41 protein-coding genes (1 of these 41 running past the window's edge) are annotated in these 57,671 nt (G+C 69.2%); 26 read left to right on the top strand and 15 right to left on the bottom strand.

Going from position 1 to position 57,671, the window contains the following annotated elements:
* Positions 1–680: the 5' end (the start) of a phosphoenolpyruvate carboxykinase (GTP) gene (locus ML01_RS18265; RefSeq protein ID WP_058556827.1), read on the bottom strand. It extends 1,180 nt beyond the left edge of the window; 680 of the gene's 1,860 nt are visible here — the first part of the coding sequence; its start codon is at positions 678–680; its stop codon lies off the left edge, out of view.
* A gap of 616 nt (positions 681–1,296) precedes the next feature.
* Between ML01_RS18265 and ML01_RS18260 the strand changes: the two genes are divergently transcribed.
* Positions 1,297–2,970, top strand: a complete 1,674-nt coding sequence (locus ML01_RS18260) for a hypothetical protein (RefSeq protein ID WP_058556826.1) — start codon at positions 1,297–1,299, stop codon at positions 2,968–2,970.
* Positions 2,971–2,988: 18 nt separating this feature from the next.
* On the opposite strand, the gene rfbD is transcribed toward ML01_RS18260, so the two are convergent.
* The 5 genes from rfbD to ML01_RS18235 all read right to left on the bottom strand — a co-directional run bounded on the left by rfbD (position 2,989) and on the right by ML01_RS18235 (position 7,298).
* Positions 2,989–3,891 (bottom strand): dTDP-4-dehydrorhamnose reductase, encoded by a 903-nt coding sequence (rfbD, locus tag ML01_RS18255; protein WP_058556825.1) that lies wholly within the window; start codon positions 3,889–3,891, stop codon positions 2,989–2,991.
* Positions 3,892–3,956: 65 nt separating this feature from the next.
* Positions 3,957–4,463 (bottom strand): single-stranded DNA-binding protein, encoded by a 507-nt coding sequence (gene ssb / locus ML01_RS18250; RefSeq protein WP_058556824.1) that lies wholly within the window; start codon positions 4,461–4,463, stop codon positions 3,957–3,959.
* A 76-nt stretch (positions 4,464–4,539) separates the two neighbouring features.
* The gene (locus ML01_RS18245; protein ID WP_082674420.1) at positions 4,540–5,835 is read right to left on the bottom strand and encodes an MFS transporter; all 1,296 of its coding nucleotides are present in this window, start codon (positions 5,833–5,835) and stop codon (positions 4,540–4,542) included.
* A 223-nt stretch (positions 5,836–6,058) separates the two neighbouring features.
* Positions 6,059–6,529: a ribonuclease HI gene (gene rnhA / locus ML01_RS18240; RefSeq protein WP_058556822.1), complete on the bottom strand. Its 471-nt coding sequence runs from the start codon at positions 6,527–6,529 to the stop codon at positions 6,059–6,061.
* Positions 6,519–7,298: a class I SAM-dependent methyltransferase gene (locus ML01_RS18235; RefSeq protein WP_058556821.1), complete on the bottom strand. Its 780-nt coding sequence runs from the start codon at positions 7,296–7,298 to the stop codon at positions 6,519–6,521. The genes rnhA and ML01_RS18235 overlap by 11 nt, the downstream gene beginning before the upstream one ends.
* 182 nt (positions 7,299–7,480) lie before the next feature.
* On the opposite strand from ML01_RS18235, the gene ML01_RS18230 reads away from it, so the two are divergent.
* Together ML01_RS18230 and hrpB are read left to right on the top strand one after the other, a co-directional pair.
* On the top strand, positions 7,481–8,590 hold the full coding sequence (locus tag ML01_RS18230; RefSeq protein WP_082674416.1) for a transglycosylase SLT domain-containing protein: 1,110 nt from the start codon (positions 7,481–7,483) through the stop codon (positions 8,588–8,590).
* A gap of 374 nt (positions 8,591–8,964) precedes the next feature.
* A complete protein-coding gene (gene hrpB / locus ML01_RS18225) occupies positions 8,965–11,565 on the top strand; it encodes an ATP-dependent helicase HrpB (RefSeq protein WP_082674415.1) in 2,601 nt (866 codons plus the stop codon).
* A gap of 45 nt (positions 11,566–11,610) precedes the next feature.
* On the opposite strand, the gene ML01_RS18220 is transcribed toward hrpB, so the two are convergent.
* The 3 genes from ML01_RS18220 to ML01_RS18210 all read right to left on the bottom strand — a co-directional run bounded on the left by ML01_RS18220 (position 11,611) and on the right by ML01_RS18210 (position 15,625).
* Complete coding sequence (locus tag ML01_RS18220) at positions 11,611–13,200, bottom strand: sensor domain-containing diguanylate cyclase (protein WP_058556819.1); 1,590 nt, start codon at positions 13,198–13,200, stop codon at positions 11,611–11,613.
* 691 nt (positions 13,201–13,891) lie between these two features.
* Positions 13,892–14,866 (bottom strand): ADP-ribosylglycohydrolase family protein, encoded by a 975-nt coding sequence (locus tag ML01_RS18215; protein WP_254045306.1) that lies wholly within the window; start codon positions 14,864–14,866, stop codon positions 13,892–13,894.
* Between the two features lie 117 nt (positions 14,867–14,983).
* Positions 14,984–15,625 (bottom strand): HAD hydrolase-like protein, encoded by a 642-nt coding sequence (locus ML01_RS18210; RefSeq protein ID WP_058556818.1) that lies wholly within the window; start codon positions 15,623–15,625, stop codon positions 14,984–14,986.
* A gap of 27 nt (positions 15,626–15,652) precedes the next feature.
* Between ML01_RS18210 and ML01_RS18205 the strand changes: the two genes are divergently transcribed.
* The 6 genes from ML01_RS18205 to ML01_RS18180 all read left to right on the top strand — a co-directional run bounded on the left by ML01_RS18205 (position 15,653) and on the right by ML01_RS18180 (position 22,572).
* Positions 15,653–16,459 (top strand): TSUP family transporter, encoded by an 807-nt coding sequence (locus tag ML01_RS18205; protein WP_058556817.1) that lies wholly within the window; start codon positions 15,653–15,655, stop codon positions 16,457–16,459.
* A gap of 203 nt (positions 16,460–16,662) precedes the next feature.
* Positions 16,663–17,034, top strand: coding sequence for a hypothetical protein (locus tag ML01_RS18200; RefSeq protein ID WP_058556816.1), 372 nt, complete (start codon positions 16,663–16,665; stop codon positions 17,032–17,034).
* A 101-nt stretch (positions 17,035–17,135) separates the two neighbouring features.
* On the top strand, positions 17,136–18,407 hold the full coding sequence (locus ML01_RS18195; RefSeq protein WP_058556849.1) for an efflux RND transporter periplasmic adaptor subunit: 1,272 nt from the start codon (positions 17,136–17,138) through the stop codon (positions 18,405–18,407).
* Positions 18,408–18,475: 68 nt separating this feature from the next.
* Complete coding sequence (locus tag ML01_RS18190) at positions 18,476–18,754, top strand: type II toxin-antitoxin system prevent-host-death family antitoxin (protein ID WP_058556815.1); 279 nt, start codon at positions 18,476–18,478, stop codon at positions 18,752–18,754.
* Positions 18,741–19,157 carry a putative toxin-antitoxin system toxin component, PIN family gene (locus ML01_RS18185; RefSeq protein WP_058556814.1) on the top strand — a complete coding sequence of 139 codons (417 nt, stop codon included), beginning with the start codon at positions 18,741–18,743 and terminating at the stop codon, positions 19,155–19,157. Before ML01_RS18190 ends, ML01_RS18185 begins: the two co-directional genes overlap by 14 nt.
* A 19-nt stretch (positions 19,158–19,176) precedes the next feature.
* Entirely contained in the window at positions 19,177–22,572 is a 3,396-nt protein-coding gene (locus ML01_RS18180) for an efflux RND transporter permease subunit (protein WP_058556813.1), read from the top strand.
* A 170-nt stretch (positions 22,573–22,742) separates the two neighbouring features.
* Here the strand turns inward: ML01_RS18180 and ML01_RS18175 are convergent, their stop codons facing one another.
* The 3 genes from ML01_RS18175 to ML01_RS18165 form a co-directional block, all read right to left on the bottom strand.
* Positions 22,743–23,528 carry a hypothetical protein gene (locus ML01_RS18175; RefSeq protein ID WP_216819222.1) on the bottom strand — a complete coding sequence of 262 codons (786 nt, stop codon included), beginning with the start codon at positions 23,526–23,528 and terminating at the stop codon, positions 22,743–22,745.
* Between the two features lie 63 nt (positions 23,529–23,591).
* Positions 23,592–27,506 carry an efflux RND transporter permease subunit gene (locus ML01_RS18170; protein ID WP_058556811.1) on the bottom strand — a complete coding sequence of 1,305 codons (3,915 nt, stop codon included), beginning with the start codon at positions 27,504–27,506 and terminating at the stop codon, positions 23,592–23,594.
* Between the two features lie 158 nt (positions 27,507–27,664).
* Positions 27,665–28,840, bottom strand: a complete 1,176-nt coding sequence (locus tag ML01_RS18165; protein ID WP_254045305.1) for an efflux RND transporter periplasmic adaptor subunit — start codon at positions 28,838–28,840, stop codon at positions 27,665–27,667.
* Between the two features lie 647 nt (positions 28,841–29,487).
* Here ML01_RS18165 and ML01_RS18160 point away from each other — a divergent pair.
* The gene (locus ML01_RS18160; RefSeq protein ID WP_058556810.1) at positions 29,488–30,942 is read left to right on the top strand and encodes a dynamin family protein; all 1,455 of its coding nucleotides are present in this window, start codon (positions 29,488–29,490) and stop codon (positions 30,940–30,942) included.
* A gap of 26 nt (positions 30,943–30,968) precedes the next feature.
* Positions 30,969–31,895, top strand: a complete 927-nt coding sequence (locus ML01_RS18155) for an ROK family protein (protein ID WP_058556809.1) — start codon at positions 30,969–30,971, stop codon at positions 31,893–31,895.
* A 199-nt stretch (positions 31,896–32,094) separates the two neighbouring features.
* Here ML01_RS18155 and ML01_RS18150 read toward each other — a convergent pair whose 3' ends face one another.
* The 3 genes from ML01_RS18150 to nagZ all read right to left on the bottom strand — a co-directional run bounded on the left by ML01_RS18150 (position 32,095) and on the right by nagZ (position 37,700).
* Complete coding sequence (locus tag ML01_RS18150) at positions 32,095–35,376, bottom strand: hybrid sensor histidine kinase/response regulator (protein ID WP_162268048.1); 3,282 nt, start codon at positions 35,374–35,376, stop codon at positions 32,095–32,097.
* Between the two features lie 36 nt (positions 35,377–35,412).
* Positions 35,413–36,390, bottom strand: a complete 978-nt coding sequence (locus ML01_RS18145) for a diguanylate cyclase domain-containing protein (protein ID WP_058556807.1) — start codon at positions 36,388–36,390, stop codon at positions 35,413–35,415.
* A 179-nt stretch (positions 36,391–36,569) separates the two neighbouring features.
* Complete coding sequence (nagZ, locus tag ML01_RS18140; RefSeq protein ID WP_082674414.1) at positions 36,570–37,700, bottom strand: beta-N-acetylhexosaminidase; 1,131 nt, start codon at positions 37,698–37,700, stop codon at positions 36,570–36,572.
* Positions 37,701–37,872: 172 nt separating this feature from the next.
* Between nagZ and ML01_RS18135 the strand changes: the two genes are divergently transcribed.
* The 15 genes from ML01_RS18135 to ML01_RS18070 all read left to right on the top strand — a co-directional run.
* Positions 37,873–38,553: an NUDIX domain-containing protein gene (locus ML01_RS18135; protein ID WP_058556805.1), complete on the top strand. Its 681-nt coding sequence runs from the start codon at positions 37,873–37,875 to the stop codon at positions 38,551–38,553.
* Positions 38,554–38,646: 93 nt separating this feature from the next.
* Entirely contained in the window at positions 38,647–39,690 is a 1,044-nt protein-coding gene (gene nadA / locus ML01_RS18130) for a quinolinate synthase NadA (RefSeq protein ID WP_058556847.1), read from the top strand.
* 12 nt (positions 39,691–39,702) lie between these two features.
* Positions 39,703–40,275: an AAA family ATPase gene (locus ML01_RS18125; RefSeq protein WP_058556804.1), complete on the top strand. Its 573-nt coding sequence runs from the start codon at positions 39,703–39,705 to the stop codon at positions 40,273–40,275.
* 338 nt (positions 40,276–40,613) lie between these two features.
* On the top strand, positions 40,614–41,999 hold the full coding sequence (locus ML01_RS18120) for an AAA family ATPase (protein WP_058556803.1): 1,386 nt from the start codon (positions 40,614–40,616) through the stop codon (positions 41,997–41,999).
* A 142-nt stretch (positions 42,000–42,141) separates the two neighbouring features.
* Complete coding sequence (locus ML01_RS28965) at positions 42,142–42,444, top strand: hypothetical protein (RefSeq protein ID WP_156427819.1); 303 nt, start codon at positions 42,142–42,144, stop codon at positions 42,442–42,444.
* A gap of 950 nt (positions 42,445–43,394) precedes the next feature.
* The gene (locus tag ML01_RS18115) at positions 43,395–44,033 is read left to right on the top strand and encodes a biliverdin-producing heme oxygenase (protein WP_058556802.1); all 639 of its coding nucleotides are present in this window, start codon (positions 43,395–43,397) and stop codon (positions 44,031–44,033) included.
* Positions 44,034–44,109: 76 nt separating this feature from the next.
* Entirely contained in the window at positions 44,110–45,741 is a 1,632-nt protein-coding gene (locus tag ML01_RS18110) for a GAF domain-containing protein (protein ID WP_156427818.1), read from the top strand.
* A gap of 55 nt (positions 45,742–45,796) precedes the next feature.
* Positions 45,797–46,519 (top strand): monofunctional biosynthetic peptidoglycan transglycosylase, encoded by a 723-nt coding sequence (gene mtgA / locus ML01_RS18105; RefSeq protein ID WP_058556801.1) that lies wholly within the window; start codon positions 45,797–45,799, stop codon positions 46,517–46,519.
* A gap of 188 nt (positions 46,520–46,707) precedes the next feature.
* Complete coding sequence (locus tag ML01_RS18100) at positions 46,708–50,034, top strand: efflux RND transporter permease subunit (protein ID WP_082674410.1); 3,327 nt, start codon at positions 46,708–46,710, stop codon at positions 50,032–50,034.
* Between the two features lie 193 nt (positions 50,035–50,227).
* Positions 50,228–51,085 carry a Uma2 family endonuclease gene (locus tag ML01_RS18095; RefSeq protein ID WP_058556800.1) on the top strand — a complete coding sequence of 286 codons (858 nt, stop codon included), beginning with the start codon at positions 50,228–50,230 and terminating at the stop codon, positions 51,083–51,085.
* Positions 51,086–51,224: 139 nt separating this feature from the next.
* The gene (locus ML01_RS18090) at positions 51,225–53,090 is read left to right on the top strand and encodes an alpha-amylase family glycosyl hydrolase (protein WP_058556799.1); all 1,866 of its coding nucleotides are present in this window, start codon (positions 51,225–51,227) and stop codon (positions 53,088–53,090) included.
* A 132-nt stretch (positions 53,091–53,222) separates the two neighbouring features.
* The gene (locus ML01_RS18085; RefSeq protein ID WP_058556844.1) at positions 53,223–54,773 is read left to right on the top strand and encodes an ATP-binding protein; all 1,551 of its coding nucleotides are present in this window, start codon (positions 53,223–53,225) and stop codon (positions 54,771–54,773) included.
* Positions 54,774–55,082: 309 nt separating this feature from the next.
* The gene (locus ML01_RS18080; protein ID WP_156427817.1) at positions 55,083–56,876 is read left to right on the top strand and encodes an HAD family hydrolase; all 1,794 of its coding nucleotides are present in this window, start codon (positions 55,083–55,085) and stop codon (positions 56,874–56,876) included.
* Between the two features lie 81 nt (positions 56,877–56,957).
* A complete protein-coding gene (locus ML01_RS18075; RefSeq protein ID WP_058556797.1) occupies positions 56,958–57,194 on the top strand; it encodes an acyl carrier protein in 237 nt (78 codons plus the stop codon).
* A 16-nt stretch (positions 57,195–57,210) separates the two neighbouring features.
* A partial coding sequence (locus ML01_RS18070; protein ID WP_162268047.1) for an AAC(3) family N-acetyltransferase occupies positions 57,211–57,671 on the top strand: 461 nt, incomplete at its 3' end.

Genomic DNA, 57,671 nt, shown 5'->3' with positions numbered 1-57,671 from the left:
CCGAGCAGCGCGTTGCCGCCGTAGCCGCTGCCGAAGGACCAGATCTCGCGCGTCTCCGGGAAGTGCGTGATGTATTTGTCCTCGACGTTGCCGGCACAGGGCCAGGGCACGTCCTGCTCGCCGGGCGCCAGCGGTGCACCAACGCTGTGCATGCAGGGCACGAAGTCACCGTCCGCGCCCAGCACGTCCAGCGCCGGCTGGCCCATGCGGGTCATGATGCGCTGGTTGACGACGACGTAGGGCGAGTCGGTGATCTCCACGCCGATGTGCGCGATGGGCGAGCCGAGCGGCCCCATGCTGAACGGAATCACATACATGGTGCGCCCGCGCATGCAGCCCTCGAAGCGCTCGTTCAGCTTTGCGCGCATCTTGGCCGGCGCCATCCAGTTGTTGGTCGGCCCCGCGTCCTCCTCGCGCTCGGAGCAGATGAAGGTCCGGTTCTCGACCCGCGCGACGTCGCTCGGGTGGGAGCGCGCGAGATAGCTGTTCGGGCGCTTGTCCGGGTTCAACCGGACGAAGGCGCCGGCCTGCACCATGTCCTCGCACAGGCGGTCGTACTCGGCTTGGGTGCCGTCGCACCAGTAGATGCGCTCCGGCTTGCACAGCCGGGCCATCGCGTCGACCCAGTCGAGCAGCTTAGGGTTCTGGCTACGGCTCGCGCCGTCGTGGGTGGTGGTCATGGTCGTGATCTCTCCCTTTGCGGGGCTTGAGGCCGGGGCGAACCCCTTTGGCGCATGTGCTCAGGTTACCGGGATGAGAGCGGCCTGCGCGACACAAGCCGCCCCTTCGCTGATCCGGGACAAGTTGTCTCCATGCGGCGAACAGCCCCCGGCGGGGCCCTGCCGCAACGCTGAACGACCTTGCGGAGAATGCTTACAGTCTTTAAGCAAATAGCGAGCCATCAGCGCCAGGGCACCCATGAAGCCATCGCCGAGGCATGGGATAATGCGTCGGCGAGGCACGGCCTCAGACCAACCCAGGTACGGAGCGTCTTGAACCAAGGGCCGAGGGCCGAGGGCCGAGGAGGGCTCCCTTGGCCCTCGGCCCTCGGCCCTTTTCCCTTAAAGCCCCTTGTCGCAGTAAAACTCGCCTCATCTGCAAGCATTTGGTGCCGCTAAGCAATCTAGCGAGTCAGAACCTTAGATCAACCAGGGTACGGAGCGTCGTCATGCGCTGCCCGCTCGTTAGCGCATTGAACCAAGGGCCGAGGGCCAAGGGCTGAGGAGGCCTTCCTTGGCCCTTGGCCCTCGGCCATTTTGCCTTCTAGCGCCTTTTCGCAATCTAGTCACGCCTGCCATGTCCATTGCCGCCCGGGTCGCCGCCGCTCTGTTCATCTGCGCACTGCTGCCGAGCGCGAGCGTGTTTGCGGCCCCGATCCTGCCAACCCGCGCCGTCAATGCGGCGCTGGTGCAGGAGGCCGCCGTCGCGCGTTTCCAGCAGCACGCGGATGCGCGCGCCCGCGACTACGAGCGCACGCAGGACATCTCGCCGCGGCAGCTCCTCGTGCTGCTTGAGGTCGCCGAGCGCACCGACTACAGCCTGGGCCAGTTGCTCGCCACCGGCGAGCACGAGAGCGCACACACATGGAACGACTTCGTACGCCCGCCCTTGCGCGGCGGGCGGGTCGGCGTCGCCGCCGGCGTCTGGCAGTTCCAGCCCAAGACCTTCGAGCGGGTGCTGCACCTATACGGCGAGGAGCTGCTCGCGCTCACCGCGCCAGACCCAGAGGCCGGCCGTCGGCGCCTGAGCTTGAGCTTCGGCCCCTTCTGCGACAGCCACGTCCGCCTGATTATCCAGGACACGATGGACGGGCTGCGCGACGCGGACGACCAGGAGCTCAAGCTCCTGCGCCACAACTTCACCGTGCTGGCGATCGCCAAGTACTTGTTAAGCAAGGACTCGGGCGCACGGGACCCGGTGGAAGACTATCTGTTCCACTTCCTCGGGCCCAGCCAGGGCCGGCGCATCCTGACCCTTGCACGCGGCGCCGACCGCAACACCCGTACCGTCAAGCCACCGCCGCCACCACCAGCGCCACCGGCACCCGCCCTGGCCGCCCCGCGACCCGCAGACGCCCTGCCCGGCCGCCCGGAGCTGCTGCTGGAGCTGGCGCCGCGGGGCTACGTGGAGCTCAGACCCGGCGCCGGCCCGCCGCCGGGCGCCCGCATCGCCGACCCGCTGCTGCAACGCCCGGGCGCGCCGCCGCCGCAGCCGGTGCGCGCCGCACCGCCGCCGCCCGCGTGGCCCGCACCCCATGGCTTTGCGCACGACTCGCCCGTGGTCACCAGCAATCTCGGGATGTTCTACCGCGACGGTCGGGGTCGGAGCGACCCCTACACCTGGGCCGAGTTCCTGGACCACCTGTCCCGCCGCGTCAAGGCGGACCAGCAGCCAAAGCTAGTGCGCGCCAAGTACGGCGTCGGCTTCTACCTGGAGGGCGGCGACCTGCCGGATTGGGACTTCGACCCCAAACGCCCCGGCGCAACGCTGGACCTACTGCTGGAAGACGGCACCCGGCTGCCGATGCCGAAGGCGCAGTTGACCGCACCGCTGACGGTAACGGAGATGCGTGACTACCAGCGCCGGCTCTTCACGCTTGTCGGGCTGGGGCAGGACCACCCGACTCCGCTGCTGAGCGACGCGGCGGCGCGGACGCTTGAGCGCCTGGGCCTGCTCAAGCCGCCGGCAGGTGCCCCCACGCGGGGCGGCAACGCACCGGTCGCGCTGCTCGCGGTGGACATGGGGCCCGGTTTCGGCCACATGCTGCGCACCGACACGCCGGAGGTGCGGGAGGCGCTGCACGCCTTCCGCGAGCTAGTCGGCAAGGCACCGCCGGATGACCCGGCCGTGGCGGACCTCGTGCTGCCTGCGGAGCAGGTGGCGCTCGAGGTCTACGGCCGACGCATCGCGCGCTGGATCAGCGAGCAACAGAGGGCTGCGGCCGAGGCGGACGACGCTCCCGGCGGCTGAGCCTGCGCCTGCCCGCGCTCAACGCTGCGCGGGCAGGTCCTCGATGCACATGGCCAGCGACTGGCGCCAATCCGGCAGCGTCAGGCCGAAGGTGGTGCGGAACTTGGTCGTATCGAGCACCGAATAGGCCGGCCGCCGGGCTGGCGCCGGGTATTCGCTGGTGGGGATCGGCTTGATCTCGCAGTTGTGGCAGCTACCCTCGCGGATTGCGTCCGCGAAGCCGAACCAGGACACGGCACCGGAGCTGGTGACGTGATAGAGCCCCTTGACCTGCTTGATGTCCACGGCACCGGTGAGCACGGCGTGCAGCACCTGCGCCGTCACCTCCGCGAGCATCCGGCTCCAGGTGGGTGTACCCACCTGATCGTCTACGATTCGTAACTCATTGCGCTCGCGGAACAAGTTCAGCATGGTGAGTAGGAAATTGCGCCCGCGCACGCCGTACACCCAGGCCGTGCGAAGCACCAGCGCATCGGCGTCGGAGTCCAGCAGCGCCAGCTCCCCGGCCAGCTTGGTCTTGCCGTAAACGCTCATCGGTTCCGGCGCGTCGTCCTCGCGATAGGGCCGGTCCGTGCGCCCCGAGAAGACGAAGTCCGTCGAATAGTGCAGCACCGGCACGTCGGCGCCGGCGGCCAGCTCCGCGAGCACGTGCACCGCGTCCGCGTTGATGGCCTGCGCCAGCTCAGGCTCGCTCTCGGCCTTGTCGACGGCGGTGTAGGCGGCGGCGTTGACGACGACGTCGGGCGCGGTCTCGTTGAAGACCCGGCGCACCGAGGATGCGTCCAGCAGGTCGATGGCCGGCCCCGCCGTCCCGGCCATGGACGCGGGGATGACATGGCCCACCGGGGCCAGCGTGCGGCGCAGCTCCCAGCCCACTTGGCCGTCGGAACCGATGAGCAGAATGCGGGGCACGTCGGACATGATGCGGCAGCCTATGGTCGCGGTTGAGTACACGGCGGGCGGCGCCCGCCGTGCGGCAGAGGAGATCAGAACGGGATGTCGTCGTCGAAGCCGGAATCACCCGGAAAGCCGCCCTCGGCGGCGCCGCCGCCACCGCCCATGGGCTCCGGCGCTTGATCCTGCTGCGGCGGCGCGGTGCCGTAGGTGGGACCCTGGCCGGGAGCGCCTTGGGCGGTGCCGGCGCTGCGGCTGTCCAGAAACTGCAGGCTGCTACCCAGTCCGCCGACGACGACCTCGGTCGTGTAGCGATCCTGGCCCTCCTGGGTTTGCCATTTGCGCGTGCGCAAAGCGCCTTCAACGTAGACCTTCGAGCCCTTGTGCAGATACTGCTTGGCGAGCTCCGCCACCTTGCCGCGCAGAACCACACGATGCCATTCGGTGCGCTCGCGCGGCTCGCCGGTCGTCTTGTCGCGCCAAGAGTCGCTGGTGGCGACACTGATATTCGCAACCGCATCGCCGTTTGGGAAATAGCGAACGTCCGGGTCGGCCCCCAGGTTGCCGACGATAATCACCTTGTTGACGCTGCCAGCCATGCGAACCTCCATTCAGTCTGTGGAAGTGCGATGTGCGCTTGCCGCCGTCGCACCTGACTCGGCGCAGCCCGGCGACTCAGGCCCCGGCCGCCGCGGCCGTCAATCTTGCCCAATCAACTCTCCGATTGTCCACTTTCAGATGCGCCACGCCCTCATCCAGCGCGATCACGGCCTCCTCCACCCCCGGCACGGCGAGTAGCCGCTCGCGCAGACCGGGCAGCGCCGCCGCCGGCAGCTCCCCCACCGGCAGCAGATGCCTCGCGAGCTGCCCAGGCGGGCGCAGCGTCGCCGCCACCATGAGCCACACGAACGCCGCGCCGGCACCGACGAAGTACACGGCGGTGGGTCCGAAGCGCTCGTGCGCGAGGCCGCCGAGCAGCCCGCCGAGAAAGGCGCCGAAGAACTGGGAGCTGGCGAACACCCCCATCGCCGTGCCCTTAGCGCCGGCGGCGGCGGCCTTCGACACCAGCGACGGCAGCACCGCCTCCAGCAGGTTGAACACCGTGAACATCACGGTGAGGAGCCCGATCAGCACCCAGAGGTCGGCGGGCATCAGCGCGAAGCCGAGCAGCGCCAGGGATAAGGCGCCGGCCGAGCCGAGCAGCACGGAGCGCACCCGCCCCGCGCGCTCGGCGACGATGACGAAGGGCACCATCAGTGCAATGGCCGCGAGCACCACGGGCAGGTACACCTGCCAGTGCCGAGCCGCCGGCAGCCCCACATCGGCGAGGGTCAGCGGCAGCACCACGAACAGGCTGACCATGGTGAGGTGCAGCAGAAAGATGCCGGCGTCGAGCCGCAGCAGCGTGCGGTCCGCCAGCACGCCGCCGAGCTGATCAAGCACCGGCTGCGAGTCGCGATGCATGGCCGAGCGCGCCGGCGTCGGCACCACCTTCGCCAGCAGCCACATACCGAACAGCGCGAAGCCGCCGGTGAGCCAAAAGATGCCGGACACCCCGATGAGCCCGCCCAGCACCGGCCCGAGCACCAGCGCCGCGGCAAAGGACAGCGCGACGCTGATGCCGATGGCGGCCATCGCGCGGGTGCGCACGCTCTCCCGGGTCAGATCCGCCGTCAGCGCGATGACCGCCGCCGCCACGGCGCCGCTGCCCTGCAGCGCGCGACCGATGATGACCCATTGGATGGAATCGGCGAGCGCCGCAACGACGCTGCCGACGGCAAAGAGCACGAGCCCGGCATAGATGACCGGCTTGCGGCCGATGCGGTCCGACAGGAGCCCGAACGGGATCTGCAGCAGCGCCTGCGTCAGGCCATAGGCGCCGATGGCCAGCCCAACCAGGAGCGGTGTCGCGCCGGTGAGGTCGTGCGCGTAGAGCGCAAACACCGGCAGTACCATGAAAAGCCCGAGCATGCGCAGCGAAAAGATGCCGGCGAGCCCGGCGGCGGCGCGACGCTCAAGGGCGGTGAGCGATGGGATCTCGGTCCCGGCGGTCGATCTCTGCAAGGCGATGGTCCTCGGGTCAGGCGGCAATCGGAGCGCCGCCCGCGGCTGCGGCGGTATCCGAGCGGGCGGCTATGTTATCAGCTCCAGGCCCCGCTCCCGGCGCCGCGCGCAGCAGCCCGGCGCGTACCCGTCAGCGCCGCTTCGGGATGCCCCGATTGGCGAGCCGGTCGGCGTGCTCGTTCTGCGGATGCCCGCTGTGGCCCTTGATCCAGCGCCAGCGGACCTGGTGCGGCGCGAGCGCCTGATCGAGCCGCATCCAGAGGTCTTGGTTCTTCACCGGCGTGCGCTCGCGGGTCTGCCAGCCGTTGCGCTTCCAGCGCGGCATCCAGCGCTCGACGCCGTCCTGCACATAACGCGAGTCCACGTGCACGACCACCGCCGCCGGGCGCGTCAGCGCCTCCAGCGCCTGGATCACGGCCATCAGCTCCATGCGGTTGTTGGTGGTATGGGCCTCGCCGCCGCAAAGCTCCTTTTCATGGCTGCCCCAGCGCAGGAGTACACCCCAGCCGCCCGGGCCGGGATTGCCCTTGCAGGCGCCATCGGTGTAGATCTCGACGGCGCGCGCGGCGGCGCCTGCGCCTTGCGCCGAATCAGTCGCCACGGTCGCGCCTCACCGTCGGCTCCGCGCGGCGACCGGGCAACAGGGCCGGCGGGCGCGTCCACGCCGGCCGCAGCGAGGTCGGCGCGGGCACGCGCTTCACAGCGCGCACCGCATACACCCCGCCGAGCAGCGGCCACCAGCTTGCGCCGGCCGGCTCGAGCCAATCCAGCCGCGGCGCCAGCGCCCGGCGCAGCGGCGGGCGGAATACCAGCATCTCGCGCGTCTCCAGCGTGAAGCCGAGCACCCTCAGCCAATCGCCGACGCGAAACGGCGTGAGCTGTGCACCGCACCAGGGCACCCGGCGCCCGCGGCGCACCAGCCGCGGCCACCAGCGCGCCAGCCCCCAGGTGCTCAAGGGATTGAAACAGAACACGATCACCCGCCCCTCCGGGATCAGCACCCGCTCCACCTCGCGCAGGATGTCCGGTGCCTCGACGCAGAAGTCGAGCGTGTGCGGCAGCACCACGGCATCGACACTCGCCGTCGCCAGCGGCAGCGCCCAGGGCAGGGCCCGCAGGCCGATGCCGTCGGCCGCCGTCGCATCCACGCGAGCACCGAGCACCACGCGTTGGCGAATGCGGCAGGTGGCCGCCGCTTCTGCGAACTGCGCCGGCGCGCCGAACTGCACCAAGTAATGACCAAAGCTGTCGGCCAAAAGCCGCTCCAGGCACACCGCCTCCGCATGAGCGACGTAGCGGCCGAGCGGCGTCCGATACCAATGGCCGATGGTGGCGAGCGGGTCGTCGTGCGCGGCGCCGCGGGGGGTCATGCTGCAGCCTCGGGCAACAGAGCGATGGCACCGCTCGTCGGCTGGATGCCCAATCGGGCCACCAGGTTGTTGCTCAACGGGTTTTCGGGCGTGGCAATCATTGGGGAAATCCCGTACACTCCAGTGCGTCTATAAAACAATGACTAAGCATACCAACCTCGCAACCTGCTCAAGTATTCGCCATGCGCCAGACGAAACCGAACCCTGCAGGCCCCGCGCCGACCCACCCGACACGGCGCCGGCCCCTGCCGGCCGTGATGCTCCTTTTGCTGCCCGCGCTGGCCTGCCTGCTCCCCGGCTGCGCATCCAATCCTGAGTCCCGCAACGCCCGCGCCGACGAACCCAGCTCGGTCTCCGCGCTGCAATACGGTTACGTCCGTCCAGCCGCCGACGTCGAGGTCATCGGCCGTGGCGCCCGCCGCAGCTATGCCGGGCGCAACAGCGATGATCTCTGGGATCGGGTCCGCCGCGGGCGCAGCATGGGCATCGCTCACCACCCACGCGTCGAGCAGATGGCCCGCCGCATGGCGAGCAATCCCAACTATCTTAACGACCTCAACCGCCGCGCGCGCCCCTACCTGCACATGATCGTCGATGAGCTGGAGCGCGCCGGGCTGCCGGCCGAGCTCGCGCTGCTGCCCGAGATCGAGAGCCGCTACAACCCGCGCGCCGTCTCGCCGAAGGCCGCCTCCGGCATGTGGCAGTTCATGCCCTACACCGGGCGCGAAATGGGGCTTGCGCAGAACGGTGCCTACGACGGCCGCAACGATGTGCTCGCCGCCACCCGCGGCGCTATCCGTTACCTCAAGCAACTGCATGGCGAGATGGGCGGCGACTGGGCGCTGGCGCTGGCCTCCTACAACTGCGGCCCCGGCTGCGTGCGCAAGGCCATGCGCGCGCACGGCTCCAGGGACTTCTGGAAGCTGAGCCGCCTGCCCGCCGAGACCGAGAACTACGTGCCGAAGCTCCTCGCCGTGCTGGCGCTGGTGGAGCAGCCGACGCGCTACGGCCTGAACATGCCGAAGCTGCCGAACGCCCCGGAGCTGGAGGTGGTCTACGCCTCGCGCAGCATCTCGCTGGCCGAGGTCTCGCGGCACAGCGGTGCCTCGATGCAGCAGCTCCGCGACCTGAACCCAGGCCTCAAGCTCGGCCAGACGCCGGTGACGGGTCCGCATCGGGTACTGGTGCCCGTCGGCAACGGCGACAAGCTGCGCCGGGCGCTGACCAAGGCCGGCAAGCTCGGCGGGCCAAGCCTCGCCGACGCGCGGCGCGCGCGCAGCGGCGGGAGCTGACGCAACGCCCGCCGCCGCGCGCCTGGCCGGCGGCGGCTGACTTGCTGCTCGCGCCGTGCCGCCCGGGACGGCGGCGCCGAGGGGCAAGGGCCAAGGGCCGAGGGCCGAGGGAGCCATCCCCGGCCCTGGGCCTTAGTTAGTTCTGCACGGCGCGCTGGACTGGCCAGGTGCGTCGGGATCGGGCCGGATCGGTCGCCACTCGGTTCGATTTCGATAGCGATTTCGATGTCGATTTCGATAGCGGTATCGTTGAGCACTACTCGTCGGTCCGAGGCGTAGCTTCGCTGGTCCTTTGATCCGACCAGCGCGACCTTCCGCGGCGGCAGGCCGCCGTCAAGGCGCAGCGTTCTTCGAGCCTACGCGCATCGGCACCGATGCCAAGCCACACACTCCCGCCCATCAAGCCTCTGCCGCCGGGTCCTGTCCCGCCGCCGCCGGAACTCCGCGCCGGCGCACACGCAACGCTGCCCATCGACCCGGTCCTGCCCCGGCTCGCCGAAGCCCTCGGCCGCGGCCACGCCGTGCTGACGTCACCCACGGGCTCCGGCAAGACCACGGGCGTACCGCTCGCGCTGCTCGACGCCCGCTGGCTCGCCGGCCAGGCCATGCTGATGCTGGAGCCGCGCCGCCCCGCCGCGCGCATGGCCGCCGCGCGCATGGCGGCGGTGCTCGGCGAGGAGGTCGGCGCCACCGTCGGCCATCAGGTGCGCTTCGAGCGGCGCATCGGCCCCGCGACCCGCATCCAGGTGGTCACCGAGGGCATCCTCACCCGCCGCATCCAGGCGGACCCCGAGCTTTCGGGCATCGGGCTTCTGATCTTCGACGAGTTTCACGAGCGCAGCCTGAACGCCGACTTGGGGCTCGCGCTGGCGCTCGACGCCGCGGCATTGCGCGAAGATCTGCGCATCCTGGTCATGTCCGCGACGCTCGATGCCGCCGGCGTCGCGACCCTGCTCGGCGGCGCCGCCGGCCCCGTGCCCGTCATCGAAGGCCAAGGCCGCAGCCATCCGGTCGGCATCCGCCATGTCGAGCGCACGCCGGAGCACCCCGTCGCCGCCATGGCGCCGGCCATCCGCACGGCGCTCGCCGAGCACGCGGGCGATGTGCTTGCCTTCCTGCCCGGCGCCGGCGAGATCGCCCGCGTCCAGGCGGCGCTTGCGGACCTCGCCGGCATCGACGTGCTGCCGCTGCACGGCAGCCTGCCGCTCGCCGAGCAGGACCGGGCGCTGCGCCCGCGCCCGGGCGGCCCGCGCCGGGTCGTGCTCGCGACGGACCTCGCCGAGACCTCGCTCACCATCGAGGGCATCGGCGTCGTCGTGGACTCCGGCCTCACCCGCAAGCCGCGCTGGGAGCCCGGGCCCGGCATGACACGGCTGGTCACCGAGCCCATCGCCCAGGCCTCCGCCGAGCAGCGCGCCGGTCGCGCCGGGCGCTTGGGGCCGGGCCATTGCATCCGGCTCTGGACCGAGGCCGAGCAGCGCCGCCGCCCGGCGCAGCGCCCGGCGGAGATCATGGACGCCGACCTCGCCCCGCTGGTGCTGGAGCTAGCGCTCTGGGGCGTCTCGGACCCGCAAGCGCTGCGCTGGCTGGACCCGCCGCCGGCCGCGTCCTGGTCCCGCGGTGCCGCGCTGCTGAAGGATCTCGGCGCGCTGGACGCGACCGGCGGCATCACGGCGCTCGGCCGGCGCATGGCGGCGCTGCCGACGCACCCCCGGCTCGCCGCGATGCTGTGCCGGGCGCCGGCGGCCGGGCAGGCGCTGGCCTGCGACCTCGCCGCGCTGCTCACCGAGCGCGACCCCCGGATCGGCGGCGACGGCGGGCCGCGGGCGGTGGACCTGCAGCCCGGGCTCTCGGCGCTGGCGGCCAAGCGCGAGCGCGGCGCCCGCGCGGATCTGCGCGGCTTCGATCCCCGCCGCCTCGCGGCCGTGGAGCGCGCCGCGGCGCAGCTCCGCCGGCTGCTGCCGGAGCCGCAAGAACCCGGCGCGCCGGACGCTCCGACCCACGCCGCCGCGCTGCTCGCCCTGGCCTATCCGGACCGCATCGCACAGAACCGCGGGCGCGACGGGCGCTTTCTGCTCGCCGCCGGTACCGGTGCCGCGCTGCCGCCGAACGATGCGCTGGCTGTCGCGCCCTACCTCGTCATTGCCGATCTGGACGCCGCCCGCGGCGACCATCGCATCCGCGCCGCGCTGGCGATGCGCCGCGCCGAGCTGCAAGCCCTGTTCGCCGCACGGATCGAGACCCGCGAGCAGCTCGGCTGGGACGCCGAGCGCGGCGCCGTCGCCGCCCGCCGCGAGACGCGCTTAGGCGCGCTGGTGCTCGACGCCCTGCCCGCCCCCATCGAGGATCTGGATGCCGCGCTCGCGCTGCTGCTCGCGGCGGTCGGCCAAGACCTCGCGACCGGCCTCACCTGGAGCGCCGCCGCCCGCCAGCTCCAGGCCCGGGTCGCGCTCGCCCGCCGGCTGGAGCCCGACGCCGATTGGCCGGACCTGGCCGACGCCGCCCTCGCCGACCAGCTCCCGAACTGGCTCGGCCCCTGGCTCACCGGCAAGACCCGGCTCGCCGACGCCCGCGCGCTGGACCTGATCGAGGTGCTGCGCGGCGCCCTCGGCTGGGAGCAAGCCCGGCGGCTCGACGAGCTCGCGCCGGTCAAGCTCGCCACCCCCGCCGGCACCGAGCGCCCCATCGACTATGCGGACAGCTCCGGCGAGCCGGTGCTCAAGGCGCCCATGCAGGAGCTGTTCGGCGCCGCAACGACCCCCGCCATCTGGCACGGCCGCCAACCGCTCACGCTGCACCTCCTCTCCCCCGCCGGCCGCCCGCTGCAGGTGACCCGCGACCTTGCCGGCTTCTGGCGCGGCGCCTATGCAGAGGTCCGCAAGGAGATGCGCGGGCGCTATCCGAAGCACCACTGGCCGGAAGACCCGGCCGCATCGCCGGCGGTCAAGGGCGGGCTCAAGCGGCATCTGGGTTGACGGCGGTCCGACGCAGCAGCCTCGCGGGCAGGGGCACATCGGGCGTCAGTCCGCCCCGGACGGCTCCGCAATCTGCGCACTGAGCCCCGGCGGCAGGCTGCCGTCGGTGGGCGGGTCCGCGTCGATGATGCGGTTGCGGCCGGCGCGTTTGGCCCGATACAGCGCGCGGTCGGCGCGCCGAAGCACCTGCACCAGGGTCTCGCCGGGCCGATGCTCGGCGACGCCGCCGCTCAGGGTGACGACGATCTCGCGGTCTTCCCAGCGCACGCCGTGGTGCTGCACCAGCAGTCGCAGCCGTTCCGCAAGCCGCAGGGTCGCCCCGGGGACCGGCTGAACGTGGAATATGGCCAGCTCCTCGCCGCCCAAGCGCACCGCGAGGTCGGTGGCCTCGCACTGGCCGCGGACCAGGTCGCCGAGCTCGGCGAGCAGGCGGTCACCGGCCAGGTGCCCGAAGCGGTCGTTGATGCGCTTGAAGTGATCCAGGTCCAGGATCGCGACGCCGAAGGCGGCCGCCGGGTCGCGGTCGTGGCGCGCGATGAGGCGCGGCAGCGACTCGTTCATGTACATGCGCGAGTAGAGCCCGGTGAGGGGGTCGCGGATGGCCGCGGCGAGCACCCGGCGCTGGTAGATCTCGCGCAGCAGCACGAGCAGCACCAGCGCCGCCGCCAGGAGCCCGAGCAGCGCGCCGAGCAGCGCATGCGCCCAGATGGTCTCGGCGGAGTCCACCACCGGCACCAGCACCCGCAGCCGCCAGTGTGCCGTCGGCAGGGTCTGGTCGCGGCTCACCATCTCGTCCGGTTGCAGGAGGGACAGGCGCGGCGCAGCGCGGTGTACGCTCGGCAGCAGCGTCAGGGGCTCGTCGGCATAGGCGCCGCTCACCGCCAGCGCGGCCCGGGTCGCGACCGGGAGCGGCGCCAGGGTCCGGTAGCGCCAGCGCGGGTCCGTGCTGATGAAGACGACGCCGTCCGCGTCCGCCAGCAGCACCGTGGCACGGATGCCGAGCGCGCCATGGCCCGGCAGGGCTCGGGCGAGCTCGGCGAGCTGCCGCTCCAGCTCCGTGAGGCTCACCTTCGCGGCGATGACGCCGATGTTCCGGGGGCCGACGCGGATGGGGCGTGCCAGGTAGTAGCCGAGCTTGCCGGTGCTGAGGCCGATGCCCACGAACCGCCCGGTGCCGCCCGCCAGCGCATCGCGAAAGTACGGGCGCTGCGCGTAGTTCTCGCCGACGAAGCTGCCGGGGCTGTCCCAGTTGCTCGCGGCAACGACGTGCCCCTCGCGGTCCAACGCATAGGTCACGTCCGCCAGCACCCGCTTGTTGATCTGCGCGAGCCGGTGGTTGGCGGCGGCGATGCGCCGCGGGTCATCGGGCGCCTGCAAAGCCTCAGCGACGCAGGGAAACAAGGCCGCAATGTCCGGCAGGAGCTCGTAACGGTCGAGCAGCGCGCGCGTCTGCACGGCGGCGACGGCGAGGTGCGCCTCGGCATGGGCGTATGCGTCCCGGCGCGCCTGCTGCACGCCCCACCAGCCGCCGAGGCCGGCCCCGAGCACCCCCGCGAGCGGCAGCCACAGCAACGCCGGTATGCGGAGCGCACGCAGCGAGCCGCGGCGGAAGCTATGCAGTCCGTTCCGGAACATCGGGGTTCTCCAGCCGCGCGCTCGGGGCCAATGGGGAGGGAGTATAGAGGCTGCGGGCGAAGGACTAAGGACTAAGGACTAAGGACTAAGGACTAAGGACTAAGGACTAAGGACTAAGGACTAAGGACTAGGGACTAGGGACTAAGGACTAAGGACTAAGGACTAGATTGCTTGACGGCGCCGAACGTTTACAGTTGAGTCAAGTTTCGCGACGACACGGCGGTTGCAGGCCACAGGGCCGAGGGCCGAGGACCCCGGACCAAGGGAGCCCTTCGTAAACGTGGTCGTCATCGAACCTTTCGCGGTGTTGACGGGTGTTGATGGCTGTTGACTGGAGTGTTGACCTCCAGGTCAACACGGCGACAGAGCGCGATGTTGCGTGTGCCGAGCCGACCTGGAGGTCGGCTCTCCGGCCCGGCTCCGGCGCCGGCGCGGCTGACTGGGATCGCCGGCTTTCCAGCCGGCTCGGCGCCGGCGCGGCTCGATGCCGCGTCGGCGGCGTCTGGGTCGATAAGAGGGCGCATGCGCAGTCGTCCGCTCGGCGGCGCGGCATGGGCAAGCGCCCGGCTCCCGCGCCGCAGATCGCGCGCCGGGGGCATTGAGCCCCCGGCACGCGAAGCCGGCTGAAAGCCGGCGCTCCCAGTCCGTGCCGGCGCGGTGTCGAGCTCTCCTAGCCCCTAGCCCCTAGCCCCTAGCCCCTAGCCCCTAGCCCCTTCCCCCTAGCACCCTCCCCCAACCGATCAGCGAAATCGAGGATCAGCTCCGCCGCGGCGATGCACTCCCGCCATGTCTCTGGGATACCGTCGATGCCGTGGTGGGCGCCGGCGAGCTGGCCGTAGATGGCGCCGGTGGTGTCGGCGTCGTCGCCTAAGTTGACGGCCGCAAGCGCCCCTTCGACAAAGCTGTCGGTGGTCGCGAAGGCCCAGAGGGCGGCCTCCAGCGCGTCGACGACGTAGCCGGTGCCGCGGATGGCAGGCGGCGCTTTGGCACGGAAGGAGCCGGCGGCGACGGCGGCGACCTCGGGGCACAGCGGGTCTCGGTCCCAGAGGCCGGGCACGGGGCTGAAGCGCGGTGCGAGCAGGCGTTCTTTAGGCTCGCCGTGCAGCGCGCCGACGATGAGCGCCGCCATGTAACGGCAAGCGTCGATGCAGGTGCGCGCGGCGTGCGTGGTGCGGGAGCTGTCTGCGGCGCGGGCGATGGCCATTTCCGGCTCCGCGGCCCAGCGCATGGGCACCGGGCCTAGGCGCATAAGGCTGCCGTTGCCGGCGCTACGCGGGTGGTCGCTGCCGGCGAAGGGGTCTTGCGTCTGCCGGAAACGTGCGAGCGCGGCGCCGACGGTGTTGCCGATGTCGAAGCAGCGCCCGGTGCTGCTCAGGTGCCCCTCGTCGCGCCAGCGCAGGTAACGCCGCATCTGGTCGGCCGCGTCGAAGCCGCCCTGCTCGATGAGGCTCTCGGCGAGGCAGAGCGCCATGGAGGTGTCGTCGGTCCATTGTCCGGGTTGCAGCCGGAAGGGGCCGCCGCCCAGCATGTCCGTGATGGGCGTGAAGCTGCCGGGGGGCTTGAACTCCAGCGTTGTACCGAGCGCATCGCCGGCGGCGAGGCCCAGCAGGCAGCCGCGGAAGCGGGCGGGGTCGAGGGGGCGCAGGCTCGGGTCGGTGGTGGTCACGGTTGCTCCGCTGGGCTGGGGGCGCAGGGGCACACGATAGCGCGGTGTGGACAGGTTTGCAGGGGCGTTTGGGCGGTTGTCGGGCGGGTCGTCGGCGGGACACCGACAGGCCGGAAGTCAGGGGGTCAGGCGGGTGGCGATGTCGTGGATGTTGTCGAAGAACAGGTCCGGGCGCGCGCGTTGAAGCGCCTCCGGGCGGTTGTAGCCCCAGCCGACGGCGCCGGCGCCGACGCCGGCCTTGCGGGCGGCCTCGATGTCGCGGAGCTCGTCGCCGATGTAGAGCACCTGCTCAGGCGCGACGCCCGCCGCCCGCTGCATGCGCAGCAGGCGCACGCCCTTGCCGTGGATGGACGCGCCGGTCTCGAGCCGCCGGATGCAGCGCAGGCAGGCGGGGCCGAGCACTCGGCGCACGTTCTCCGCGCTGTTCGAGGTCGCGATGCCGAGCTCGATGCCGGCGCCCTGTAGCCGCCCGAGCATGGCGTCGACACCGTCGAAGCGCCGGATGGCGTCGATGTCCGCCGTCATGCGCCGGCGCAGGTCCGCGGCTACCAGCGGCAGCTTCCACGCGGGGACGCACAAGTGGCGTAGGATCTCCCGCGCGCTTTGCTGCCGTAGCCGCTCCGACTCGCCGGGCGCCACGGGCTTGAAGCGCCAGCGCGCGGCGACGGCGTTCAGCTCCGCCGCGAGCCACGGGAAGCTGTCCGCGAGCGTGCCGTCGAAGTCGAAGATCACGAGCCGGTAGCCCGCCCTGCTGTCCAATTCACCGCCCTCTGCTGGTTGTAGACAATGGAAACCTTGGAGCTCGCCGCCCTGCTGTTCGGCATCGCACTGGTCGCGGGCGGCATCGATGCGATGGCCGGCGGCGGCGGGCTCATCACGGTGCCGGCGCTGCTGTGGGTCGGGCTCTCGCCGGTGGAGGCGCTGGCGACCAACAAGGCCCAGGCCGTCTTCGGCTCCTTCGCGGCGACGGCGCGCTTTCTGCGCGCCCGGGCCATTGACCTTCGCGCCGCCGCGCTGGCCGTGGTCTCTACCTTTGTCGGTGCGGCCTTGGGCGCCGTGGCCGTGCAGGTGCTGGCGCGGGATCTGCTGGCGGGGCTGGTGCCGCTGCTCCTGATCGGCTTTGCGCTGTATTTCCTGTTCTCGCCACGGGTGTCGGACCTGGACTCGCGCCGGCGCATCGGCGATGTGCTGTTTGCGCTGACGGTGGGCAGCGCGGCGGGCTTCTACGACGGCTTCTTCGGCCCCGGCACCGGCACCTTCTTCGCGATCGGTTATGTGGCGCTGCTCGGCTATAACCTGCGGCGTGCGACCGCCCATGCCAAGCTCTTGAACTTCACGAGCAACCTGGCGGCGCTGATCTTCTTCATCCTCGGCGGCCAGGTGGTCTGGGCCATCGGGCTAGCCATGGCCGCCGGGCAATTCATCGGCGGCTGGCTCGGCGCACATCTGGTGCTGGCCCACGGCGCGCGGCTCGTGCGCCCGGCGCTGGTGGCTGCTTCGCTGGCCGTGTCCGTGCACCTGCTGTGGCAGCAGTATGCGCCAGGCGCAGCGGCCGAGGCGCCGACCAGCGAGGCGAAGCCTCAGAACGACTAGGACGCGGAGCACTTGCTTGCGCAATCCATTCGTCGCCGCAGGTGAACCAAGGGCCAAGGGCCGAGGGGGCTCCCCTTGGCCCTTGGCCCTCGGCCCTTGCAGTCAAAGCCGTGTCGGCCGGGAGGCCGACACTCCGGCCGGGCGCTCGCGCTCCGGCAGGCGGCCCCCTTGCACAGCCCCGGCGGAGCATGCACATTACTCCCATGCCCGACCGTCACCGACACCTCGCTGCCGTGCTCTGCGTGCTGCTGCTGAATCTGCAGCTCTTCGCGGGCAACGTGCTCGGCTGCGTGCATGCGGCGGACGGGACCTCCACCGTGGGCTGCCCGCACATGGCCCTCGCGGCCGGGCCCGATACAATCGGGCACGGCGCTGCCACGGCCGCGTCGGACACGGACGCCTCCTGCCAGAAGTGCAACTTGGGCGTTGTGGCCGCCGGCTGGCACCTAGTCGGCGTCGAGCTGCCGGTGCTTGCCGTGCCACAACCCGACCTGCCGGACGGCAAGATTAGCGTCCACCCCCTGAGCCCCTCTCCGGACTGCCTGCTGCGTCCGCCCCGCTCCCTCTCCGCTTGAGTTGAAAACGTCCGCGGTGGCGCACGCTCGTGCGGCCCGTGGTCTTGGATCTCTGCCGCAGCCGGTCGCCGGTGGCGGTGCAATCGGAGATGAGCATGTCGATGACCCCAAGCCAAGGGCGCCGCCGTGGCGCCGCCTTGACGCTGTGCTTGACGCTCTGCCTGCCGTCCGCGGCGCTGCTGCTGGCCTTGTCCGGCTGCACCGAGACCGATGCGCCGAGCGAAGACCTTGCCGAGGTCCTGGACGACACGGCGCTGGAGCACGCGGCGAAGCACATGGACCCGAGGTACGTCTGCCCGATGCATCCGCAGATCGTCAGGGACGAGCCCGGCGACTGCCCCATTTGCGGCATGGACCTGGTGGCCAGGCGGCTGGACCCGATGGCGGGCAAGCGGCCCGAGGTGGCGCTGACGCCGGCCGTGATCCAGACGCTCGGCGTGCGCACGGCGAAGGCCGAGCGCGGCACGCTGTGGAAATACATCAAGACCGTCGGGCGCATCGAGTACGACGAGACTCGGCTCGCGCACGTGCACCCGCGCGCGGCCGGCTGGATCGAGACCCTGGACCTGCGCGCCGAGGGCGAGCCGGTGAAAAGCGGCCAGCGCTTGGCCGAGCTCTATGCGCCGCAGATCCTGTCCGCGCAGGTGGACTTCCTGCTGGCGCAGGATCGCACGGGCGGCCAGCGCCGCGTCAGCGAGGACAAGGCGCGGAACATTCTCAGGCTCTTGGACGTGCCGGACGACATCATCCGCGAGATCGAGCAGACCGGCGAGCCGCGCAACCGCATCCCGATCCGCGCCCCCATCGACGGCATCGTGACGCAGATGACGGCCCGCGACGGCATGTACGTGACCGAGGCGAGCGAGCTGTTCAGCATCGCGGACCTAAGCCGCGTCTGGGTGATGGTGGACATCTACGAGCAGCAGATCGACTGGCTGAGCGAGGGCCTGAGCGCCGAGATGACCGTACCCGCCCGCCCGGGCCGAACCTGGGAGGGCAAGGTGGATTACCTCTATCCCGAGCTCGACCCGACGACGCGCACGCTCAAGGTGCGGCTCGTGTTCGACAACCCGGGCCTCGCGCTCAAGCCCAACATGTTCGCCGACGTGGTCATCTACGGCGGGCCGAAGCGCGACGTGCTGAAGGTGCCGGCGGAGGCCGTCATCGTCACCGGCGAGCGCGAGAGCGTCGTGCTGGCGCAGGGCGACGGCCGCTTCCAGCCCGTCGATGTCGCAATCGGCATGCAGCGCGGCGGCGAGGTGGAGATTCTCTCCGGCCTCGAGGCCGGCGATGAAGTGGTGGTGTCCGGGCAGTTCCTGATCGATTCGGAGTCGAATCTTCAGGCGAGCTTCATGCGGATGGGGGAGCCGTAGCCCGCGCAGGGCACAAGCCCTGTCTAATCGACTAAATTAGCCAAAACACCCAAGTCGAGGAGAAATCCATGGTCACTGTCACGTCGGCCGAGGCCCAGAACCGCTTCGGGGAGCTCATTGACCGCGCCCAACGCGAGCCGGTGGAGGTGACGCGCCGCGGTCGCACCGTCGCCTATGTCGTGTCCGAGGCGGACATGCAGGAGCTGATGTCGTTGCGTCGGCGACGCGAGGACGCGACACGCTGGTACGCGCGCTACCGCCGTAATGTCGCCGAGCAGGCGCCGGCGGAGGCTGCCCCGACACTGACGGACGCCGATGTGGTCGGGCTCGTGCATGAGCTTCGCTAGGCGAGTCGTCATCGATACGGGCGTGCTCGTGAGTGCAGCCATCCGCCCGGAGTCCGTGCCGGCGCTGGCTTTCGAGAGGGCGCTGCTGCAATTCGATGTCTGCGCGTCGGACGAGACGCTGGCAGAGCTCGAAACGGTGCTCATGCGCCCGAAGTTCGAGCGCTACGCACCCGCGCCGCTGCGCCCTGCGTTCGTCGACGGGTTCCGGGAACAGGTGACGCTTGTGACCGTCACCTCGAGCGTCACGGACTGCGCCGATCCAAAGGACAACAAGTTCCTGGCCCTTGCCGAGGCCGCCGGCGCGGAGCTGATCGTCGCCAGCGATCCGCACCTGACCAGTCTGCACCCCTGGCGCGGCATCCCCATCCTGCCGCCGGCAGCCTTCCTGGTCGGCATCCGATAACACGAATCGCCCCCTGCTCATGTCCCACGTCATCCTCTGGTCCATCAAGAACCGCTTCCTGGTGCTGATCGCGGCGGTGCTGCTCACCGGCTGGGGCATCGTGGCGTTAAAGCAGACGCCGCTCGATGCGATCCCGGACCTGTCCGATGTGCAGGTCATCATCAAGACCGGCTTTCCGGGGCAGTCGCCGCGCGTGGTCGAGGAGCAGGTGACCTACCCCATCACCACCACGATGCTGTCGGTGCCGGGTGCGCAGGCCGTGCGCGGCTACAGCTTCTTCGGCGACTCCTACGTCTACGTCATCTTCGAGGACGGCACGGACCTGTATTGGGCGCGCTCGCGGGTGCTGGAGTACCTGAACCAGGCGGCATCGGACCTGCCCGAGGGCGTGCAGCCGCGCATCGGGCCGGACGCGACCGGCGTCGGCTGGGTCTACAGCTACGCGCTGGTGGACCGCGCCGGCACGCACGATCTGGCGCAGCTCACCAGCCTGCAGAACTGGTTTCTGAAGTTCGAGCTGCAGACCGTGCCCGGGGTGTCGGAGGTCGCCACGGTCGGCGGCATGGTGCGCCAGTACCAGATCGTCGCCGACCCCGAGAAGCTCCGCGCCTACGGCATCCCGCTGGAGCGGCTGATCAGCGCGGTGCAGGACGCGAACCGCGAGGTCGGCGGCTCCGTGCTGGAGCTGGCGGAGGCCGAGTACATGGTCCGCACCCGCGGCTATCTGACGTCCGTCGAGGACATCGAGCTGATCCCTGTGCACACGACGCCGAACGGTACGCCGGTGCTGCTGCGCGACATCGCACGGGTGCAGATCGGCCCGGAGATGCGCCGCGGCATCGGGGACTTGGACGGCGAGGGCGAGATCACCGGCGGCATCATCGTGATGCGCGCGGGCGAGAACGCGCTCGCGACCATCGAGGCGGTGAAGCAGCGCCTGGAGGAGCTGAAGCCCGGCCTGCCCGCTGGCGTGGAGATCGTCGAGACCTATGACCGCTCCGAGCTGATCTTGGACAGCGTGAATAACCTCAAGACGAAGATCATCGAAGAGCTGATCGTCGTCGTGCTGGCGTGCCTGGCGTTTCTGTTTCATCTGCGCTCGTCGCTGGTGGTGGTGGTGAGCCTGCCGCTCGCCATTCTGGTCGCGTTCATCGTCATGCAGGCGCAGGGCATCAACGCGAACATCATGTCCTTGGGCGGCATCGCCATCGCCATCGGCGCGGGGCTGGATGCGGCCATTGTCATGATCGAGAACGCACACAAGCACCTGGAGCGTTATGAGGCGAAGCATGGGCGGCAGCCCAAGGGCGAAGAGCACTGGCGGGTCATCGCGGAGGCCGCGGTGGAGGTGGGGCCCGCGCTCTTCTTCACGCTCCTCATTATCACGCTGAGCTTCCTGCCGGTGTTCGCGCTGCAGGCGCAGGAGGGCCGGCTGTTCAGCCCGCTCGCCTATACCAAGACCTATGCGATGGCCGCGGCCGCGGGCCTCGCCGTGACGCTGGTGCCGGTGCTGATGGGTTATCTGGTGCGCGGGCGCATCGCGAACGAGCACAAGAACCCGTTGAACGCGCTGCTCATGTGGCTCTACCGACCGGCCCTGCGGCTGGTGCTGCGGCTGCCGCGCACGACCATCGTGCTGTCGCTCGTGGTGATGCTGAGCATGCTGGTGCCGCTGGCGGGCGTCGGCGGGCTGCTGGCGCCGCTGAAGTGGCCGTTTCAAGGGGCGTCGGCGGTCACCTCGATGATCGCTGGCGCCGACGAAGCCGCGGCACGGGATGCGGGCAGCAAGCGGCACGGCGCCGTGCAGGTCATCGAGGGCTGGCAGACGGCGCTGAACGACGCCTGGCGCGAGACCTTCCGCGGCGTGCCGGTACTTGCCGACTGGTACCGGGGCTTGGGCTCCGAGTTCATGCCGGACCTCTACGAGGGCGACCTGATGTACATGCCGACGACGCTGCCGGGGCTCTCCATCGGCAAGGCGCAGGAGCTGTTGCAGCAGACCGACCGGCTCATCGCGAGCCTGCCGGAGGTCGAGCGCGTGTTCGGCAAGATCGGCCGCGCCGACACGGCGACCGACCCGGCGCCGCTGACCATGATCGAGACGGTGATCCAGCTCAAGCCGCCATCGCAATGGCGCGAGGGCATGACGCTGGACCAGCTCATCGACGAGTTGGACGCGACCGTGGACATCCCCGGCGTCACCAACGCCTGGGTCATGCCCATCAAGACCCGCATCGATATGCTCGCCACCGGCATCAAGACCCCGGTGGGCGTGAAGATCGCGGGGCCGGACTTGGAGGTCATCGAGCGCATCGGCCGCGACGTGGAACGGGCCGTGCTCGGCGTGGAGGGCACCGCGTCGGCCTTCTCCGAGCGCGTGGCCGGCGGGCGCTACGTGGAGATCCGCCCGGACCGGGTCGCGGCGGCGCGCGTCGGGCTCAACGTCAGCGACATCAACCGGCTGGTGGCCGCAGCGATCGGCGGCATCAACGTGAGCCGCACCGTGGAGGGGCTGGAGCGCTATCCGATCAACATCCGCTTCCCGCGCGAGCAGCGCGACGACGTGCAAGAACTCCGCGAGCTGCCCATCGTGACGCCCACCGGCGCCCAGGTGCCGCTGGGCCAGGTGGCGGAGGTGGTCATTGTCGATGGCGCGCCGATGCTGAAAAGCGAGAACGCGCGCCTGAACGGCTGGACCTTCGTGGACATCCGCGGACGCGATCTCGGCAGTTGGATCGGCGAGGCGCGCGAGGTGGTGCGCGAGCAGGTGGCGCTGCCGGCGGGCTATTCGCTGACCTGGTCGGGCCAGTACGAGTACATGGCCCGCGCCCAGGCGCGGCTGAACCAGGTGGTCCCGCTGACGCTCGCGATCATCTTCATCCTGCTGTACATGACCTTCCGCAGCGGCACCGAGGCGCTGTTGGTGCTGCTGTCCCTGCCCTTCGCGCTGGTGGGCGGGTTCTGGCTGATCTATCTGTTGGGCTACAACCTGTCCGTGGCGGTCGCCGTCGGCTTCATCGCGCTCGCCGGGGTCGCCGCCGAGTTCGGCGTCGTGATGCTGGTGTATCTGGACAACGCGCTCAAGCAGTGGCAGGCGGAAGGCCGCCTCAACAGCCGTGACGACGTCAAGGCCGCCATCGAAGAAGGCGCGGTGCTGCGCATCCGACCGAAGGCGATGACGGTGGCGACGATCTTCGCGGGGCTGCTGCCGATCATGCTGCTCGGCGGCGTCGGCTCGGAGGTGATGCGGCCCATCGCGGCGCCGATGATCGGCGGCATGATCACGGCGCCGCTGCTCAGCCTGTTCGTGATCCCGGCCATCTACGTGCTGTGGCGGGGGGCCAGCGCCGAGCGGGCGGCGCCGGTCGAGGACGCGGCGGCGCCGATGGGCAGCGAGCCCGACTTGAGCGGCTAGCGAGGCGGAGCTTCCCAAAGGACCGAGGGCCGAGGCGCGCTCTCTTGGCTCTTCGCTCTTCGCTCTTCGCTCTTCGCTCTTGGCCCCACGCCTGGTGCCAAGGCGGAGCCGCAGCAGCGGTTCCGGCGGGTCTGTCGACGGCGTCGGGCCAGCGCCCGTCGGCGCGGGGATCAGCGCCCGCTGCGGTAGTAGCGCCGGTAAAAATCGTCGCCGTGCGGCGGCTCGTAGCCGAAGGCGGTGCCGCGGTCGTCGCGGCCGTCATTGCTGCGCGGGCGATAATCGCGGTCGCGGTAGGGGTCCGCGAAGCGGGCATCGTCGTCCGGGCCGTGCAGGCGCTCGCGCTCCTTCTTGGTCAACGGGCGAAAGCGCAGATCCGAGCCGGCGCTGCCGACGCCGCGCTCCAAGTCCGGATCATCGCGAAAGCGGTAGCGCGGACGCTCCTGCGGCGCCCGCCAAGGGCTCCGCTGCGCCGGGGCGTAGCCGTCGCGCGGATCTTGCCGGGGGGCGTAGCGCGCGTCGCGCTCCGGGCGGATCGGCTCCTGCGCCCAGTCCGGGGCGCCATAGCCGTTCGGCGAGATGGGCTCGGGCTCCTCCGGCTCCACCGCACGCGGCTCGGGGCGGCGGTAGTCGCTCCAATCGTCGTAGCCGCCGTCGCCGGGCCGGGCGTAGCTGTCGGCACCCGACTGCCAACTGCCCGGGTAGCGGGAGCCGGACTGGCCATCGCCGTAGCCGTCGCTGCCGTAGCCGCCGGCACCGTACTCGCCGGGGGGGGTGCGCTGTTCTTGGGAGTAGCCACTGCCCTGGTTATACCAACCCGGGTTCGGCGCACCATAGAGATCGTCCGCCGTCAGCGGGCTGGCCAGGAAAGCGGCCGGGGCGAAGCAAAAGGCCAGAACCGAGATTCTCAACATGTGCACCACCGGCGTCAGCATCGTCCTATCTTGGAGTGTCCGCATCAGGCGGTCTCAACCATCAGTCTAGCCCTATGGACGCACCTTGGCCGCCGCGTTGCCGGGTAGTCACTCAAAATCGCCGCCTTCATCTTCGGTCTTGAGCCGGATGCCCCGCCGCGACGCCTTTTTCTGGACCTTCGCGGCCTGCGGCTCGGCCTTGCTCGGGGCGGCCTTCTTCTTCGCGGCGGCAGGCTTGCGCGCCGGCGCCTTCTTCGCGGCGGGCTTGGCCGGCGCGGCGGGCGTCGCGGCGGGCCTGCTTGGCGCCGCCTCCGGCGCTGCTGCAGGCTCGGGCGCAACGGCTGTCGACTTGGCCTTGGCCTTCGGCTCGGGCGCAACGGCCGTCGCCTTGGCCTTGGCCGCAGGGCGCGCCGCCTCGGCAGCGGCACCGGCACCGCTGCGCAATGCGTTTGGAACAGCACCCGCCGCCGCGTCGCCCGCCTGCGACTTCGCGCGCGCCCGGAGCTTGGACCGAATCGCGTCATACAGCAGCAGGAGCGGCCCGCGCACCAGATAGAACAACATCATCATTGCGCCGCCAAGCTTCGAGAGCAGTGACGGTGCCGCCTCCTGCGGCGCCCGGCGCGGCGCCGGTGACTCGCTCACAAGGGGCTCGCCGAGCAGCTCCTCCGCGCAGGGCACCGTGGTGCCGGGCGGCGCACTGGCGACGGCGACCTCGCATAGGTCACGGCTCGCGGCGACGCAGCCGAGCGGGATCACGATCAGCGTCAGGATCGTAGACACGAGCACGCCGGACGACAGCGAGATCGCCATGCCTTGGAAGATCGGGTCCGTGAAAATGACGCTTGAGCCGGCCACCAGCGCCAACGCGGTGATAACGATGGGACGGGTTCGTGTCTTGCAGGCGCGGATCACGGCCTCGGCCACCGGCACGCCCTTCTGCACCTCGTGGATCGAGAAGTCCACGAGCAGGATGGAGTTGCGCACGATGATGCCGGCGAGCGCGATCCAGCCGATCATGGAGGTCGCCGTGAACTCGCCGCCCATGCCAAGCTCGAACATCAGCCAGTGCGCCGGGATGATGCCGAGCAAGGTCAGCGGGATCGGCGCCATGATCACCAGCGGGATGCGGAAGTTGCCAAACTCCCACACCACCAGGATGTAGATCAGCACCAGCGCCACGCCGAAGGCGGCACCCATGTCGCGGAAGGTCTCGTAGGTGACCGTCCACTCGCCGGTCCACTCGAAGCCCGACACCTGGTCGGTCGGCGGTGGGCCGAGCCAGAACGCCTGCGGCTTGGTGCCGTCAGGGGCGACGTAGCCCATCTCGTCCAGGCGGTTCTGCACCTGGAGCATCGCGTACACCGGCGCTGCCAAATCGCCGCCGACATCGGCGACGACGTACTCCACCGCGCGCAGGTCCTTGCGGTAGATGATGTGGTCCTCGGGCACGCGCTCGAAGCGTCCGAGCTCGCGTAGCGGCACCGTGAAGCCGGCGGTGGAGCGGATGGGCAGGTCGCCCAGGGTGTCGATCTGCGAGCGCTCCGCCAGCGGCACCTGCAGCATGATGTTGACCGGCTCATGCCCGGAGCGGATCTTCACGTCCCCCAGCGCCGCGCCGCCCAAGGCCATGGAGAGGTTCTGGTTAATGGCGTCCACTGAGATGCCACGGCGCACGGCCTTCTCGGTGTCGACCTCAAAGCGCCAGTAGTCGAAGGCGTCGCGGATGTAGTTGTCCACGTCCCGCGTGCTTTCGGCCTGCGCGAAGATGTCGGTGAGGTCGCGGGCGAAGTCGCGCCGCGCATCCGCGGACGGCCCGTGCACCTCGGCCACCACGGATTGCAGCACCGGCGGCCCCGGCGGCATCTCGACGACGGCCATACTCGCACCGGCCTCGTCGGCCAGGGGTTTCAGCATGTCGCGCGCCTCCACGGCGATCTCGTGGCTGGAGCGCTTGCGCTTTTTCTTGTTCTTGAGCTGTACCTGGATCTCGCTCTGCCAAGGCTTGTCGCGCAGATAGTAGTGGCGGACCATGCCGTTGAAGTCGAAGGGGCGCGCCGTGCCGGCATAGAGCTGCATGGCCGTGACCTCGGGCATCGCGCGCAGCTTGTCGGCCATGCGGTGGGCCAGGTTCGCCGTCACCGGCAGCGCGGTGCCCTCGGGCATGTCCAGCACCACCGAGAACTCCGGCTTGTTGTCCAGCGGCAGCATCTTCACCGGCACCCACTTAAAGTAGAAGAACGAGAGGGTGAACAGAAAGGTGCCCCAGAGCACGAGCTTGAAGATCAGCCGCGTGCGCTTGTTCTCGATCAGCGGGGTCAGGATCGCGACATAGAGGCGCTCCAGCCCCTCCGCCTCGCGATGCTCGCGCTTCTCGGCGACCTCCAGATAGCGCATGGAGGGTCGCAGCCACTTGGAGATGGCGAGATAGGGCGTGAAGACGAAGGCCGCAAACAGCGAGATCAGCATCGCCACGGAGCCGAGCGCCGGGATCGGCTCCATGTACGGCCCCATCATCCCGCTGACGAAGCCCATGGGCAGCAGCGCGGCGATGACGGTGAAGGTGGCAAGGATGGTCGGGTTACCCACCTCGCGCACGGCATCGACGGCGGTGTGATCATCCGTGCGGCCCTCTTCGAGCCAGCGCCGGTAGATGTTCTCGACAACGACAATGGCGTCGTCCACTAGGATGCCGATGGAGAAAATCAGCGCGAACAGGCTCACACGATCGATCGTGTAGTTCGTGATCCAGGCCATGAAGATCGTCATCAACAGCACCACCGGGATCACCAGCAGCACCACGATGGCGGGCTTCAACGCGCGGAACGCGATCAGCACCAGCAGGAACACGAAGAAGGTCGCGATGAAGAGCTTCTTGATCAGGTCCGTGACCTTCTCGTCCGCCGTCTCACCGTAGTTGCGGGTGACGCTGACCTCGACGTTGTTCGGGATGCGCCCGCCCTTGAGCTCCTTCACCTTGTCCATGATGGCGTTGGCGACGGTGACGCCATTCGTCAGCGGCTTTTTTGCGATGGCGATGGTCACAGCCGGGACGCCGTCGGCCTTGATCCCTTCCGGTGCCGCGGGCCCGGTATAGAAGGCGACCAGTTGCGTGGCGTCCTCCGGGGCGCGGCGCACTTGGGCCAAGTCGTGGACGTAGACTGGTATCTCGTTGAAGGTGCCCACCACCAGCCGCGAGATCTCGTCCGCGCTCTTCAGGAAGGAGCCGGTGGTGACGGAGAAGTGCGCGCCACTGGACTCGACACCACCGGCGGTGGCCTCGGCGTTCGCGGTGCGGATGGTATTGGCGACATCGCCAAGGCTGATGCGATAGCCAGAGAGGCGCTCCGGATAGGCATCGACGGTGATCTGCTCGCGGCGACCACCGACGATGAAGGCGTTGCCGGTGTCCGGGACCTCCTTCAACACCTGCAACACGTCCTGCGCCAGCAGGCGCAACTGGCCGTCGTCCACATCCGGGCGGCCGTCGCCGTCCACGTCCTTCGACCAGATGGTCAGCGTCACGATGGGCACGTCGTCGATGCCCTTGCTCTTCACCAGCGGCGGCAGGACGCCGGGCGGGATCTTGTCCATGTTGGACGCGAGCTTGTCGTTTACCTTGACCAGCGACGGACCCATGTCCTCGCCCACCTCGAACTGGACGGTGACGATGCCCTGCCCGCGCTCGGCGGCGGAGTAGACGTGGTCGACGCCCGGGATCTCGCTGATCATGCGCTCCAGCGGCTGCATCGCGAGATTGCTCACCTGCTCGGCCGAGGCGCCCGGATATTGCACCATGATGTCGATCATAGGCACCGAGATCTGCGGGTCTTCCTGGCGCGGCGTCGCGATGAGACCGAGCAGACCCATCATCAGCATCGCCACGTAGAACAGCGGCGACAGCGGCGAGCGGATGAAAAACCGCGCCGTGCGGCCGGCGAGGCCCAGGTTCTCTTCGTCGTAGGGCGGCTGGTGCTGCGGTGCGGTCCCTGAATTGGCGCGGATGCTGTCGTCCTGGCTCATGAGTGGATTCAAGACCTGGTGTGGGGGCAATTCGAGGCCGGGGTCTCGCCGGCGTCACCGGCACGCACCGGTGCGCGACGGCGGACCCGCTTGCAGCTAGGTTGCGGGAAGGCCTGATGATCGGCGCGCGAGGGCTCCCGCGAGCGGCACCGCGGTACTCAGCGGCCGACGCCTCCACTGCGCGACCAGCCGCTCGCGACCCCGGCGCCGGGGTTCTCCAAAATGCGCTCGCCCGGGCGCAGCCCGCTCAGCACGGTCACCTTCCCGTCCGGGCGCGGCTCGCCGACGCGGATCAGACGCAGCTCCGGGTTGCCCTCGTCGTTTAGCACATAGACGCCGGGGAGGCTGCCGTTGAAGCGGATCGCCGAGCGCGGCACCACCGGATTGACGCGGGCCGGGGCGTTGAAGTCCGGCACCAGCACCTTAGCGTACATGCCAGGTTCCGACACCCCCTGCGGCAGGTCGAACTTGACCTTGACGGTGTGTCGTTGCGGGTCGGCCATCGGGAAGATCTGCGCCACCCGCACCGGTACGCCGGCATCGTCCGAGGTCGCATCGCCGGTGGGCACGTCGAGCTCGGCGCGCAGCATGGCGCCCTCGCGCAGCCCCGGACGCAGCCGCGCCGGCACATCCACCTCCACCTGCAGGTACTCGACATCGGCGTAGTTCAAGAGGGGCTGGCCCGGCTGCACCGTATCGCCCACCTCAACGAACTTGCGGACCACGACCCCATCGAACAAAGCAACGGCGCGCGCGTCTCTGAGCTTCGAGTCGAGCGCGCGCAGGTCCGCCTGCAGGGCCATGATGGCGTTCTGCGCCTCTTGGATCTGGGTGCCGGACGCGAACAGGTCCGCGGACATCTCCGCGGTTTGGTCGCGGTCGCCGATGAAGTCTTCCATCGGCCGCGTGAAGAACTGATCGAAGAGGTTCGGCATGCCCATGCCGCCCGGCGACGAGCGTGCCCGCGGCGAATACAGCTCGCGCGAGTACTGCACGCCAGCGTTGCGGAGCTTGGCGTCCGCCGTCGCGATCTGCGCGACCAGCGCCTCGCGCTTGGCGCGCAGCTCGCTGTCGTCGAGGGCGACCAGGGTATCCCCTTTCTTGAAGGCGTCGCCTTCAATGCCGGCGAGATACTTGACGCGGCCGGGCAGTTGCGCAGCGAGCGTGACCTCCTTATACGGAATCACCGTGCCGCCGACCGATACCGTCGGCAACCCTTCTGCCTGCTGGACGAGATAGACGTTGTCCGCGGACTGCGCGGCAATCGGCGCCGCCGCAGGCAGCAGCAGACAAGCGGTCATCAGCCGGGCGACGACGAAGGAGCATTTACCCATGTGTGCGGGTTCCTGAAGACAGCAAGATTGTGGTTTAAGCGGGGTGCGGCGCGTCATGCAACGCTTGACCCAGGGTCCAACGCCAAGCCGGCGGCCCGGTCGCGGCCGCCCCGGCTCCCGTCAGCAACGCCAGTGCCGGCGGCGATATTGGGTCAGGTGCCATCAGGCCCCTTTTTTTGCGAGCGCGCCGGCCGCCGGTAGCCAGCACTTGCAGTGCTCGGGTTGAACTGTAGGAGACGCGGCCTCAACTGACCCCGCGTCGGCGATGCACGATCTGCTTCCGGCCAGCCACCGCGCAGTCGGTAAGTATCACGGAATCGCTTGGCGACTTCAAGCAAGGACGCCACTAACCCGATCCAAATCAAGCCTTTGGCCACATTCCGCCTGTTTCTGCGGAAGTCGGCGCGGCGCGCCTCGCGCTACGGCCGCAAGCGCTTGGCGGCGCGGCGAAAAGCCGCACGGACCAAGCCGCCGAAGCGAGGTCCAAATGCGCCAGGGTATGCTGTTGCGGACGTGGCAAACCGTTTAGTATCCGGCGCCATCGGCCCCGCCGCCCGCCACGCCGTGCTTGCGGTTGCCCGTCCGGCGACGGTCAGCCACCAGGCCCCAGCATCCCACACAATCCACACCGAGAGGAGACCTGGCCCATGCCTTCCGCGGCAGGACCCGAAACCGTGCAGCAACGCCTGAGCGACCTGGAGGCGCACCTCGAGCAGGAGAACCCGATCCTGCTGAGCGCGGTGCAGAGCTTCCGCGCTCTGGACCGCGTCGCCTACGACCTGCACCTGCTGCCCGAGAACCAGTCCTTCGCGAGCCGGGTGCCCTGGTGGCCCCTGATCTCGGTGCTGGGCACCTTTTCGGCCGGCAAGTCCACGTTCATCAACGACTTCCTGGGCCATCAGATCCAGCGCACCGGCAACCAAGCGGTGGACGATCGCTTCACGGTCATCGTCTACAGCCCAGAATCCCACTCCCGCGCGTTGCCGGGTATCGCCCTCGATTCGGACCCGCGCTTCCCTTTCTACCAGATGTCGCGGCAGATCGAGCGTGTTGCCGGTGGCGAAGGCAAGCGTATCGATGCCTATCTGCAGCTCAAGACGTGCCGCAGCGATCGGTTGCGGGGCAAGATCGTCATCGACTCCCCGGGATTCGACGCCGACGCCCAGCGCGATGCCATCCTGAGCCTCACCGACCACATGATCTCCTTGTCGGATCTGGTGCTGGTGCTGTTCGACGCCCGCCACCCGGAGCCCGGGGCGATGCGCGACACCTTGCAGCACCTGGTGGTGGAGACCAAAGGCCGGGCGGATTCGAGCAAGTTCCTGTTCATCCTGAATCAGCTCGATACCTCGGCAAAAGAAGACAACCCCGAGGACGTCGTCGCCGCCTGGCTGCGCGCCCTCGGCGAGGTGGGCATGACCACTGGGCGCTTCTTCACCGTCTTCAGCCCGAGTGCGCCGCCCATCGCCGATGAGACGCGCCGCAAGCGCTTCGAGGCCAAGCGTGACGCGGACGTTGCAGAAATCTACATGCGCATGGACCAAGTCGAGGTCGAGCGCGCCTACCGCATCGTCGCCTCCCTGCGCGGCGTCGCGACCGAGCTCGCCGATGAGTCCGTGCCGCTCCTGACGCAGGCCGTGCGCAAGTGGCGCGCGCGGACGCTGCTGCTCGATGGCGTGGTGCTGCTGCTCGCGGGCGGCGTATTTCTCGGCGTCAGCATCCCAGCCGGCGATTGGCAGGGCCTGGCCTACCAGCCTGCCTGGCTCGCATGGCTGGAAAGCCAAGGCATGGAGCGCGCCGCACGCTGGGCCCAGTTCCTGGCCCTGTTCCTTGCGTTCATGGCCCACCTCGCGATGCGCAACCTGAGCGCCATGACGGTCCGCGGCTGGCTCCGGCGGCAACTGAAAGGCAAGGACCTGCCGGGCGACGTGCTCGCCGCCTTCGCTGCCAACACCAAGCGCTGGGGTCGCGAGCTGATCGGCTGGCCCGTGGGCCTCACCTCCTCGTCCGAAAGCCGCTTCGCACAGGTGCTGCATGACTGCGAGACCTTTGTGCAGACGCTGAATGAGCGCTTCACGAACCCGAAGGGCCTGAAGGACTGACGGGCGATGCCCGCGGCGCCGGCGGCGTGAGCACAGCGGACGCCAAGCACCGCGGTCGCATCGGCATCGACCTCGGCGGTACCAAGATCGAGGGCGCCGTGCTGCAACCGGACGGCAGCCTCGCGCACCGCCGCCGCGTGCCGACCCCGCGCGATGACTACGACGCGACGCTGGCCGCCATCGGCCGGCTGGTCCCTTGGCTCGCGGCGCAGACCCCTTGCCTTGACACGCTCGGCATCGGCACACCGGGGGCCATCTCGCCCTTCGACGGCCGGCTGCGCAATGCGAATTCCGTCTGGCTCAACGGCCGCACGCTGGAGGCCGACCTCGCCGCCCTGCTGCAACGCCCGGTGCAGAGCGCCAACGACGCCGATTGCTTTGCGCTCTCGGAGGCCACCGACGGCGCCGCCGCTGGCGCCGCCAGCGTGTTCGGCGTCATCATCGGCACGGGCACCGGCGGCGGCATCGTCGTGCACGGGCGGCTCCAGCAGGGTCCCAATGCCATCGCCGGCGAGTGGGGCCACAACCCGCTGCCCTGGCCCGCGCCCGACGAGCTGCCCGGTCCCGCCTGCTGGTGCGGGCGCCGCGGCTGCATCGAGACCTTCTGCTCCGGGCCGGGGCTGGCGGCGGACTTCGCGGCCGCGAGCGGGCGCCGGCTCGACGCCGTCGCCATCGCCGCCGCGGCGGCCGGTGGCGATGCCGACGCCGAGGCGGCCCTGCAACGCCATGAAGACCGGCTCGCGCGCGCACTCGCGTCCGTCGTCAACCTGCTGGACCCGGAGGTCATCGTGCTCGGCGGCGGGCTGTCACAGATCGAGCGTCTGTACGCCAGTCTGCCGGCACTGGTGCGCCGGCACATCTTCTCCGACGGGCTCGCGACCCGCATCGTCGCGCCCCGCTTCGGCGACAGCAGCGGCGTGCGCGGGGCTGCGATGCTTTGGGGAAGGGGCTAGGGGCTAGGGGCTAGGGCGGCGGCGCATCAGACCGACGAGCCGTGCTCATCGCTATCGAAATCGGTATCGAGATCGAAATCGAACCGAGTGGCGACCGATCCCGATTTCGATTTCGACGCACTTTAGCGCCCCAACGCCCCGTTCAAAACTTGGGCTACCTCGTCCCTCGGCCTTCGCGCGCAACCCACGCGCCAAGGCTTCACGAGCCGGCCGCGAGGCGCGCGCGGGCTGCCGCCAGGGCCGCGCCGGCGGCGGCGAACTCCAGCCGCTCGACGTGCCGGCCCACCGGTGTCAGCGCCTGCAGCAGCGCCGCTGCCGTCGGGTGCGCGCCCAGGTCCGTGCGCAGCGCGTCATAGGCCTCGCGGGCGCGGAGGTTATTGCAGGCCAAGAGCTCGGCGAGCTCGTCGCAGCGCCGACGCCACTGCGGATCATCGTCGAACCGCTTGCTTACGACTGCGGTGGGCGTCCAACTGCCGACGGGCGCGGGCCAAGGTGGGTGCGTCGTGCCATCGTCCTCCGCAAGCGCATCGGTCTCGGCCAGCGCGAGGTCAAGCGCCCGCCGCAGCGCATCCATCTGCCGTTGCAACCCCTCGCCCGGCGGCGCCCCGGCGGCACCAAGGGCCAGCTCCAGATCGCGCGCGGCATAGCCCACCGCGTCGAACCCCAGATTCAGCGCAACGCCCGCGATGGCATGCGCCTGCTGCATCGCCGCGGCGGCGTCATCGATCGCGAGCGCGGCCCGCAGGGCGTCCAGCTCCGCCTCGGCGCCGCCGGCGAACCGCCGCCGTAACCGCCGACGCAGCGTCTGATCGTCATCGCTCGCGGCCGCATCGGCGCACTCGGCGCACTCGGCGCACGCCGCCACGGCCGCACGCGGGTCGCCCCGGCGCCAGCGCGCCAGGACCCGGTAGAGCGCCCTTGCGTCCACCGGCTTGACCAGGTGCTCGTCCATGCCCGCGGCTAGGCTCTTGGCCTGCTCCTCCGCCATCGCGTGCGCGGACATGGCGATGATCGGCAGCCCGCTAAGGCCGAGCTCGGTGCGGATGCGCCGCGTGGCCTCGTAGCCGTCCATCTCCGGCATCTGCAGGTCCATGAGCACCGCGTCGAAGCTACCGGGCGGCGCCGCACGCAGTTGCGCCAGCGCCGCCCGGCCGTCCACCGCCAGCACCGCCTCGGCACCGACCTGTTCGAGCAGCGCCGCCATCAACTCCTGGTTCAGCCTCTGATCCTCCGCCACCAACACACGCATGCCCAAGAGCGCCGCCGCCGGCGCGGGCTCGGCTTCGCCGCCGTCCTCCCGCGCACGCAGGGCCGCAAGGTCCGCCGCGCTCGCCGGCGGCAAGCTCAACCGCAGGCTGAAGCGGCTCCCCTGCCCCGGCGTACTCTCAACGCCGATGTCGCCCCCCATCTGCTGCGCAAGCTTGCGGCTGATGGCGAGCCCGAGTCCCGTGCCGCCGAAACGCCGCGTGATGGAGGCATCGGCCTGCGTAAAGGGCTGAAACAGCCGCTGGATCTGCTCGCGGCTGATGCCGATGCCCGTGTCGGCCACGGCCAGGCTGATCCGCACCTGCTCGTCCGGGCCAGGCTCGCAACGGGCGCTCAGCACCACACGACCTCGCTCCGTAAACTTCACCGCGTTGGTCAACAGGTTGGCGAGCACCTGCCGCAGGCGGGCGGGATCGCCCACCGCGACGCAACCGATCGCTTCTGCATGCTCCAAATCCAGCGCCAGGCCCTTGTTGCCAGCCGCCACGCTGACCAGCTCAAGCGCCGATTCCACGACCCGGTCCACCCGAAACGCCTCGCGTTGCAGCTCCAGCCGGCCGCTCTCCACCTTGGACAAATCGAGGATGTCGTTGATCAGATCAAGCAGGACCCGGGCCGCACCCTCGATCTTGCGCAGATAGTCCCGCTGGCGGCGGGCCAGCGGCGTCGCCGCCAACAGATGCAGAAAGCCGATCACCGCGTTCATGGGCGTGCCGATCTCGTGGCTCATGTTGGCCAGGAACTCCGACTTGGCGCGATTGGCCGCCTCCGCCTTGAGCTCCGCCCGGCGGCGAACCACCGCCTCGGCACGCAGTTGCTCGTTGGACGCACGCAGCTCCGCCAAGCCCGCCGCGACCCGCGACTCCAGCTCCTCATTGAGGGTGTTGAGCTTGCGATTGGAGCGCTCCAGCTCCGCGGAATAGCGCGCGTGCACGTCGCGCTTTTCCTCCTGCAGCAGATAGAAGCGGTCGGAAATGGCGAAGGCGAGGATGATGGCATCCCAGGCGGAGCCGAACTGCGTCGCCCAGGTGGTGAAGAAGGTCACCGGCAACAGCCCGAAGCTGGTCATGCCGAAGATTATCATCATGACCAAGGAGACGCCCCAAGCGGCCGTGTAATAGTGCGCCGGGCGATAACCACGCACACTCGCGGTGACGCCTGCGACGATGAACACGATCAACGTGAAGGTGAGGCCTACCGAGAAGCGGATGGCCCAGTCGTAGGGGGCGAACAGCGCCAGCAGCATGCCCGCCACGCCAAGCCAGCGCAGCCATCCTAGTACCTGATGCAAGCGCGGCGTCTGCGCGGCGGTGTCGAGGATGGAGCGGGTAAAGAGCACCCCGAAAAAATAGGCCACGCAGAGAAAGAACGGCAGATTGACGTTGCCCCACCAGGGGGCATGCGGCCAGAAGAACTGAAAGGAAATGCCGTTCAATGCCAATTGAAACAGCGCATAGGCGCTGATAAAGAAGACGTAATACAGCGCGTTGCGGTCACGCAGCCGCCAGAAGTGATACAAATTGTAGACGATGAGCATCGCCAGCGCGCCGTAATAGATCGCGAGCAGGCTGTACTCCACGGTGAGCTGGTGAAACAGCGCCCGCTCGGCGAGCACCTCCATGGACAGGTTCATGGAGCCGGCGGTGGCGATGCGCAGATAGACTGTGATCGGCTCGCCGGGGCTGATATCCAGCGGGAAGATGAACTTGCGCGCCTCCACCAGACGCGTGTCGAAGCGGGTGCGGTCGCCTGTCTCGTGGATGCGCACGCCGTTCGGCTCCAGGATGTGCACCGTCACCGAATCGAGCAGCGGATGGTTTACCTGCAGATAGTAGAGCCCGCCTTCGGACAGCAGGTTGTCGATGACCAGCCGCACCCAGATCGGCGTGGGCTCGAAGCCAAGGTTCACCCCGCGCTGGCCGAGGGGACGGAGCTCGCCGGCGAAGTCGTCCGCAAGGATGTCGTCGATGCAGAGCGCACCGCTCGGGTCGACGAGCAGGCCCAGATGATCCGTGGCGCCATAGCGGTCCTCTTCCGCCACGAGCACCAGGTCCGGGACGGGCTCAGCCGCCGCGGCGCCGGCGGCGAGCACCAGCCACAGCGCAAGCAGCAGCAGCAGTGCCCGCGGCGCCGCCGCCACGCCAGCATCGGCGGCACGGCAGGCGCCCGGCGGATGCCCGCCAGTGCGCTCAGGCGCGGCGGCAGAACGGCGCATCGGTGCCATGGCCGGCGACGCCCTGGCGCTCCTCGCTCAGGCGAGCAAATCCGACCAAGACGAGATCCAAAGCTGGTTGTGCCCCGCTCGCTGCGCCTTGGCGAGCAGCCGCTCCGCCTCCTCGGCGAGGCGCTCGGCGCTCGGCGGCGCGGCGCCAGGGGCCGCCGCGGCACCCTCCAGGGTGATGCCGGAGATGCTCGCCGTGAGCGGAAGGCGCGACGGACCGTCGCCGAAGACAGGCGCGAGCCCCGCCACCCGGTTAAGCAGATCGCGCGCGAGGTCCTCGGCTTGTGGCCGGTCCGTATCCGGGCACACCAGCCCAAAAACCGCCGCCGCGTAGCGCGCGCCGAAGTCGAGCGCGCGCGCGGAGCGGCGCCGCAGCAGCCGCGCCAGTTGCTGCAGGCACCGATCCCCGGCGCGATAACCTACGCTGTCGTTGAAGGCGCGGAAGTCATCCAGACCCAGCAGCATCAGGGTCAGCGGCGCCGCATCCACGCGGGTGCGCTGGAGCTCGCGCGCCAGCACCTCGTCAAACGCCGGACGGTTCGGGATGCCGGTCAGCACATCCACGGCGGCCATGGACTTGAGCCGCTCGCGCGCGGCCCTGAGCTCCGAATGCGTGCGCACCCGCGCCTGCACCAGGAGCGGCGTAATGGGCTTGGTGATGTAGTCCACGGCGCCGACCGCGAAGCCCTTGGACTCGTCTTCGACGCCGGTCTTGGCGGTGACGAAGATCACCGGGATCTCTGCCAGCGCGGGATCGAGCTTGAGCAGCCGACAGACCTCGTAGCCGTCCACCTCCGGCATCATGATATCGAGCAGGATCAGCTCCACCCGCTGGGTCACCGCGATGCGGATCGCCTCTTCGCCCGAGGTGGCGAAGAACACCTCGCAGGTCGCCTGCAGCGCCGCCGCGAGCACCTCGATGTTCTCCGGCATGTCGTCGACGACCAGAACCCGCGCCCGCGCAGGCGCGTCGGTCTCAGCGTCCGCTGTCGCCTCGCTCTCCGCCATGCCGCGTACCTCCCGGAAGTGGAACTGGGCTCAGTCCGTTACCGCACAAAGTCGACTGCATCATGGTGCTCGCAGGCGGTCGTTGCCGTCATCGCCTGCACCCGATTGCGATGCACGGGAACGATCCGACCAGCTCCCAGCGCAAGCGTCGGCCGGCGGCGGAGCCGCCGGTGCGAGGGTCAGCCGGCGGCCTGCTGCGCCGCGGCGAGCTCCGCGACGAGGGCCTGATGCGCAGGCGCGTTGATCCGCTGCGCCAGGGTCTCTGCATCCGGTGCCGCATAGGATCGGAGCATACACTGCTGCTTGGCGGCACGCAGACGCGCGGCGGAGGCCGCCAGCCTGGCGCTGCCGACCTCGCCCGCGGCGATTTGCCCGGCCAGGGTCGTCAGCAGCTCGAGCTGGATCTCGGTCTGCGGATGGCGGCCGTCGAGCCCGCCGCCGCCGCCGATGAAGAGGTCGCAGCCCGCATTCACGGCACGTCGCGTCAGCTCCGCGGCGGGCCAGCGGCCCCAGACACCGCGCATCTCCATGTTGTCCGTAACGATCAGGCCGTCGTAGCCGAGCTCGTCGCGCAGCAGGTCCGTCAAGATCGCGCCGGACAGGGTCGCGGGCCAGTCCGGGTCGAGCGCGGGATAGAGCACATGGGCCGTCATCAGCGCCGCGACGCCCGCGGCCACCGCATCGCGAAAGGGCGGCAGCTCGATGTCCTCCAGCGACTCGCGGTCGCGCGGCACCACCGGCAGATCCAGGTGAGAGTCCGTCGCGGTGTCGCCGTGACCCGGGAAGTGCTTGCCGCAGGCCATGAGCCCGTGGCGCTGATAGCCGTCGATGACCGCCCGCGCCACCGCAGAGACCAGCTCCGGCGTGCCGCCGTAGGCGCGGTCGCCGATGATCGGGTTCGCCGGGTTGCTGTCCACGTCCAGCACCGGCGCATAGTTGAAATTGATGCCGACGGCCGTGAGCTCCGCCGCCGTCACGGCGGCGGCCCGCGCCGCCAGCGCCAGCGAGCCGGTGCGCGCGTACAGCGCCCCGAGCACCCGCGCCGACGGCAGCTCCGTGAAGGGGGCACGCAGCCGTGCCACACGCCCGCCCTCCTGATCCACGCTGATCAGCGGCGGGTCATCGGAGGGATAGAGCCCGTGCAGATCGGCACACAGCCGGGCCAATTGCAGCGGCGTGCCGATGTTGCGCCGAAACAGGATGAAGCCCGCGGGCCGCCAGCGCCGGACGGTCTCCCGCAGGCCCGCGTCCACGGCGGTTCCGTCGAAGCCGAGGATGAACATCCCCCCGGCGAGGTGGTTTGCATGCATGGCGTCGGCCCCGCGGCCGGGCTGTCCGGTGTGCCGGGGATTATAGGCTCCACGGGCCGAGGGCCGAGGGCCGAGGCGGTCCCCTCGGCCCTCGGCCCTGCCTGCACCCCTTGCCGAAGTGTAGCTACTACACTATGTTGCCGGATAACGCACATCATCGAGCGTTCCGCCCATGGCCGCCGACAAGCCATACTGCTACCGCTATCCGCATCCCGCGGTGACCACGGACATCGCCGTGTTCACGATCCGCGACGATGCCTTGCAACTGCTCCTGATCCGCCGCCGGAACCCGCCGTTTGCGGGCGCCTGGGCGCTGCCGGGCGGTTTCGTGGACATCGACGAGGACCTGGACGCCTGCGCCGCCCGCGAGCTGGCCGAAGAGACCGGCGTCGTCGGCGTCTACCTGGAGCAGCTCTACACCTTCGGCACCCCGGGGCGCGACCCGCGCGAGCGCATCATCAGCGTGGCCTACCTCGCAATGGCACCGGCGGCGACGGTTGCGGTGCAGGCCGGCGACGACGCCGCCGACGCCGCCTGGTTCCGGCTCGACGCCCTGCCGCCGCTCGCCTTCGACCATGCTGACATCATCGCCAAGGCGCACCGGCGGCTGGTCGGCAAGCTCGACTATTCCACCATCGCGTTCCAGTTCCTGCCCGAGACCTTCACGCTCGGGGAGCTGCAACGGGTCTACGAGACCCTGGTTGATGCGGAAATCGACAAGCGCAACTTCTATAGGTGGGCACTGGCGCTGGAGCAGATCGAGGCCACCGGCGAGCTTCAACGGCGCGGCAACCATCGCCCCGCCCGGCTCTACCGGCTGACCGACCGCGAGCGCGTCACCTATCTAAAGTAGCCCCAGACACGAGCGGCAACGCCGCCCACGGAGACGATCATGACCACCGCAGCACCAGAGGCACCGGCCACGGGCACGCCGTCGGACGTGCCCATGAAGGACCGCATGCAGGTGCCGCAGCACCCGCAATGGCCGACCTTGGGCGAGGCCGAGAAGACGGCGCTGACAAACCGCATCAAGACCCTGCTCGCCGAGCAGAATGCCGTGCTTGTCGCGCACTACTATGTGGACGGCGACCTCCAAGCGCTAGCCGAGGAGACCGGCGGCTACGTCGCCGACTCGCTGGAGATGGCCCGCTTCGGCGCCGAGTCCGACGCCGAGACGCTGGTAGTCTGCGGCGTGCGCTTCATGGGCGAGACGGCAAAGATCCTGAACCCCGAGAAGCGCGTGCTGATGCCGACGCTCGCGGCCACCTGCTCGCTCGACGAAGGCTGCCCGGCGGACGCCTTCAGCGCCTTCTGCGACGCCCACCCGGAGCACACCGTCGTCGTCTACGCCAACACCAGCGCCGAGGTCAAGGCGCGCTCGGACTGGGTGGTCACCTCCAGCATTGCGCTGCCCATCGTGGCGCACCTGCACGAGCGCGGCGAGAGAATCATCTGGGCACCGGACAAGCACTTGGGCCGCTATGTGCAGCGCATGACCGGGGCGGACATGCTGCTCTGGGACGGCGCCTGCGTCGTGCACGAGGAGTTCAAGGGCTTTGCGCTCGACCGCGTGCGCCGGCTGCATCCGGACGCGGCCGTGCTGGTGCACCCGGAATCGCCGGACGAGGTCGTGGACCAGGCCGACGTGGTCGGCTCCACCACCCAGCTCATCAAGGCCGTGCTGGAGATGCCGAACCAGGAGTTCATCGTCGCCACCGACGCGGGCATCTTCTGGAAAATGCACCAGCTCGCACCGGACAAAAGGCTCATCGCCGCCCCCACCGCCGGCGAGGGCGCCACCTGCGAGAGCTGCGCCCACTGCCCGTGGATGGCGATGAACGCGCTGGTCAATCTGGAGCAGGTGCTGCGCACGCACGACCAGGAGGTCCGGATCGACGAGGACATCCGCCGCCGCGCCGTCGTGCCCATCCAGCGCATGCTGGACTTCGCGCGCGAGCGCGGCATCGGCGCCCGGCGGGACAGCGACTGACCTGCGCCGGCGATGCCCGACTCGCCCGAGACGGTGCCGATCAGCACCGCCTGGTCCGTCATCACCGGGCCGCCGTCCGCCGGCAAGACGACGGTGCTCGACGCCCTGGCCGACCGCGGGCATCGCGTGGTGCCCGAGTCCGCCCGCGCCCACATCGCGGAGCTCGGCCACGCGCCCGCCGACATCGCCGCGAGCCCCACGCTTCAGGCCCGCATCCAGCACGGCATCGCCGCGCGACAGCGTGCGGTCGAGCAGGCCTTGGCGCCGACCGACGCGCTCTTCCTCGACCGCGCGCTGCCGGACAGCATTGCCTACTTCGAGCAGCTCAAGCTCGCCACCGACGATCTGATCCTCCGCGCCGCGCGACTGCGCTACCGCCAGGTGTTCTACCTGCAAGGCCTGCCGCTCGCCGCCGACGGCCTGCGGTTCGAGGACGACCACGGCGCCCGCGCCATCGGCGACGCCATCCTCCGCGCCTATCGTCGCCTCGGCTACGCCCCCGTCATCGTGCCCGCGCCGCCGCGGGAAGACCTGGCAGAGGCCGTCGCCGAGCGGTTGGGGCTGATTCTTGGGCACCTTGGATGAAGCGTTGACGCCGGCCGAATCCTGCGAGCCAAGCAGCGCAAGACACTTGCAGCCATCTTTGCCCGGCCGACTTCCGGCACCATATACCCTTGCGCGAGATCGAAGCGCTCTCGCGAGCTGGGTGCCGAGGTGAGCGAGCGCCAAGGCTGTCGCGTCGGCGTTAAGCTGTTCGGGGAGCGCAGGATGTTCCATCGGCCGCATCCGAGCCCGAATACCGACTTGAGACGGCCTTGCAGCGCCAGTTGATGCAGCAGCAGTAGTAGCCGCTCCAACAGCACTGAATCCAACGCGCAATCGCTGCCAACCCCAAGCGCCGCCAACCCGCAGGCATCGTCGCCATGCTCACCGCCTTCACGCTGGAAAACTTCAAGAGCTACCGCAAGGCGACGCTGCCGCTCGCGCCGCTGACGGTGCTGATCGGCGCCAATGCGTCTGGCAAGAGCAATGCGATCGAGGGCTTGCAAATGCTCTCTTGGCTGGCACAGGGGCAGAAGTTCTCCAGCATTCGGTACTCGGTGCAGGAGTCGGAGCGGTTTGTTCGGGGGCGGCTTCAGGACATCGGGTATCGCGGGCAAAAGGAATTTGCTTTCCAATGCGACACCGATGAGCCCGGATGGAGCAAGCTTGATATCGCCGTCGCCCATCGATTTGATGAATTGCACATCGCCCAAGAGTCCATTTCCGGCGCGAGCGAAACGTACCCGCTCTATCGCATCGTCCAACCATCCAGCGGTCGCGGTTCCGACGCGGAGGTTGCCTACAACAACTTCAAGCAAGGCCCCAACAAGCCGCGCATCACCTGCACCGATCAGACCGCCATATTCAGTCAACTGGACAGTCCTGCAACCTTTGCGGAGAAGTACCGGAGATCCCGCGAAGAAATACCCAAGGTCGCGAAAGCCTACCAGGCGCGACTCGCGAATATCCTGTTCCTTGACCCCGCACCAGCAAGGATGCGGGATTATGCCCACCCGTCGGATCTCGCGTTGCACGGCGATGGGAGCAATCTCTCCGGCGTCATCAAAGACCTATGGGATGCCGACACCTATGCCGAAGATTTGTCGGACCTAAGCGCGGACGATCCCGAGCTTTTCCATGAACTGGTCGAAGCAAGACAGAGTTGGGCGCGCGATCAAATTCTGGACTTCATCCGCAGCCTCCCCGAGCAAGACATCGCAGGTATCGACTTCCTCACCGAGCCCCGCGGCGGCGTCATGCTCCGCCTCATCGAGACCTTCGGCGGCGAAGAACGCGCCTGCGACGCCGCGCTGCTGTCCGACGGCACGCTGCGCGTGCTCGCCGTCGCCGCGGCCATGCTCTCGGCGCCGGAAGGCAGCCTCGTCGTCATCGAGGAGATCGACAACGGCGTGCACCCGAGCCGCGCCCATCACCTGCTGCGCCGCATCCAGTCCATCGCCGAAGCGCGAAAGCTCCGCGTGCTGCTGACCACGCACAACCCGGCGCTGCTGGACGCGCTGCCGGACGTAGCGGTGCCGCATGCGGTGTTCTGCTATCGCGATCCAGACGACGGCTCATCGCGCCTGGTGCGGCTGTCTGACCTGCCGGACTATCCGGAGCTGATTGCGCAAGCCCCGCTCGGCCACCTGCTTACAACGGGCGTGCTCGATCGCTTCGTCAAGCACCACCCCGGCCCCGAAGAGCGCAAGCGGCGAGCCTTGGACTGGCTGGAGCGCATGCGCTCGGTGTCGGCACCCGAGGCATGAGCGCCATCGTCCTGATCGATACGTCCATTTACCTCAACATCCTGGACGTGCCGGGGCGCAATCAAGCGCGTGATGCCGTATTCGCCGAGCTCGAGCGGCACATCAATGCAAGAGACCATTTGCTGCTGCCCGCGGCGTCCATTTGGAAAAGGGCAATCACATCTCCCGTCTCGCCAACGGCGCCTTGCGTCGCCGGTTCGCGGCGATCTTCGTGGCCAATGTGTGCAGCGCCATTGCCGGCGAAACACCTTACGGCCCGACGCAGTTCCCCTCCGGAAAGGAATTCGCCGACTGGTTGCAGAATCTCCCGGAATCCGCTCAACGCAACAAGTCCGCCACCAAGACGAATGAAGGCGTGAGCCTGAGCGACCACACGATCATCAAGGAGTGGGAACTGGGAAGTGGGAACAGGCGAAGCGACGCCATTCGATGTCTCGGGTATTGATCTGGTCCACGGACTCGGATCTGAGGGCGTACGATACGGGCGAGCGCTGACGCGGCAGAGCCGGGGTTCCGGACGGCCATCGCACAGGGCGCAGAGCGCCCGCAGAGGCGCGGCACCGCTGGAGCGGTGTCGCGAGATGACGACGAGACACGCCGCTTCCCGGAGCGAGGGCATCCCGCCCCCGGCCGGGAGCGGTGGCATCCTGCCCACACCAAGAAGAACCCACGGAGACCACCAGCCCGCGGCGGCGAGCACATCCGTCGGCCGCGGGTCGTACCGCCGTAGCGTGAATCGACCGCCACCTGGGGAAACCGGGTGCGGCCGACGAAGGGGGGCGGCCTTGGCGCTGTGCTGTCCATGGGCAGGGTTGCCGAGGTGCGGCTGCGTCGAAATCCGGTGAACAGTGCACCGGGTTGCACGGGCGCGCGCGGGTCGGATGCGCCGATGCCGACGGGTCAGGCCAAGCGTTTTCTGGGGCTAACGGCCATGGCGACCAGCGCCACCCCGGAGGATGAAAGGCGCTGCTCGCCATGGCCGTTTCCCTCACCCCGGCCATTTCCCGGAGGGAGAGGGAGATTGAGGAGCGCGCTGTGCGCAACTTTCATGGTAAGGCTCGGCCGCAACACGCCCTTTTCGGTTCTGCCACCACAGGCCGCACTAGCGGCGGAGCCGCAGGAACCCGCCGCCGACGCGGGCGCTGACAGGCGCCCAGTGCCTCTTCGGCGGGCCTGTGCTGGGCCGCCTGCGCGGCTATACTGCCGGCTTGCTTCAAACGCCCTGTCGCGCGCCTGTTTGCTGCCCCGCTCCATGACATCCTCCGCCCTTTGGTTGTCCCTGCCGCGCATCGGCAGCACGCCTCGTCGCGCCTCTCGCCGCCGCCGGGTTACGCTCGGGTACTGCTGCCAATGAGCGCGGTTCCGACCCGACGGCGGGCGGCCGGACCTCGCCCGATGCCGCGCCAGGCGCCGTCGGCAGCCCTGATGCAGCGGCTGCGCGAGCACACCGCCGCGGTGCACGATGCGACCGAGGACCTGCCGCTGATGCGCCACGTGCTAACGCAGCAGCCCACACCTGCGGGCCTCGCGCAGTACCTTGGTGCGATGCACGGCATCTACGCGGCGGTGGAGCCCGCGCTCTATGCCGCAGTGTCCCCGGCGCAGCTGACGGCGCTCGGCATTCGGCCCAAGCTGCCGGCCCTGCGGCGGGATCTCGCGACGCTGGGCAGGCTTGACGGCAGCATGCAGACAACGCCCGCCGGGCTGGAATCCGAGCTGCGCGGGCTGCTGACAACGGCCGGCGGCAATGCCGAGGCAGCGGCCCTCGGCGGGCTCTACGTGCTGGAGGGCGCCACGCTGGGCGGGCAGCTCATCGCGCGCCGGCTCGGCGAGCACTGGGCCTGCGACGGGCCGCTGCCGGTGGCCTTCCTCGATTTTCGCGCCGGTCACGAGCACACCGACTGGCGCCGCTTCGGTGCCGCCGTCGAGGACTTTGCACAGCGCCACCCGGGCAAGGACGCGGCGGTGCTGGACGGGGCGCTCGCGGTGTTCGCGCTCATGCACACCGCGATGCGCAGCGCCGCCCCCGTCTGAGCTGAGCTGAGCCGGGCCGCGCCGGCAGGGCCCCAAGCGCCGTCCTTGCCGTCCGGCGCTGCGGACAGCATCTGCGATGCAGAACCAAGCGGAGACGACAACACCCGTGAGCACACTCGACCCGGGTTTCTTAGAGGAATGCGAGCGCGAAGCGCTGCACCACATCGGCGCCATCCAGCCCTATGGCGCGCTTCTCGGCGGGCGCTTGGGCGACGCGACGGTGCGCGCGGTGAGCGCGGACCTGGACGCCTGGCTCGGCCGCCCGACGGCGAGCCTGCTGGGTCGGGCACTTTGGCCGCTGCTGGCGGAGCTCGGCGCCCGGCTCGGCAGCGCCCGGGCGGAGCCCGACCCGGCTACCAGCCGCAACCCCATCGCGGAGCTGGAGCACGCCATCGCCACCCCGCCCCCGGCGCGGCAGGGCCACGCCGAGAAGTTGGTGCTCGTGGACTTGGTCCAAGGCCCGCGCGGGCCGCTCGACGCCATCGTCTCGCGCACGGCCGACACCTGGCTCATGGAGCTGGAGACCGCGCTGCCGAGCGAGCAGCAGCAACATGCCCTGCGCCCGGTCCCGCATGCGCTGTATCGCATGCCGCATTCGCCGAAGGAGTGGGAGGCCCACTGCAGCCTGCTCGCGGCGCAGATGCAGCGCGTCTCGGGCTTCGACCGCGTGATGGTGTATCGCTTCCTGCCGGACGCCTGCGGCGAGGTCATCGCGGAGGCCGCGCAGCCGGGGCTCGCGCCCTATCTGGGGCTGCGCTATCCGGCGTCCGACATCCCGCAAGTCGCCCGCGCCCTGTACCTCGCCAATCGCCACCGCCAGATCCCGACAGTGGCGGCGAACCCCGTGCCGGTGCTCGCGATGCCGGACTTCACGCCGGACCTGACCCTGTCGGACCTGCGCGCCGTCTCGCCGGTGCACATCGACTACCTGCGCAACATGGAGGTCACGGCGTCGTTGTCGTTCTCGGTGGTGCTGAACGGCGCCCTCTGGGGTCTCATCGCCTGCCATCACCACGCGCCAAGGCATCTGCCGCTGCAGTTGCGCGAGCGCTGCGCGGACCTGGTGCAGGTCTTTTCCCTCGGCATTGCCGGCTACCAAACTGCCCAGCGCCTGGGCGCCGTCAGCGACAGCGACCGGGACATCAGCCGGCTCGCCGCCGGCATCGCGGCCTTCGAGACCGGCGCCGATCAGGACTTCCACGTCGGCGACGCACTGCTCGCGCTGACGCGGGCAGACGGCGCGGCCTTCGCGCAGACCGCCGGGGGCGAGCTGCTCACCTTCGGCCGCACGCCGCCGACGGCGGCGCTGCATGAGCTTCTACAATGGCTTGTGGCCGAGCACCCGGAGCCCGTCTACGCCACCGACTGCCTCGGCGCCGAGCATGCGGCGGCGGCGGCCTACCAGCGCGAGGCCAGCGGCCTGCTGGCGGTGCGCGTCATCACCTATGCCGGTCCGGCGCCGGTGGATCGGGTCTTTATGTGGTTCCGCCCGGAGCAGCCGCAGACGGTGTACTGGGCCGGGGACCCGCGCAAGAGCACGCTGTTCGACGGCCAGAGCAATATGCGCTCGCCGCGGAGCTCCTTCGCGGCCTGGCTGGAGACCAAGACCGGCCACGCCGAGCCCTGGAGCGACACGGTGCTCCTGAGCGCGAAGAAGTTTCGCAGCCTGCTACTGCGGCAGATGAACGCCGACCTGCTGCGTGGCTGAGGGCAGCTCGGCCCAACAAACGCCCCCTGCGGCGCGGCCCGCCCGGCGCCGGGGGATGCGGCTGCTGCGGCGCTTCGGCACGGGGCTCGCCGTCGCCGTCGCCGGGCTTGCGCTGGCTTCGGTGCTCGCCATCGGCGTGCTGCGCTGGCTCGATCCGCCCACCTCTGCCTTCATGCTCCGGCACTGGGTCGCCGCCACCTGGGCCGGCGAGCCGCGCCCGCGGCTCTATCACGAATGGGTGCCGGCGGCGGCAATCCCGCCGGCGATGGCGCTCGCCGCCGTCGCCGCCGAGGATCAGCGCTTTCCGGACCATGCGGGCTTCGACCTGGTGCAGCTCAGAAAGGCCTGGGCCGACTACCGCGCCGGCAAGCGGCTGCGCGGTGCCAGCACCATCAGCCAGCAGACGGCAAAGAATCTGTTCCTCTGGCCGGGGCAGGACCTGCCGCGCAAGGTCCTGGAGGCCTGGCTCACGCTCTGGCTGGAGCTGCTGTGGCCGAAGGAGCGCATCCTCGAGGTCTATCTGAACATCGCCCAGTTCGGGCCTGAGACCTTCGGCGTCGGCGCCGCGAGCTGGCGCTTCTTCGACCGCCCCGCCGCGGCACTGACGCCGGCCCAGGCCGCCCGGCTCGCGGCGGTGCTGCCGAACCCCGTCCACTACCGGGTCGAGGCACCATCCGCGCGGGTCGAGCGCCGCACGCACTGGATCAGCCGGCAGATGCGCCAGCTCGGCGGCAGCGCCTACCTGCGCGGTATCTGGCCGGCCGCCGCGGGGCGCTGAGGCATCAGGCCCTCGGCCCGCGCGCAGCCGCCGGACGCCCGCGCCGAGAGCTTCAGTCGGGTTTGTGCCGACGCGTTCTCGGGGCATGGATAACGAGACCCCGCATCTGCGCCTATACTTGCCCCGGGAATCTCAGAACGGCCAAGCTCGTATCCGGCCCGGCTCCGCCTCTTTGCAGCCAGAGCGCCATGCCCGAGCAATCGCCCCCGGACGAGATCGCAGGTCAGCGGACCCGACAGTCCGACCCCCATCACCCGCCAAACCCCGCACGGCCGCGCCTGCCGCTGGGTCCCGCCGGTAACCTCGCCCGGCAATTCATCGACTCGCCCCTATCGCCGCTGCTCTTCATCGCCTTCCTGTGCTTGGGCGTGCTCGGGCTCCTGTTCACGCCGCGCCAGGAGGACCCTGAGATCTCGGTGCCGATGGTGGACATCTTCGTGCGCTATCCCGGTGCGTCCGCCGCGGAGGTCGCCGGGCTCGCGGTGCGGCCGCTGGAGCGGATGCTGAGCGAGATCAAGGGCATTAAGCACGTCTACTCCGCCGCGGAGCGCGGCCGCGGTATGGTGACGGCGCGCTTCGAGGTGGGCGAGCCGCTCGGGCCGTCCATTGTCAAGATCCACGACAAGCTCCAGCAGAACCTGGACAAGATCCCGCCCGGCGTCGAGATGCCGCTGGTGGTGCCGAAGACCATCGACGACGTGCCCGTGGTCACCATCACGCTCTGGTCCGAGGTGTTCGACGACGTCGCGCTGCGCACCATCGGCGTGGATCTGATGCAGCGGCTCAAAGAGGTTCAGGGCACCGGCCAGGCCTTCATCGTCGGCGGGCGGCGGCGGCAGCTCCGCATCGAGGTGCTGCCGGAGCGGCTGTCCGGCTTCGGCATGAGCCTGGAGCAGGTGGCCCGGGCTGTGCAGGGCGCCAACGAGGAGCGCATGGGCGGCGCCATGGAACAGGGCAGCACGCACTTTCGCCTGTCGTCCGGACACTTTCTGCGCACGGCCGCGGATGTGGAACGGCTCGTGGTCGGCTCCCACCAGGGGGTGCCGGTGTATCTCCGGGACCTAGCCCGGGTCATCGACGCCGGCGAGGAGACCTCGCGCCTGGTGACCTACGCGTCCGGCCCGGCCCAGCCGCCGGACTGGCCGCGCACGGACGGCGCGTCGGCGGTGACCATCGCCATCGCCAAGCAGGAAGGCACCAACGGCGTCAATGTTGCCCGCGACGTGCTCGCCATGCTCGATGAGCTCAAGGGTCGGCTGCTGCCGGCGGATGTGCATGCCGTCGTCACCCGCGACTATGGCAAGACAGCCAACGACAAGGTCAACGAGCTGTTGTTCTCGCTGCTCGGCGCGACCTTCGCGGTGAGCATCCTGTGCTGGCTTACCATCGGCGGGCGGCCGGCGCTGGTGGTCATCACGGTCATTCCCGTGGTGATCCTGGTGACCATCTGGTCGAGCTGGGCGCTCGGCTACAGCATCAACCGAGTCAGCCTGTTCGCGCTGATCTTCGCCATCGGCATCCTGGTGGACGACGCGACGGTGGTGGTCGAGAACATCTTCCGCCGCTGGCTCCAGGCGGACTCCACCAGCGTCGACATCGCCGTGGATGCGGTGCGCGAGGTCGGCAACCCCACCATCATCGCGACGCTGGCGGTGCTCGCGGCGCTGCTGCCCATGGGCCTCGTCAGCGGCATGATGGGGCCGTACATGCTGCCGATCCCGCTGCTCGGCTCCGTCGCGATGGTGTTCTCGCTGTTCGCAGCCTTCGTCTTCACGCCCTGGTGGGCGTATCAGTTGCGGCCGCCGCTCGGGGCGCTACAGGCCGCAGAGGCGCACGAACTGCGCATCCAGCAGACCATCGAGCGCATCTACTACCCGATCATGCGCCCGCTGGCGCAGAACCGGACCCTGGGTCGGGTGTTCTTGGTCGGCATCGTCGCCGCCTTCTTCGCCGCCTGCTCGCTGCTGTACACCCAAGCGGTGGCGGTGAAGATGCTGCCCTTCGACAACAAGCCCGAGCTCAACGTTGTGGTCAATCTGCCGGAGGGCACGGCGCTGCCGCAGGCGGCGAACACCGTGAACCGCCTCGCGGCCCTGTTGCGCGAGATCCCGGAGGTGACGGCGCTCCAGAGCTATGTCGGCACCGCCTCGCCGTTCAATTTCAACGGCATGGTGCGGCATTACTATCTGCGCGAGCAGCCCTGGGAGGCGGACATCCAGGTGATGCTCACGGACAAGCGCGACCGCGAGCGCTCCAGCCACCAGATCGCCACCGCGGCGCGCGCGGCGCTGCAGCCCGTGGCGGAGCGGCTCGGCGCGCGCATCGCGGTGGTCGAGATGCCGCCCGGGCCGCCGGTGCTGCAAACCCTGGTGGCGGAGGTGCACGGGCCGGACGATGCCACCCGCCGGCAGGTGGCCCGGGACCTGGCGGCGATGTTCGAGCGCGCGCCCGGCGTCACCGACGTGGACACCTACATGGTGGAGCCGTCGCTGCGCTGGCACTTTGCCGTGGACACCGAGAAGGCGCTGCGCCGCGGCGTCACCGTCGGCGCCATCAACCGCGGGCTGGACATGGCCATGGGCGGCCATGTGCTCGGCGATGTCAAGGGCGGCGACGGCGGCCAGCCGCTGGAGCCGACGCATCTGGTGCTGCAACTGCCGTTCGCGGCGCGGGCGGACCTGTCCCGGCTCGGCGACCTGCCCATCGACAGCGTCGCTGGCGGCACCGTGCCGCTGTCGGAGCTCGGGCGCTTCGAGCCGGCCGCGGAGGACCCGATCCGCTACGCGAAAGACCTGCGCCCCATCGAATACGTCACCGGCGAGATGGAGGGCCGCCTGGGTGCGCCCATCTACGGCATGCTCGGCGTCGCCCGAGAGCTCCGCGACTACACCACCCCGGACGGCGTCACCGGCCTGGCCGGCACGCTCACGGCCGCCCCGGCCAGCGACGCGCGCTCCGGCTTCGAGTGGACCGGGGAATGGACCATCACCTACGAGACCTTTCGTGATCTCGGCATGGCCTTCGGCGCCGCGCTGGTGCTGATCTACATCTTGTTGGTGTGGGAGTTTCGCAACTTCATCCACCCGGCCATCATCATGAGCCCGATCCCGCTCACGCTCGTTGGCATCGTGCCCGGACACTGGCTCCTGGGCGCCGAGTTCACGGCCACGTCGATGATCGGCTTCATCGCGCTGGCCGGCATCGAGGTGCGCAACTCCATTCTGCTCGTGGACTTCGCCAGGACCGAGGTGCAGCGCGGGCTCTCGGTGCAGGACGCGGTGCTGCTGGCCGGCAAGACCCGCATGCGGCCCATCTGGGTCACGGACCTCACGATGATGGCCGGCGCTGCGGCCATCATGTTCGATCCGATCTTCGAGGGCATGGCCATCTCGCTCCTGTTCGGTCCCATCGTCGCGGTGCCGCTGACCATGATCGTGGTGCCGCTCGGCTGCATCAGCGCGGCCCGGGCCTTCGATGCCGACCGGGCGCAGGTCGTCGCGGAGCCTGCTGCTTGAGCAGGATTGACGGCGGGCCGCTCGGAACGGGGGCCGCTGTCGAGCTGACGCGACGGTCAGGAACGCTTCAAAAACAATTGACGCGCGCGCGACCTCGCTCTAGCGTTGCGCCGATACTTAAGCGGCGTGACGGGTCGCTGCGCGCCGACCCGTCGCGCCATGCCCAGTCGCGCCACGCCCAAGGGCTGCCGATATGCCTGTCACCGCCGAGGCCCTGTCCAACAACGACGTTCAGCCCACCGACGCCGAGCTGATGCAAGCCGACGGCCGCCGAGTGTCCGAGGCGGACTACTGGGCCTACTACTACGAATTCCGCGGCGCGCGCTACGAGTGGAACAACGGCCGCCTGGAGGAGAAGCGGTTGTCGGACAACCTGACCTTCTGGATCTTCAACTGGCTCTGCGCCCTGCTCGCGGAATTCCTGAAGGTCCACCCCATCGCCCAATACACGGGGCTGGATCATGGCTTTCGGCTCGCGCTCCCCGATCGCGTCGTCATTCGCAAGCCGGACCTAGGCCTCGTGTGCAGCGACAACCTCGTCCAGCTCGGCGACCTCGATCGCTCCTATCGCGGCACCTTCGATCTCTGCATTGAGTCCCTGTCCGACAGCGACCGCGCCACGCGCGAGCGCGACGAGGTGCACAAGCGCCGCGACTATGCGCAAGGCGGCGTGAGCGAGTACTACATCCTCCACCACGACCCCGACTGCCTGACCTTTCTGGCGCGCGGCAGCGGCGACGACTTCGAGTCGATCCAGGGCAGCGACGGCATCGTGCGCTCGCGCCTCCTCGCGGGCTTTCAGTTCCGCATCCGCGACCTGCTCGGGCGCACGCCGTTCGAGGCGCTGCGTCACGACCCCGTCTATCGGCACTTCATCTACCCGATGTGGCAGCAGGAAGAGCAGGCCCGCCAGCAAGCCGAGGCGGAGCGCGATGCCATCCGCACCGCCGCCGTTGCCAAGCTGCACGCGCTCGGGCTCGAACCGGCGCAGATCGCCGACGCGCTGGACATCGACCGCGCGCTGGTCTCTACAATCCTGAGGCTGCGCTGAGCACGCCCCCGCGATTGCCCCGAGCCAAGTCTCGATCATCGCCGGCCTTCGTTGTCGTTGTCGTGGTCGTCAATCGAAATCGACAACGACAACGACAACGACAACGAGACGATCGGACGGTGAGGACGGTGTTTCGGCAATGAACTGGCGGCAATCCCTCCACTTCGCGGTGAATGCCGAGCACGTCTCGGATCTCGACCCCGCCGTCGGCGACCGCGTCCGGCTGCGGCTCAAGGTGTGGAAAGACGCGCCGCTCCACGGCGTCGACATCCGCGCCGTGCTGAGCGGCCACTCGGCGCGCCTGCCGATGCGGCGCACCGGCGCAGGCGCGCGCTTCGCGTGGTGGGAGGGCGAGCTGCCGATCCCGCACGCCGACCCGATTCACTGGCACTTTCTCTGCCGCACCGACGCCGACCCCCTGTTCTTCACCCGCGCCGGCGTGCAGAGCATCAACCCCAGCGAGGACCGGGATTGGTCGCTGCTGCCCGGCTTTGCCGGCGCCGACTGGGTGCCGGGCGCCGTGTTCTACCAGATCTTTCCGGACCGCTTCTGCAACGGCGACTCCGGCGTCGGCCGCAAGCCCGGGGAGTACCGCTTCGACGGCGGCACGCCGCGGGTCATGGACTGGGGCGCGCCACCGCTCAGTTACGCCGACGGGCGCTGCCTCGATTTCTACAACGGCGACCTCGCCGGCATCACGCAGAAGCTGGACTACCTGGACGACCTCGGCGTCAGCGCGCTCTATCTGACCCCGGTGTTCCGCGCCCGCACTACGCACCGTTACGACTGCATCGACTATTTCCAGGTCGACGAGGCACTGGGCGGCGACGCCGCGCTGGCAGCCCTCACCGGCGCGGCGCACGACCGCGGCATGCGCGTGGTGCTGGACGTGTCGCTGAACCACACGGGCTCGGACCACCCCTGGCTCACCCGCGCCCGTACCCAGCCGAGCTCACCGGAGGCCGGCTTCTACTACCCCGACGGCCGCGGCGGCCATCACGGCTGGTGGGACGTGCCGACGCTGCCGCAGCTCAACTACGGCAGCGTCGCGCTACGCCGATGCATCTGGGAGGGCGACGACGCCCTGGTGCGGCATTGGCTAAGATCCCCATGGCAGATCGACGGCTGGCGCTTCGACGTCGGCAACGTCACCGGCCGCCATGGACCGGATCAGTTCTGTCATGCGCTCTGGCGCGGCGTGCGCCGGGCTATCAAGTCCGAGAATCCGCGCACCTACATCGTCGGCGAGCACTGGGAGGACGCCGGCGACTACCAGCGCGGCGACCAGTGGGACGGCGCCATGAACTACTTCGGCTGCGCGAGCCCGCTGCGGCGCTGGCTCGGCGAGCAGGTGCGTTTCGAAGCGGACGGGCCGGACTTCCCGCCGCAGCCCCGCGTGCCAGCGACCGGCCACGAGCTGGCCGCCATGCTCCGCCAGACCCTGGACCGGCTGCCCAGCCAGCATGTCGCGCTACAGCTCAACCTGCTCGGCTCCCACGACATCCATCGGGTCCACCACGGCCCCGGCTTCGACTGGGAGCGCTATCGCGGCGCCGTCATGCTCCAGTTCCTGCTGCCGGGGGCGCCGTCGATCTGGTACGGCGACGAGGTAGGCCTCATCGGCGATGCCGACAGCGTCGAGGGCTGCCGCTGGCCGATGGAATGGCGGGAAGCGCACTGGGATCAGCGCTTTCGCACCCTCTACCGCACCCTGGCCCGGCTCAAGCGCGACGAGCCCGTGCTCGCGGATGGCGCGCATGGCTTACTCGCCGTCGGCGAACGGCACCTGGCCTTCGCGCGCCATGGTCGCGGCCAAGCCTTTGTGGCCGTGCTGAACAACGCCGCCGAGCCCGCCCGCGTCGAGCTGCCCATCGCCACGCTTGGCCTCTGCGAGGAGGCGCGCGAGGTCTTCGACGGCCGCCGCTTCCCGGTCCGCGACGGCGTCCTCGGGCTGGAGCTCGCGGCGCGGGAGAACCTGCTGCTCGGGATGACGCTGCGTGATTGAGCTCATGAGGCGCCGGCCGTTGGAGACACCTGAGTCGTGCTCTGGCTGTGGCCACTGTCCTTCCGCGGGACACACCCGCTCTCGCGCAATGGCGGGCTAGAATGCCGCTTTGCATGCCAGGACCGCGCCGCCATGACCCGCAAGCGACTCCCCATCGGCATCCAGACCTTCCGCAAAATCCGCGAGAGCGATTGCTATTACGTGGACAAGACCGGCTTTGCTCTGCACCTGATCGAGCAAGGCTCGCACTACTTCCTGTCGCGCCCGCGCCGCTTCGGCAAGTCCCTGTTTCTCGACACCTTGGCCGAGCTGTTCGCGGGCGACGAGGCGCTGTTTGAGGGGCTCGCGGCGCATCCGCACTGGGACTGGGGCCGGCGGTTTCCGGTGGTGCGGCTCAGCTTCGCCGAGGGCGTGCTGCGCGATCGTGCTGAGCTGGACGAGAGCATCGACAAGCTGCTGCGCCTCAACGCCGAGCGGCTCGACGTGGCGCTGCCGGATGAGCCGGGTGTCGCCATCCGCTTCAGCGAGCTGCTCCGCCTGGCCCACGCCCGCCACGGCGAGCGCGTTGTCGTCTTGGTGGACGAATACGACAAGCCGATCCTCGACAACCTGGCCGATGCCGACACCGCCCGGGCCATGCGCGATGGCCTGCGCAACCTCTACTCCGTCATCAAGGGCGCCGATGCCGACATCCGCTTCGCGTTCCTGACCGGCGTGTCCAAGTTCAGTAAGGTCAGCCTGTTCTCGGGGCTCAACAACCTGCGCGACATCACCGTCTCGCGGGAGTATTCGGCCATCTGCGGCTACACCGAGACCGACCTGGAGCAAACCTTCGCGCCGGAGATCGGCGAGCTCGACCGGGCGCAGATCCGCGCCTGGTACAACGGCTACAACTGGACCGGCGAGGCGGTCTACAACCCCTTCGACGTGCTGTTGCTGTTTCAAGAGCGACAGTTCCGCCCCTGGTGGTTCGAGACCGCCACACCGACCTTCCTGGTCGATCTACTGCTCAAGCGTGGCGTCTTCATCCCGCGGCTCGGCCGGCTGCTCGCGAGCGACGCCCTGCTCTCGGCCTTCGACGTGGACCACATCGCCACCGAGGCGCTGCTGTTTCAGACCGGCTACCTGACCATCGACGCGGTGCGCCAGCTCGGCGCGCTGATCGAGTACCGCCTGCGCTGGCCGAACATCGAGGTACAGGCCAGCCTGACCGGCGCCCTGCTGGAGAGCCTCGCCCCGGTACCGCAGGACCCGGCGCTGCGCCCGAGCCGACTCTACGAGCTGCTGCTCGCCAACGACTTCGACGGCATGCACACGCTATTCCGGGCCTTCTACGACAGCATCCCCGGCGAGTGCTACACCAAGAACGACATCGCCAAGTACGAGGGCTATTACGCGAGCATCTTCTACACCTACTTCGCCGCCCTGGGCCTGGACATTACCCCGGAAGACAGCAGCAACGCCGGGCGCCTGGACATGACGCTGCGCTTCAACGGCAACGTGTACTTGTTCGAATTCAAGGTCGTCGAGCTCAGCCCCGCGGGCCGCGCCCTGCAGCAAATCAAAGACCGCGGCTATGCCGACAAGCACCGCGCGAGCGGCGTGCCGATCCACCTGATCGGCGTGGAATTCAGCCGCAAGGAGCGCACGGTGGTGGGCTTCGAGGTGGAGCGCCTGGCATAACCCCCCGGCGAGGCGGAGCCTCAGACCGACACGCCCGGCACGGAGCGCCGTGTGGCGTAACCCGCTCGCTGGCAGAGCCGGAAGGCGTGTTGCACCGCATCAGTGCCAGTGTTATTTTTCGCCGCGGCAGCCATTCCGCCCCTACCGCGTCGGCGGAACCTTGGCGCTCCGCCACCCGCAAGTCTGCAGCCTTCGGCTCCGAGTCCCCCGTCCTTGACAAAGCCAATACCCATCGACAGTACGCTGCAGGCGTGCTCGCGCCCGGAGCTGCGCGCGCTGGTCTCGCGCGTCAGCGACCGGCTGAATGTCATGTGGGCGCAGAAGCTGGTCGCGCACTGCGCAACACTGGAGCCCGAAGAGGGCAGTCTGCGCATCGGCATCGTCCGCAGCTTCACCAGCGAGCTGTTGGACCCTTGGTTGAAGCTCGCAGCCGCGCTCCAGGGTCTGGGCATCGACATCTACCACGCACCCTATGGTTTGAGCCTGCAGGAGGCCGAGCCCGACTCCGGCCTGGTGTCTCACGCGCCCGACGTGACCGTGCTCCTACTCGACTGCGAATCCGTTCACCCCGCGTTCAACGCACCGCTGGTCGAGCACGATGCCGATACACAGCGGCAAGTCGCCGACGTGGTGCTCGACCGACTCTGCTCGATCCTGGAGCGTTTTCGCAGTCAGCCGATCGGGCACATGGTCCTAGCCTTGTTGCCGGCACGCATCGGCCCCGCGCTCGGCACCTTCGATGCGCAGTCCGAGCGCTCGCAGGCACGCTGGTGGAGCGATCTGAAGGGCCGCATCGCCGCCTGTCTGCGGACCTCCATGCGTGCCGCGTCGCTGCTGGACCTTGACGAGCTGCTGCTGGATATCGGCCGCAGTCACTTTTTCGATCGCCGGCTCTGGTACTCGGCGCGCTTCCCATTCGCGCCGCGCGCTGCTTTCGAGGTGGCGACCCGCATCGTGGAGGTCGGCGTGCTGACCAAGCGGCCCAAGGCCAAGGTCATCGCACTGGACGCAGACAATACGCTTTGGGGCGGCATCATCGGCGAGGATGGTATCGAAGGTATCGCGTTGGGGCCCGATTACCCGGGCAACTGCTACCTCGACTTCCAGCGCCGGCTGCTCGATCTGGAACAGCGTGGATTCGTGCTTGCGCTGTGCAGCAAGAACAACGCAGCCGACGTCGAGCACGTGCTGAGCTCGCATCCCCACCAGCTCATCAAGGACCACCACTTCGTCGCTAAACGCGTCAACTGGCTGGACAAGGCCACGAACCTCCGCGAGTTGGCCGACGAGCTGAACCTTGGCCTCAGCTCGTTCGTATTCGTCGACGACAGTGCCCATGAGATCGCAGCCGTTCGCCGGCTCTTGCCCGAGGTCGAAGCCGTCCAGATGCCGCATGAACCGCTGGACGTGCCGACTGCTCTGGAGCACGTGGCTCGCCTCCAAACACTGTCGCTCACAGCGGAGGACCAGTCGAAGACGGGCATGTACATCGCCGAGCGCGAGCGCCGTTCGCACAAAGCGCGCTTCGGCCAGGACGCCGGGGCGCTGGGCGACTACCTGTCCTCGCTCGACATGCGCATGCAGGTCGTCTACGACAGCGCCGCGCATGTCGGCCGCCTCGCGCAACTGACCCAGAAAACGAACCAGTTCAATCTCACGACGCGCCGCCGTGACGAGCAGCAGCTTGCGGACCTCATCGCGGCGCAGGACTGGCTGGTTGCACACTTCTCACTGACGGACATCTTCGGCGACAGCGGCATCGTCGGACTGGCCCTGGTGCGTCGGCTCGATGACGCCGCCGCTGAGTTAGACAGTTTTCTCATGTCGTGCCGGGTCATCGGGCGCACTGCTGAGCAGGCGTTCCTTGAGACCCTGCTCCGCAAGCTCAAGCAGGAAGGCGTCCGGACGTTCTTCGCAGACTACCTCCCAACCAGCAAGAACGGGCTCGTCGCGGACTTCTTGCCAAAGCAGGGATTCAGCCGCCGGGCAGACGGACGCCATGAGCGACGCCTCGACCAAGGCCCGGCGGTGTCGCTGGCTGCCAAATCGCCGATCGTCGTCACCGAATCGAACGGCGCGCCGTTCAGTCGGAAGACTGACTGACCCGCCGCAGTGCCCCCGCAGCGCCAACGCCGGCTGCGCTCTAACCGCACGTCGCCGTGCGGACATCATGGAGAACTGCTTATGTCCATATTCGCTCAACTGCAAGACGCGATTGCCACAACGCTGAACGTCGCCCCGGAGAAGATCAGCGAGACCACCTCGGCCGATAACCTGACCGCCTGGGACTCCTTAGGCCACGTCAATCTGATGATGGCCATCGAGCAGACATTCGACATTTACCTCGAGGTCGAGGATTTCTCAAAGCTCACGTCCGTCGAAGCCATCCTCGCGTACCTCGACAGCCGCGACATCCGCTGAGTCACGGGGCGACAAGATGTCAATTGTCGATTCACTGTCGGGCCTTACCCACAGGTTGCTGTCGCCGGCGCATCATCTCGCGCTGCGCAATGCCTATTTCTCGGTCAGAAAGCAGTCTGCCCCGCTCTTGAAGCTGGTGTACGGAACCTTCGATGCACGAGCCCTATGCAGCCACCTTGAGTCGCGTATCGGCGCGGATTTCGATTGCTTGATGGTGCACAGCTCTATCAACAAGCTGGCGCCGATGTACCGGGGGGGCCCCCTGGAGCTCGTCAAGGCCCTGTTGGAGCTCGTCGGCCCCGAGCGCACGCTGGCGATGCCCGCGTTCTATTTCGGCGACCCGAAGATCGGCGGCCTCCTCGACACCCTGAGAGCCAGGCCAGAGCTGGATCTGCGTCGCACGCCGTCCCAAGTCGGCATGGCCACCGAGCTATTTCGCCGCATGCCCGGCGTGCTGTGCAGCCGTCATCCCATCTA

The organism is Thiohalocapsa sp. ML1 (genome assembly GCF_001469165.1).
In the GTDB taxonomy this organism is placed as follows: Bacteria; Pseudomonadota; Gammaproteobacteria; order Chromatiales; family Chromatiaceae; genus Thiohalocapsa.
Note: the sequence above shows the minus strand (reverse complement) of the source record. Positions and strands in the feature narration are given on the sequence as shown.

Coding starts and splice junctions, on each gene's coding strand:
- ML01_RS18205 (WP_058556817.1), top strand. CDS start 15,653: ATGGAAACCTTGGAGCTCGCCGCCCTGCTGTTCGGCATCGCACTGGTC.
- ML01_RS18190 (WP_058556815.1), top strand. CDS start 18,476: ATGGTCACTGTCACGTCGGCCGAGGCCCAGAACCGCTTCGGGGAGCTC.
- ML01_RS18120 (WP_058556803.1), top strand. CDS start 40,614: ATGCTCACCGCCTTCACGCTGGAAAACTTCAAGAGCTACCGCAAGGCG.
- ML01_RS18165 (WP_254045305.1), bottom strand. CDS start 28,840: ATGGGTAAATGCTCCTTCGTCGTCGCCCGGCTGATGACCGCTTGTCTG.
- ML01_RS18180 (WP_058556813.1), top strand. CDS start 19,177: ATGTCCCACGTCATCCTCTGGTCCATCAAGAACCGCTTCCTGGTGCTG.
- ML01_RS18220 (WP_058556819.1), bottom strand. CDS start 13,200: ATGTTCCGGAACGGACTGCATAGCTTCCGCCGCGGCTCGCTGCGTGCG.
- ML01_RS18245 (WP_082674420.1), bottom strand. CDS start 5,835: ATGCTCGGGCTTTTCATGGTACTGCCGGTGTTTGCGCTCTACGCGCAC.
- ML01_RS18145 (WP_058556807.1), bottom strand. CDS start 36,390: ATGGCGGAGAGCGAGGCGACAGCGGACGCTGAGACCGACGCGCCTGCG.
- ssb (WP_058556824.1), bottom strand. CDS start 4,463: ATGGCTGGCAGCGTCAACAAGGTGATTATCGTCGGCAACCTGGGGGCC.
- hrpB (WP_082674415.1), top strand. CDS start 8,965: ATGCCAAGCCACACACTCCCGCCCATCAAGCCTCTGCCGCCGGGTCCT.
- ML01_RS18170 (WP_058556811.1), bottom strand. CDS start 27,506: ATGAGCCAGGACGACAGCATCCGCGCCAATTCAGGGACCGCACCGCAG.
- ML01_RS18185 (WP_058556814.1), top strand. CDS start 18,741: ATGAGCTTCGCTAGGCGAGTCGTCATCGATACGGGCGTGCTCGTGAGT.
- mtgA (WP_058556801.1), top strand. CDS start 45,797: ATGCGGCTGCTGCGGCGCTTCGGCACGGGGCTCGCCGTCGCCGTCGCC.
- ML01_RS18075 (WP_058556797.1), top strand. CDS start 56,958: ATGTCCATATTCGCTCAACTGCAAGACGCGATTGCCACAACGCTGAAC.
- ML01_RS18150 (WP_162268048.1), bottom strand. CDS start 35,376: ATGCGCCGTTCTGCCGCCGCGCCTGAGCGCACTGGCGGGCATCCGCCG.
- ML01_RS18085 (WP_058556844.1), top strand. CDS start 53,223: ATGACCCGCAAGCGACTCCCCATCGGCATCCAGACCTTCCGCAAAATC.
- nadA (WP_058556847.1), top strand. CDS start 38,647: ATGAAGGACCGCATGCAGGTGCCGCAGCACCCGCAATGGCCGACCTTG.
- nagZ (WP_082674414.1), bottom strand. CDS start 37,700: ATGCATGCAAACCACCTCGCCGGGGGGATGTTCATCCTCGGCTTCGAC.
- ML01_RS18080 (WP_156427817.1), top strand. CDS start 55,083: ATGTGGGCGCAGAAGCTGGTCGCGCACTGCGCAACACTGGAGCCCGAA.
- ML01_RS18260 (WP_058556826.1), top strand. CDS start 1,297: ATGTCCATTGCCGCCCGGGTCGCCGCCGCTCTGTTCATCTGCGCACTG.
- ML01_RS18110 (WP_156427818.1), top strand. CDS start 44,110: ATGCAGAACCAAGCGGAGACGACAACACCCGTGAGCACACTCGACCCG.
- ML01_RS18115 (WP_058556802.1), top strand. CDS start 43,395: ATGCCGCGCCAGGCGCCGTCGGCAGCCCTGATGCAGCGGCTGCGCGAG.
- ML01_RS18235 (WP_058556821.1), bottom strand. CDS start 7,298: ATGACCCCCCGCGGCGCCGCGCACGACGACCCGCTCGCCACCATCGGC.
- ML01_RS18125 (WP_058556804.1), top strand. CDS start 39,703: ATGCCCGACTCGCCCGAGACGGTGCCGATCAGCACCGCCTGGTCCGTC.
- ML01_RS18095 (WP_058556800.1), top strand. CDS start 50,228: ATGCCTGTCACCGCCGAGGCCCTGTCCAACAACGACGTTCAGCCCACC.
- ML01_RS18100 (WP_082674410.1), top strand. CDS start 46,708: ATGCCCGAGCAATCGCCCCCGGACGAGATCGCAGGTCAGCGGACCCGA.
- rfbD (WP_058556825.1), bottom strand. CDS start 3,891: ATGTCCGACGTGCCCCGCATTCTGCTCATCGGTTCCGACGGCCAAGTG.
- ML01_RS18090 (WP_058556799.1), top strand. CDS start 51,225: ATGAACTGGCGGCAATCCCTCCACTTCGCGGTGAATGCCGAGCACGTC.
- ML01_RS18135 (WP_058556805.1), top strand. CDS start 37,873: ATGGCCGCCGACAAGCCATACTGCTACCGCTATCCGCATCCCGCGGTG.
- ML01_RS18175 (WP_216819222.1), bottom strand. CDS start 23,528: ATGCGGACACTCCAAGATAGGACGATGCTGACGCCGGTGGTGCACATG.
- ML01_RS18200 (WP_058556816.1), top strand. CDS start 16,663: ATGCCCGACCGTCACCGACACCTCGCTGCCGTGCTCTGCGTGCTGCTG.
- ML01_RS18195 (WP_058556849.1), top strand. CDS start 17,136: ATGACCCCAAGCCAAGGGCGCCGCCGTGGCGCCGCCTTGACGCTGTGC.
- ML01_RS18160 (WP_058556810.1), top strand. CDS start 29,488: ATGCCTTCCGCGGCAGGACCCGAAACCGTGCAGCAACGCCTGAGCGAC.
- ML01_RS18230 (WP_082674416.1), top strand. CDS start 7,481: ATGCGCCAGACGAAACCGAACCCTGCAGGCCCCGCGCCGACCCACCCG.